The organism is Dysosmobacter welbionis (assembly GCF_005121165.3).
Lineage (GTDB): Bacteria > Bacillota > Clostridia > Oscillospirales > Oscillospiraceae > Oscillibacter > Oscillibacter welbionis.
This window is the reverse complement of sequence record NZ_CP034413.3, coordinates 3450023-3506299: the sequence shown is the minus strand read 5'-3', so window position 1 is coordinate 3506299 and position 56277 is coordinate 3450023. Positions and strand designations below refer to the sequence as shown.

53 protein-coding genes, 1 tRNA gene and 3 pseudogenes (2 of these 57 only partly in view) are annotated in these 56277 nt (G+C 62.2%); 23 read left to right on the top strand and 34 right to left on the bottom strand.

All coding sequences use genetic code 11. The features are described from left to right. Nucleotides 1-248, top strand: partial view of a hypothetical protein gene (locus tag EIO64_RS18285; RefSeq protein WP_119310939.1) — the 3' portion only. Its footprint begins 175 nt before the window's first position; the window shows 248 of its 423 coding nt (coding positions 176-423); the start codon falls outside the window, past its left edge; its stop codon occupies nt 246-248. A gap of 13 nt (nt 249-261) precedes the next feature. Continuing rightward, nucleotides 262-672, top strand: coding sequence for a hypothetical protein (locus tag EIO64_RS18280; RefSeq protein ID WP_021751895.1), 411 nt, complete (start codon nt 262-264; stop codon nt 670-672). 46 nt (nt 673-718) lie between these two features. Here the strand turns inward: EIO64_RS18280 and EIO64_RS18275 are convergent, their stop codons facing one another. Further along, on the bottom strand, nt 719-1549 hold the full coding sequence (locus EIO64_RS18275; RefSeq protein WP_021750239.1) for a hypothetical protein: 831 nt from the start codon (nt 1547-1549) through the stop codon (nt 719-721). Nucleotides 1550-1715: 166 nt separating this feature from the next. Here EIO64_RS18275 and EIO64_RS18270 point away from each other — a divergent pair, with 166 nt between their 5' ends. Both EIO64_RS18270 and EIO64_RS18265 read left to right on the top strand, forming a co-directional pair. Then, the gene (locus tag EIO64_RS18270) at nt 1716-2255 is read left to right on the top strand and encodes a DUF4364 family protein (RefSeq protein ID WP_021750237.1); all 540 of its coding nucleotides are present in this window, start codon (nt 1716-1718) and stop codon (nt 2253-2255) included. A gap of 90 nt (nt 2256-2345) precedes the next feature. Continuing rightward, on the top strand, nt 2346-2612 hold the full coding sequence (locus EIO64_RS18265; RefSeq protein ID WP_036630864.1) for a hypothetical protein: 267 nt from the start codon (nt 2346-2348) through the stop codon (nt 2610-2612). Nucleotides 2613-2653: 41 nt separating this feature from the next. Here the strand turns inward: EIO64_RS18265 and EIO64_RS18260 are convergent. The 10 genes and pseudogenes from EIO64_RS18260 to hprK form a co-directional block, all read right to left on the bottom strand. Then, nucleotides 2654-6137, bottom strand: a pseudogene (locus EIO64_RS18260) (DNA polymerase III subunit alpha). Between the two features lie 52 nt (nt 6138-6189). Then, nucleotides 6190-6618 (bottom strand): DUF3788 domain-containing protein, encoded by a 429-nt coding sequence (locus EIO64_RS18255; RefSeq protein WP_021750234.1) that lies wholly within the window; start codon nt 6616-6618, stop codon nt 6190-6192. Then, nucleotides 6615-7064: a C-GCAxxG-C-C family protein gene (locus EIO64_RS18250; protein WP_021750233.1), complete on the bottom strand. Its 450-nt coding sequence runs from the start codon at nt 7062-7064 to the stop codon at nt 6615-6617. Before EIO64_RS18250 ends, EIO64_RS18255 begins: the two co-directional genes overlap by 4 nt. Nucleotides 7065-7112: 48 nt before the next feature. After that, nucleotides 7113-8012, bottom strand: a complete 900-nt coding sequence (gene whiA / locus EIO64_RS18245; protein ID WP_119310935.1) for a DNA-binding protein WhiA — start codon at nt 8010-8012, stop codon at nt 7113-7115. Nucleotides 8013-8048: 36 nt separating this feature from the next. Further along, on the bottom strand, nt 8049-9107 hold the full coding sequence (locus EIO64_RS18240) for a gluconeogenesis factor YvcK family protein (protein ID WP_119310934.1): 1059 nt from the start codon (nt 9105-9107) through the stop codon (nt 8049-8051). Between the two features lie 83 nt (nt 9108-9190). Next, on the bottom strand, nt 9191-9484 hold the full coding sequence (locus tag EIO64_RS18925) for a RapZ C-terminal domain-containing protein (protein WP_283251952.1): 294 nt from the start codon (nt 9482-9484) through the stop codon (nt 9191-9193). Next, a complete protein-coding gene (locus EIO64_RS18920) occupies nt 9481-9972 on the bottom strand; it encodes an RNase adapter RapZ (protein ID WP_283251951.1) in 492 nt (163 codons plus the stop codon). Before EIO64_RS18920 ends, EIO64_RS18925 begins: the two co-directional genes overlap by 4 nt. A gap of 18 nt (nt 9973-9990) precedes the next feature. Next, nucleotides 9991-10911 carry a UDP-N-acetylmuramate dehydrogenase gene (gene murB, locus EIO64_RS18230; protein WP_119310933.1) on the bottom strand — a complete coding sequence of 307 codons (921 nt, stop codon included), beginning with the start codon at nt 10909-10911 and terminating at the stop codon, nt 9991-9993. 19 nt (nt 10912-10930) lie between these two features. Then, a complete protein-coding gene (locus EIO64_RS18225; RefSeq protein ID WP_249390737.1) occupies nt 10931-11719 on the bottom strand; it encodes an ROK family protein in 789 nt (262 codons plus the stop codon). Nucleotides 11720-11870: 151 nt separating this feature from the next. Then, nucleotides 11871-12812, bottom strand: a complete 942-nt coding sequence (hprK, locus tag EIO64_RS18220; protein ID WP_119310931.1) for an HPr(Ser) kinase/phosphatase — start codon at nt 12810-12812, stop codon at nt 11871-11873. Nucleotides 12813-13121: 309 nt separating this feature from the next. Here hprK and crcB point away from each other — a divergent pair, with 309 nt between their 5' ends. The 6 genes from crcB (at nt 13122) to asnA (ending at nt 17611) form a co-directional block, all read left to right on the top strand. Then, nucleotides 13122-13487: a fluoride efflux transporter CrcB gene (gene crcB / locus EIO64_RS18215; RefSeq protein ID WP_119310930.1), complete on the top strand. Its 366-nt coding sequence runs from the start codon at nt 13122-13124 to the stop codon at nt 13485-13487. A 136-nt stretch (nt 13488-13623) separates the two neighbouring features. Continuing rightward, a complete protein-coding gene (rpmB, locus tag EIO64_RS18210; RefSeq protein WP_021752119.1) occupies nt 13624-13812 on the top strand; it encodes a 50S ribosomal protein L28 in 189 nt (62 codons plus the stop codon). 75 nt (nt 13813-13887) lie between these two features. Next, nucleotides 13888-14676, top strand: a complete 789-nt coding sequence (locus EIO64_RS19090) for a GNAT family N-acetyltransferase (RefSeq protein WP_346730056.1) — start codon at nt 13888-13890, stop codon at nt 14674-14676. After that, nucleotides 14565-15947 carry a glutamate--tRNA ligase gene (gene gltX / locus EIO64_RS18200; RefSeq protein WP_346730098.1) on the top strand — a complete coding sequence of 461 codons (1383 nt, stop codon included), beginning with the start codon at nt 14565-14567 and terminating at the stop codon, nt 15945-15947. Before EIO64_RS19090 ends, gltX begins: the two co-directional genes overlap by 112 nt. Beyond that, nucleotides 15944-16570, top strand: a complete 627-nt coding sequence (locus EIO64_RS18195) for a stage II sporulation protein M (RefSeq protein WP_021751469.1) — start codon at nt 15944-15946, stop codon at nt 16568-16570. Before gltX ends, EIO64_RS18195 begins: the two co-directional genes overlap by 4 nt. Before the next feature lie 33 nt (nt 16571-16603). Next, a complete protein-coding gene (gene asnA, locus EIO64_RS18190) occupies nt 16604-17611 on the top strand; it encodes an aspartate--ammonia ligase (protein WP_119310927.1) in 1008 nt (335 codons plus the stop codon). Nucleotides 17612-17738: 127 nt separating this feature from the next. Here asnA and EIO64_RS18185 read toward each other — a convergent pair whose 3' ends face one another. From EIO64_RS18185 to EIO64_RS18130, 12 genes are all read right to left on the bottom strand, one after another. After that, a complete protein-coding gene (locus EIO64_RS18185) occupies nt 17739-18944 on the bottom strand; it encodes an FprA family A-type flavoprotein (RefSeq protein ID WP_025545248.1) in 1206 nt (401 codons plus the stop codon). A gap of 81 nt (nt 18945-19025) precedes the next feature. Further along, nucleotides 19026-19718, bottom strand: coding sequence for a V-type ATP synthase subunit D (locus EIO64_RS18180; protein ID WP_021751472.1), 693 nt, complete (start codon nt 19716-19718; stop codon nt 19026-19028). Nucleotides 19719-19867: 149 nt separating this feature from the next. Next, on the bottom strand, nt 19868-21250 hold the full coding sequence (locus EIO64_RS18175; RefSeq protein ID WP_021751473.1) for a V-type ATP synthase subunit B: 1383 nt from the start codon (nt 21248-21250) through the stop codon (nt 19868-19870). Continuing rightward, complete coding sequence (locus EIO64_RS18170; protein WP_021751474.1) at nt 21247-23019, bottom strand: V-type ATP synthase subunit A; 1773 nt, start codon at nt 23017-23019, stop codon at nt 21247-21249. Before EIO64_RS18170 ends, EIO64_RS18175 begins: the two co-directional genes overlap by 4 nt. 480 nt (nt 23020-23499) lie before the next feature. Beyond that, nucleotides 23500-23820 (bottom strand): V-type ATP synthase subunit F, encoded by a 321-nt coding sequence (locus tag EIO64_RS18165; protein ID WP_021751476.1) that lies wholly within the window; start codon nt 23818-23820, stop codon nt 23500-23502. Between the two features lie 12 nt (nt 23821-23832). Next, nucleotides 23833-24837 carry a V-type ATPase subunit gene (locus EIO64_RS18160; RefSeq protein ID WP_119310926.1) on the bottom strand — a complete coding sequence of 335 codons (1005 nt, stop codon included), beginning with the start codon at nt 24835-24837 and terminating at the stop codon, nt 23833-23835. A 16-nt stretch (nt 24838-24853) separates the two neighbouring features. Beyond that, a complete protein-coding gene (locus tag EIO64_RS18155; RefSeq protein WP_119310925.1) occupies nt 24854-25540 on the bottom strand; it encodes a V-type ATP synthase subunit E in 687 nt (228 codons plus the stop codon). 22 nt (nt 25541-25562) lie between these two features. Further along, the gene (locus tag EIO64_RS18150; RefSeq protein WP_021751479.1) at nt 25563-26051 is read right to left on the bottom strand and encodes a V-type ATP synthase subunit K; all 489 of its coding nucleotides are present in this window, start codon (nt 26049-26051) and stop codon (nt 25563-25565) included. Between the two features lie 14 nt (nt 26052-26065). Then, the gene (locus EIO64_RS18145; RefSeq protein WP_249390925.1) at nt 26066-27103 is read right to left on the bottom strand and encodes a V-type ATP synthase subunit I; all 1038 of its coding nucleotides are present in this window, start codon (nt 27101-27103) and stop codon (nt 26066-26068) included. Between the two features lie 377 nt (nt 27104-27480). Then, nucleotides 27481-27987 (bottom strand): hypothetical protein, encoded by a 507-nt coding sequence (locus EIO64_RS18140; protein ID WP_249390736.1) that lies wholly within the window; start codon nt 27985-27987, stop codon nt 27481-27483. 1 nt (nt 27988) lies between these two features. Further along, complete coding sequence (locus EIO64_RS18135) at nt 27989-28303, bottom strand: hypothetical protein (RefSeq protein WP_021751481.1); 315 nt, start codon at nt 28301-28303, stop codon at nt 27989-27991. Between the two features lie 284 nt (nt 28304-28587). Next, entirely contained in the window at nt 28588-29217 is a 630-nt protein-coding gene (locus EIO64_RS18130; protein WP_025544356.1) for a hypothetical protein, read from the bottom strand. Nucleotides 29218-29379: 162 nt separating this feature from the next. Between EIO64_RS18130 and EIO64_RS18125 the strand changes: the two genes are divergently transcribed. Next, nucleotides 29380-29456, top strand: a tRNA-Arg gene (locus tag EIO64_RS18125). Between the two features lie 124 nt (nt 29457-29580). On the opposite strand, the gene EIO64_RS18120 is transcribed toward EIO64_RS18125, so the two are convergent. Both EIO64_RS18120 and EIO64_RS18115 read right to left on the bottom strand, forming a co-directional pair. Beyond that, on the bottom strand, nt 29581-29850 hold the full coding sequence (locus EIO64_RS18120) for a site-specific integrase (RefSeq protein ID WP_119310923.1): 270 nt from the start codon (nt 29848-29850) through the stop codon (nt 29581-29583). A gap of 373 nt (nt 29851-30223) precedes the next feature. Continuing rightward, complete coding sequence (locus tag EIO64_RS18115) at nt 30224-30415, bottom strand: hypothetical protein (RefSeq protein WP_145985067.1); 192 nt, start codon at nt 30413-30415, stop codon at nt 30224-30226. Nucleotides 30416-30657: 242 nt separating this feature from the next. Here EIO64_RS18115 and EIO64_RS18110 point away from each other — a divergent pair. Beyond that, a pseudogene (locus EIO64_RS18110) lies at nt 30658-31955 on the top strand (FAD-dependent oxidoreductase). A gap of 380 nt (nt 31956-32335) precedes the next feature. Here the strand turns inward: EIO64_RS18110 and tnpA are convergent. Beyond that, nucleotides 32336-32538 (bottom strand): annotated as a pseudogene (gene tnpA, locus EIO64_RS19320) (IS200/IS605 family transposase); the annotation flags it as partial. A 165-nt stretch (nt 32539-32703) separates the two neighbouring features. Further along, nucleotides 32704-37644 carry an S-layer homology domain-containing protein gene (locus EIO64_RS18100; protein WP_136891729.1) on the bottom strand — a complete coding sequence of 1647 codons (4941 nt, stop codon included), beginning with the start codon at nt 37642-37644 and terminating at the stop codon, nt 32704-32706. 198 nt (nt 37645-37842) lie between these two features. On the opposite strand from EIO64_RS18100, the gene EIO64_RS18095 reads away from it, so the two are divergent. Then, on the top strand, nt 37843-38250 hold the full coding sequence (locus EIO64_RS18095) for a hypothetical protein (RefSeq protein WP_136891728.1): 408 nt from the start codon (nt 37843-37845) through the stop codon (nt 38248-38250). 8 nt (nt 38251-38258) lie between these two features. On the opposite strand, the gene EIO64_RS18090 is transcribed toward EIO64_RS18095, so the two are convergent. Both EIO64_RS18090 and EIO64_RS18085 read right to left on the bottom strand, forming a co-directional pair. Further along, nucleotides 38259-39104 (bottom strand): tyrosine-type recombinase/integrase, encoded by an 846-nt coding sequence (locus EIO64_RS18090; protein WP_136891727.1) that lies wholly within the window; start codon nt 39102-39104, stop codon nt 38259-38261. Between the two features lie 138 nt (nt 39105-39242). After that, nucleotides 39243-40205, bottom strand: coding sequence for a reverse transcriptase family protein (locus EIO64_RS18085; protein ID WP_136891726.1), 963 nt, complete (start codon nt 40203-40205; stop codon nt 39243-39245). Nucleotides 40206-40947: 742 nt separating this feature from the next. Here EIO64_RS18085 and EIO64_RS18080 point away from each other — a divergent pair. The 3 genes from EIO64_RS18080 (at nt 40948) to EIO64_RS18070 (ending at nt 44590) form a co-directional block, all read left to right on the top strand. Then, nucleotides 40948-41352 (top strand): RrF2 family transcriptional regulator, encoded by a 405-nt coding sequence (locus tag EIO64_RS18080; protein WP_021748810.1) that lies wholly within the window; start codon nt 40948-40950, stop codon nt 41350-41352. A 65-nt stretch (nt 41353-41417) separates the two neighbouring features. Continuing rightward, the gene (locus EIO64_RS18075; RefSeq protein ID WP_021748811.1) at nt 41418-43328 is read left to right on the top strand and encodes an acyl-CoA dehydrogenase family protein; all 1911 of its coding nucleotides are present in this window, start codon (nt 41418-41420) and stop codon (nt 43326-43328) included. Nucleotides 43329-43363: 35 nt separating this feature from the next. Next, nucleotides 43364-44590 carry an FprA family A-type flavoprotein gene (locus EIO64_RS18070; RefSeq protein WP_021748812.1) on the top strand — a complete coding sequence of 409 codons (1227 nt, stop codon included), beginning with the start codon at nt 43364-43366 and terminating at the stop codon, nt 44588-44590. 505 nt (nt 44591-45095) lie between these two features. Here EIO64_RS18070 and EIO64_RS18065 read toward each other — a convergent pair. After that, entirely contained in the window at nt 45096-45245 is a 150-nt protein-coding gene (locus EIO64_RS18065; RefSeq protein WP_158629839.1) for a hypothetical protein, read from the bottom strand. Between the two features lie 241 nt (nt 45246-45486). Here EIO64_RS18065 and EIO64_RS18060 point away from each other — a divergent pair, with 241 nt between their 5' ends. From EIO64_RS18060 to EIO64_RS18030, 7 genes are all read left to right on the top strand, one after another. Continuing rightward, complete coding sequence (locus tag EIO64_RS18060; protein WP_119310918.1) at nt 45487-46152, top strand: response regulator transcription factor; 666 nt, start codon at nt 45487-45489, stop codon at nt 46150-46152. Then, on the top strand, nt 46130-47611 hold the full coding sequence (locus EIO64_RS18055) for a sensor histidine kinase (RefSeq protein WP_136891725.1): 1482 nt from the start codon (nt 46130-46132) through the stop codon (nt 47609-47611). The genes EIO64_RS18060 and EIO64_RS18055 overlap by 23 nt, the downstream gene beginning before the upstream one ends. Nucleotides 47612-47718: 107 nt before the next feature. Then, nucleotides 47719-48348 carry an alpha/beta fold hydrolase gene (locus EIO64_RS18050; RefSeq protein ID WP_119310916.1) on the top strand — a complete coding sequence of 210 codons (630 nt, stop codon included), beginning with the start codon at nt 47719-47721 and terminating at the stop codon, nt 48346-48348. Between the two features lie 185 nt (nt 48349-48533). Then, entirely contained in the window at nt 48534-49394 is an 861-nt protein-coding gene (locus tag EIO64_RS18045) for an ABC transporter ATP-binding protein (RefSeq protein ID WP_021748819.1), read from the top strand. Next, entirely contained in the window at nt 49391-51580 is a 2190-nt protein-coding gene (locus tag EIO64_RS18040) for a hypothetical protein (protein WP_136891724.1), read from the top strand. The genes EIO64_RS18045 and EIO64_RS18040 overlap by 4 nt, the downstream gene beginning before the upstream one ends. Then, nucleotides 51573-51740, top strand: a complete 168-nt coding sequence (locus EIO64_RS18035; protein WP_249390735.1) for a hypothetical protein — start codon at nt 51573-51575, stop codon at nt 51738-51740. The genes EIO64_RS18040 and EIO64_RS18035 overlap by 8 nt, the downstream gene beginning before the upstream one ends. Nucleotides 51741-51745: 5 nt before the next feature. Next, nucleotides 51746-52285: a hypothetical protein gene (locus EIO64_RS18030; RefSeq protein ID WP_249390734.1), complete on the top strand. Its 540-nt coding sequence runs from the start codon at nt 51746-51748 to the stop codon at nt 52283-52285. 299 nt (nt 52286-52584) lie between these two features. Here EIO64_RS18030 and EIO64_RS18025 read toward each other — a convergent pair whose 3' ends face one another. The 4 genes from EIO64_RS18025 to EIO64_RS18010 all read right to left on the bottom strand — a co-directional run. Then, nucleotides 52585-53523 carry a 3-hydroxyacyl-CoA dehydrogenase family protein gene (locus EIO64_RS18025; RefSeq protein WP_021748823.1) on the bottom strand — a complete coding sequence of 313 codons (939 nt, stop codon included), beginning with the start codon at nt 53521-53523 and terminating at the stop codon, nt 52585-52587. A 32-nt stretch (nt 53524-53555) separates the two neighbouring features. Then, nucleotides 53556-54332, bottom strand: a complete 777-nt coding sequence (locus EIO64_RS18020; protein ID WP_036627612.1) for a 3-hydroxybutyrate dehydrogenase — start codon at nt 54330-54332, stop codon at nt 53556-53558. Between the two features lie 48 nt (nt 54333-54380). Next, a complete protein-coding gene (locus EIO64_RS18015) occupies nt 54381-55697 on the bottom strand; it encodes a GntP family permease (protein WP_021748825.1) in 1317 nt (438 codons plus the stop codon). 250 nt (nt 55698-55947) lie between these two features. After that, nucleotides 55948-56277 carry the 3' portion of a LysR family transcriptional regulator gene (locus EIO64_RS18010; protein ID WP_025544428.1) on the bottom strand. It continues 564 nt past the right edge of the window, so 330 of the gene's 894 nt are visible here — the last part of the coding sequence; the start codon falls outside the window, past its right edge; the stop codon is at nt 55948-55950.

Below are 56277 nucleotides of genomic sequence, written 5' to 3'. Positions count from 1 at the left end.
ACGAGGCGAAGCACCCGGAGATGGCCCGGCAGCACGACATCGAACAAAAAGACGAGCGGAATGTGGCTATCCGGAACCGGGCCAAGGCCGTGTCCGGCGAGGTCCTCCAGTGGAACGTTCTGGCGGCGGCATGGCTCTCCATCGGCCTGGATGCGCCCCTGTGGGTCCCCCTGGCTGCCACCGGTGTCTTCGTAGCCAAATCCGTGCTGGAGCTGTATCTCATGATCCGCTACGAGCGGGAGATGTAAGGGGTGCGCCGGGATGAAAAAGCGCTGGTATCTGCTGTTGATCGCGGCGGGGCTTCTGCTGTGCGCGGTCCCGCTCCAATTCCCCCAGCATCTCCCCAAGCCCGTCTTTGCTCTGCTGGCTGCGGGTGGGTCCGTACTGGTGGGCGGTTCCCTCGGCTCCCTGCTGTGTCGGGTCATTCGGATTCGCGACCCGGTACTCGTTCAGGCTTACAAAGAACAGCACGACGAGCGGAACACCATGATCTGCGAAAAGGCGGCGGCCCGGGCCGCCCGGGTCATGCAGGGCGCGGTCCTGTATTTCGGCGCGGCCTATGCCCGCTTTCTGGAGCTGCCCATGTGGATCACCTGGGGGCTGGTTGGGTTCTGCCTCGCCTGGGGGCTTCTGGAATGGGGCCTCACCCTCTGGTACCGGCACAGGATGTAGCAAAACAGGACCCCGGCAAGCAGCCGGGGTCCTGTTGGTCTGCCGCTCACTTGCAGCAGCTCTTGATGTCGTCGCAGCTCTCCGGCCGCTTGACGGTGTTGGGCGGGAAGAACTCGCCCACCGGGAAGGAGATGTTCCGGAACAGAGCGCAGGGGTCCTCGCAGCCGTCGCCGCAGGCGCACTCCTTGTCGGGCATACAGTAGTCGTAGACGGGCACCAGCAGCTGGGTGTCCCGCTCCAGCCGGACGATGGAGAACTGGCCCAGGGTCACATAGATCCGTCGGCTGTCGTCCCCGCTGGACAGCTCCCCGCCGAAGCAGTCGCCCACGAAGGTGGGGATTTCACACAGGTCGCAGTCGCAGTCCCGCTTGCAGCAGCAGTCCATGATGCGGGCGTCCAGCACGATGGGGTCCACGGCCTCCACCACGGCGATGGGCGTGTTGGACCGCTGCATCATCTGGGGATCCGGCTCTCCGGCCCGCATCTCGGAGGAGAAGATCTTGGCGTTCCCCTCGCTGCCGAACAGGATGGCCCGCTTGTCAAAGACGCACAGGCCCTCCACCGTCACCGGCACCGGGCAGCTGAGATAGGCCTGGAGCGTCACATGGTAGAAGAAGCGCATATCCACGGTGTAGAAGCCCCGGTTGAAGCTGACGGGCTCCACATCCACATAGACGTACAGCAGCTTGGCGCTGCCGCCCTTCACGGACAGGGCGCGGTTGATGATGTCCACACACTGCAGCTTGGGGTAAAACCGCAGGTCCTCGATGCAGTCCTTATCGCGGCAGGAATCAAAAATCTTCCTGGTATGGATGCAAACCGCCTCCCGGATGCCGCAGGAGTCCTCCACGGGACCGGGCATAACTTTCTCGGGCATTGCAATACCTCCTAATAAGTAGCTGGATGAAAGAGAAGCTCTTTCAATCCAGTGTATGCGCCCGGCTCCCATTGGTGCGGCGGCGGGGAAATTCGGACTATACAAACCCGGCGGTCCTGCGGTATAATACAATTGTATCCAATCCCATTCCAAGGAGGTGACGCGGATGCCCGGCTTTATCCATGACAAGCTGGAGATCAAGTTTCTGATTCTGTATATCACCGCCCGGGTGATCGAGCCGATTCCCTTTGATACCGTGTGGGATCTGGCCATGTGCGACGAGGGCGTGGACTATTTCGACTTTGCCGAGTGCCTCTCCGATCTGGTGCGGACTGAGCATCTGACGCTGTCTGCGGACGGGCTGTACGCCATCACCGACAAGGGCCTGCGGAACAGCCGGATCTGCGAGTCCAGCCTCCCCTACTCCGTGCGGCTGCGGTGCGACAAGAACCTGGCGGCCTGCAACCGCCACCTGCGGCGCAAGAGCCAGGTGAAGGCCTCCACGGAGAAGCGGCCCAACGGCACCTACACGGTGCGGCTGGAGCTGTCGGACGACATGGGCAGCGTGATGGACCTGCGGCTGGCCATCCCCCGGGAGGACATGGCCGCCATGCTGACGGAGCGGTTCCAGAAATCCCCGGAGCGGCTGTATGGCGAGATCATGCGGGCCCTGATGTCCTCCGAGCCCGAGGACGAGGCCCCGTAAGGAGGGGCGGCGAGGGGGCTCCTTCTCCTGGCCGCCGGGTCCCCGCTCCACGGCCTGTCGGCCCGTTTTGGGAGATAAGGAGGGATTCTCTTGCTTCAGATCGTATGGAACTGGATGCTCGTCGCGGTCTTCCCCCTTCTGGCCGGTCTGCTGTTCCGCTGGCTGCTGCGCCGCTGGCGGCGCGGCTGGCTGCTGACAGCGGGGGCGGCAGCTTTGGCCCTGATCCTTTTCCTCTGGGCCAGCACAATCCCCATCCCCGGCAGTGAAGGGCCAATGCTCTGGACCATCCAGGCCGCCTGCCTGACCCTGGGCGCCGGGGTTGTGGAGCTGGTCTTGAAGCTGAAACGGCGCTTGTGAATGAAAAACGCCCGTGTCCTTTTGGACACGGGCGTTCCGTTCTATTTCACCACCACATTGGCCTCTCCCAACGTCTCCCGGGCCTCCTGCAGCAGGGCCTCGTGGAGGCTTGCATGGGTGCCGTAGACCTTGCGGGTGTCCGCCATCACCATCTTCACAGCGGCGTTGCCGGGAAACATCTGGAACACCAGCTTCATGTGGCGCACGCTGGGGTGGTCCAGGCTAGGGAACTTCAGGTACAGCACCTGATCCGGCGCTTTCGCGGCCTGCCCTTCCGCCGCCGGAGCGCCTGCGGCAGAGAGCGGATACGCGCTGTCGCAGAGGATCTGGGGCGCTTTCTCGTCCCGGACGGAGAGCCGCCCCTTCACCACCACTGCCTGGTTCTCCTTCAGGTACGGCCCGCAGGACTCCAGCACCCGGGCGAAGCACAGCAGCTCGATGGAGGCGGTGTCGTCCTCCACCGTCACATAGGCCATCAGGGAGTTGTTGCGGGTGGTCTTCGTCTTGCTGGAGGTGACGATGCCGCAGATGGTGATCCGCTGGTCGTCGGCGAACCGTGTGGGGCCGCCCTCTTGGGCGAAGTCTCCCAGAATGGAGCCGATAGTGGGCGCCCCCAGCCGCCGCACCGCCTCCCGGTACTGGTCCATGGGGTGGCCGGAGAGATAGAGGCCCGTGGTCTCCTTCTCCATCAGCATCCGTTCCTCGGGGTGTACTCGTCGATGTCCGGCAAGGGGATTTCCTTCACATTCTTTCTCCCGCCGCTGCTGCCGTCCGCCAGGGAGAAGAAATCCATCTGCCCCTCCAAGTTCTGGCGGCGGCTGTCCGCCACCGCGTCCATGACGGACTCGTACACCTGGATCAGCTGGGACCGCCTGGCCCCCAGGGCATCGAAGGCGCCGGAGCGGATCAGGTTCTCCACCGCCCGCTTGTTGATGTCGCTGCCCGCCATTCGGTCGCAGAAGTCGTAGAGGGACGTGAAGGGCGCCTGCTCCCGCTCCCGCATCACCGCCTGGATAAAGCCCCGGCCGATGTTCTTGATGGCCACCAGCCCGAAGCGGATGCCCCCCTCCTCCACGGTGAACCGGTCGGCGGAGCGGTTGATGTCCGGCGGCAGCAGGGCGATGCCGCAGTCCCGGCACTCGCTGATGTAGCCCGCCACCTTATCGGAGTTGTCCAGCACGCTGGTCAGCAGCGCCGCCATGTACTCCCGGGTGTAGTGGCACTTGAACCAGGCGGTCTGATAGGCCACCACCGCGTAGGAGACGGCGTGGGCCTTGTTGAACGCGTAGTTGGCAAAGTCGTAGATATCCTGATAGATGGCCTGGGCCGTCTCCTCCGGGATGCCGTTTGCCACGCAGCCCGCAATGTTCCGCTCCGGATCGCCGTGGAGGAATGCCTCCCGCTCCTTCTCGATCTGGGCGGCCTTTTTCTTGGAGATGGCCCGGCGCACCATGTCCGCCTGCCCCAGAGAGTATCCCGCCAGCTGCTGGAAGATCTGGATCACCTGCTCCTGGTAGACGATGCACCCGTAGGTGACGGAGAGGATCGGCTCCAGGGACGGGTGGAGGTACTTGATCTTGCTGGAGTCATGCTTGCAGGCGATGAACCGGGGGATGGAGTCCATGGGGCCGGGGCGGTAGAGCGCGATGATGGCGGTGATGTCCTCGATGTTCTGGGGCCGCAGGCCCACGCACACGCCGGTCATGCCCGCGGACTCCATCTGGAACACGCCGGAGGTCTTGCCGGCAGAGATCATCTCAAAGGTCTCCGGGTCGTCCTCCGGGATGTCCGAGAGCTTGAAGTCCGGCAGGCGCTCCTGGACCATCTTCACCGCGTCATCCAGCACCGTCAGGTTCCGCAGCCCCAGGAAGTCCATCTTCAGGAGGCCCAGCTCCTCCAGGGTGGTCATGACGTACTGGCACACCACGGCGTCGTCGTTCTTCGCCAGGGGCACGTACTCGTACACCGGCCGCTTGGTGATGACCACGCCGGCGGCGTGGGTGGAGGCGTGGCGGGGCATCCCCTCCAGGGCCTTGGCGGTGTCGATGAGCTTTTTCACCTGCTCATCGGTCTCGTACTGCTCCCGCAGGGGCTTGGACAGGCGCAGGGCGTCGTCCAGGGTGATGTGGAGGGCGCCGGGCCCGGCGGGCACCTGCTTGGCGATCACGTCCACGTCGGCATAGGGCATGTTCATCACCCGGCCCACGTCCCGGATCACGCCCCGGGCGGCCATGGTGCCGAAGGTGACGATCTGGGCCACGTGGTCATCCCCGTACTTCCGGCGGACGTAGTCCACCACCTCGCCCCGGCGGGTGTCGCCGAAGTCCATGTCGATATCCGGCATGCTGACCCGCTCCGGGTTCAGGAACCGCTCGAAGTACAGGTTGTACTTCATGGGGTCGATGTCCGTGATGTGGAGGCAGTAGCTGACCATGCTGCCCGCGGCGCTGCCCCGACCGGGACCCACGGGGATGCCTGCGCTTCTGGCATAGCGGACGAAGTCGGAGACGATCAGGAAGTAGTCGGTGAAGCCCATCTTCTCGATCATGTCCTGCTCGTACCGGAGCTGGTCCCGGTACTGGTCGTCCGTTCCATACCGCTCCCGATAGCCCTCGTCGCAGAGCTTTTTCAGATAGGAGAAGCTGTCGTACCCCTCCGGCAGCCGGAATTCCGGCAGGTGGTACTTGCCGAAGGAAAAGTCCAGATTGCACATGTCGGCGATCTTCGACGTGTTCTCCAGCGCGCCCTCGTAGCCCGCGAACAGGGCCGCCATCTCCTCCTCGCTGCGGAGGTAGAAGTTCCGGGGCTCATAGCGCATCCGGTTCTCGTCGTCGATGGTCTTGCCGGTCTGGATGCACAGCAGTACATCGTGGGCCTCCGCGTCCTCCTTCCGGAGGTAGTGCGCGTCGTTGGTGCACACCATAGGCAGCCCCGTCTCCCGGTGGATGCGGAGGATGCCCTGGTTCACGATGGCCTGGTCCCGGATGCCGTGGTCCTGGAGCTCCAGATAGAAGCGGTCCGGGCCGAAGATGTGGGAGAGCTCTAGGGCATAGGCCTTGGCGTTCTCGTACTCCCCGTTCCGCAGCCGCCGGGGGATCTCCCCGGCGAGGCAGGCCGACAGGGCGATCAGTCCCCCGCTGTACTGCCGCAGCAGCTCCAGGTCGATCCGGGGCTTGATATAGAAGCCCTCTGTCCACCCCATGGACACCAGGTAGGACAGGTTCCGGTAGCCCTCCTCGTTCTCGCAGAGCAGCACCAGATGGCGGCTCTCCGCGTCCAGCTCGTGGACCTTGTCGAACCGGGTCCGGCCCTGGGGGTGACGTACACCTCGCAGCCGATGATAGGCTTGACCCCCTCCGCCTTGCAGGCGCGGTAAAAGTCCACGGCACCGTACATGACGCCGTGGTCCGTGACAGCGCAGGCGGTCTGGCCCATGGCCTTCACGATGCCGGGCAGGTCCCGGATGCGGCAGGCGCCGTCCAATAAGCTGAATTCCGTATGAACGTGGAGATGGACAAAAGACATAGCATGTTCCTTTCCAAAATCGCACGCGCCGTCCTTGCAAAGGGCGGGGTGCTCACTCTGCGGGCTTGACCCGCACGGCCAGCAGAGCTTTCACATCCTCCAGCATCTCCGGTGACGTGATGTCCAGCATGAGCCAGCGGCCCATTTTGGATGCAGCGGACCGATGGTAGACCGCCTGTGTCTCTGCCGTGCAGGTGAGCAGGACCATCTGGGCGGCCTCCTCATCCTTGGGCGCGACAGAAACCATGGCCGTCACAAACCCAGGCCGCAGGTAGACCGTGCAGAGAGACTTGCTGCCCCTGCGGAACTTCACATTCCATCCCGGCTCCAGACCGCACCGGCTGTACTCCAGCCGCGGTCCCGCTCCATAGGCCGCCGCCAGATACGCGCGCAGCTGCGGCCAAAGGGGCGTATGCGCATAGGCGTCGATTTCCTCCAGCGTGGGCCGCGCAGCCTCTGAATACAGCTCTGCCCAGGTCATGCGGGCTCCTCCTGCAGCATCTGCTCCAGGATCTCCACAGCCGTGACGATCATGTTGTCGCAGTGGGCGGTGACTCCCAGCCGCTGGGAGGCCGGGTTCCTCTCTGTGACGCCGGGCCGGGCCCGCAGCAGGTCTCCGCACCGGGTCAGGCCGAACACCTCCTGGAACCGGCGGCGGAACTCCTTGGCCTGGGCGTAGAGGCGCACCTTTCCGGCCCTGTCCTCTCCGTCCGTATGGGGGTGCAGCAGACTCAGCACCAGCACGCCGCCGCTGACGGCGCCGCACAGCTCCTCATGGCTGCCGCCCACGCCGCCGCCGAAGCCGCCCATGGCGGCCATCAGCTGCTCCGGCGCCGTGCCCGTCAGGTCCGCAAAGGCCCCGGCCACAGACTGGGCACAGTTATACCCCTGTTTGTGATATGCATAGGCTGCCGCACAGCGATCCATTGTATATTCCTCCAACTTTTCTTTGATAAATTGTAAAGCGCATTTACTTTACAGCCCTTTTGCCAGCTGGGTGATCTTCCGCAGCCGGTGGTTCAGGCAGGACTTGGTCACCGGCGGGTCAAACTCCTCCGCCAGCTCACTGAGGGTCAGCTCCGGATTCTCCAGCCGCAGGGCCGCCGTCAGCTGGAGCTTGTCCGGCAGCTGGTCCAGGAGGCCCGCCCGCTGGAGCTTCCGGATCGATTCCAGCTGTTCCTGGGCCGCCTCCACCGCCTTGTCCAGATTGGCGCTGTCGCAGTTGAGGCGGCGGTTAACGCTGTTGCGCAGGTCCTTTTCCAGCTTGGCGGACATGACGCTCATGGCGGCCACGGGCGCACCGATCAGCGTCAGGAAGTCCTCGATCTGGTCGCTCTGCTTGAAGTAGGTGATGAAGCTGCCGTTGCGGGCCACGCTCTTGGGGGGATAGCCGCACTCCCGCAGCAGCACCTCCAGCTCCCGGCTCACCTGCAGGTGGGAGGTCGCCAGCTCCAGGTGGTACCGCTTGGCCGGGTCCGTGACGCTGCCCCCGGCGAAGAACACCCCCCGCAGGAAGGACGCCCGGCAGCACTCCTCCTCCAGCAGTCCGAAGTTGATGTGCAGGGCCAGGTTCTGCTCCGGGCTGAAGCCCAGCAGGTCCACGATCCGGCGGAGCTTGCCGCCGTCTGTGATCTGGAACACCAGCTTGCCGCTCTCCCCCTCCTCCGGCAGCCGGTCGAACCGCAGGCCGAAGGCCCGGTGAAACAGCTTGGGAAGCCGGGCAGCCAGAGCGGGGTTCCCGGTGATGATCCGCACCTCGCTTGCGCTGAAGGTGTTGCAGTACAGCAGGATGCCGTAGGCCTCCGCCCGGGCGCAGCACAGCTTCTGCACCGGCAGGCGGCACAGCTCGTTTTTGGCTTCAAAGGAAAAGGACATGGGTGGGTCTCCTCCAACTCTGGGTAATTGTGGGGCTCATTTCTGCTCCTCCATCTGGTAGGAGTCCTCCCGGGGGCGGAATCGGGCACCGGCGATCCGGACGCTCCGCTCCGCATGGAGCAGGATCAGCTCCCGGGCCAGGGCCGCGGAGCTGTGGCGGACAAAGCCGCTCTCCACCGTGGCCACCGGCCGCTCCACGACCTCCACGCCCAGGGCCGCGCAGGCGGACTTGTCGCATCGGATGCGCTCGGCCCCCTCCTCCGCGTACCGGGCGGCCACCGCCTTGGGGATGGGCGAGGAGTTGGTGAGGCACAGGCGGAACAGGCCCTGCGCCGAATGGGCGAAGATGGCGGCGATGTGGTCGGATACGGTGTAGCCCTCCGTCTCCCCCTCCTGGGTCATGACGTTGCAGACATAGACCTTCAGGGCGTCGGACTCCCGGATCGCCTTCACGATGCCATCCACCAGCAGATTGGGGATGATGCTGGTGTACAGGCTGCCGGGCCCCAGGACGATCATATCCGCGTCGGCGATGGCGGAGACCGCCTCCGGCAGGGCCTTGGGCCGGGAGGGGATCAGACGCACCTGGCGGATGCGGCAGTCCTCCTGCTTTTTGCAGTAAAAGATCTTGGACTCCCCCACCACCGTGGCGCCGTTCTCAAATTCCGCCTCCAGCTGCACGTCCGCCGTGGTCACCGGCAGCACCCGTCCGGTGATGGCCAGGACCTGGCTCATGCGGCGCACCGCCGCGTCAAAGGACGGGGAGATGCCGTTCAGCGCCGCCAGAAACAGGTTGCCGAAGCTCTGCCCCGCCAGGCTCCCCTCGGTGAAGCGGTAGTGGAGCAGCTCCCGCATCACCGGCTCCGTGTTTGCCAGGGCCTCCATACAGCTGCGGATGTCCCCCGGCGGAGGCATCCCCAGGTCCTGGCGCAGCATGCCGGAGCCGCCGCCATCATCCGCCACCGTGACGATGGCGGAGATATTCTCCGTATATTGCTTCAGTCCCCGCAGCATGTTGGACAGGCCGTGGCCGCCGCCGATGACGGCCACCTTGGGGCCATGGGCCCGGGGGACGCGGTATTCCTGCTCCCTCACGGCTCAGCCTCCCCGGGTCATGTCCCGGTGGTTCTCCAGCACCTGATAGCCCAGGCCGTGGATGAAGCCCGCCAGGGCATGGGTCACCGCCACGGAGCGGTGGTGCCCCCCGTGCAGCCCACGGCGATGGTGAGAGAGGTCTTTCCCTCCTCCGCGTACAGGGGCAGGGAGAAGGCCAGCAGGTCCTCCAAACGGCGCATGTAGTCCTGGGTCTGTGGGAAGTGGAACACATAGTCCGCCACCGCCTGGTCCAGCCCCGTCCGGGGACGCAGGTCCTCCATATAGAAGGGATTCGGCATGAACCGCACGTCAAACACCAGATCCGCCTCCAGAGGCAGGCCGTACTTGAAGCCGAAGGAGGTGACGCTCACCGTCATCCCCCCTTCTCCCCCTCCTGGCCGAAGAGGCGCAGCAGCTCTCCCCGCAGTTGGGCGGTGGAGGTGCGGGAGGTGTCGATAACAAAGTCCGCCCGCTCCTTGACGGGGGCCATCATGGCCCTCTCCTTCTTCACCGCCTCCTCCAGGGAGTCGGTGTCTGCCGCCAGGGGATGGCGGCGGCGGGTCTCCTTGTACCGCTTGATGATGACCTCCGGCGCGGCCTCCAGAAACAGCATCCGGCACTGGGCCTCCATGTCCTTCAGCTTATCCAGCACGTCGAACAGCTCCGTGAAGGAGCTGGCCGTCCGCACGTCGTACACCAGGGCCACCCGGTCGTAGCGGCCGTTGCCCCCGGCGCAGAACTCCGCAAATTTCAGGATCATGGCGGCGGGCATATTGTCCACGATATAAAAGCCCATGTCCTCCAAAAAGGAGGCCGCCTTGCTCTTCCCGGCCCCGGAGAGGCCGGAGATGATGAGGATTTCCATGTCCGCACCGCCCCTTTCTCAGTCGATGATCCGGACCTCCGGCTCCAGCCGGACGCCGGCCTGCGCAAAGACCCGCTCCTGGATCTGGCGGATCAGCTCCTTCACGTCGGCGCAGGTGGCGCCGCCCCGGTTGATGACAAAGCCCGCATGCTTCTCGCTGACCTGGGCGCCGCCCACCGTCAGCCCCTTCAGGCCGCATTGGTCGATCAGCGTCCCGGCGTAATAGCCCTCCGGCCGCTTGAAGGTGCTGCCCGCGCTGGGGAACTCCAGCGGCTGGCTGGCCCTGCGCTTTTCCAGCAGCTCCTTCATCCGGCCCCGGATTGCCGCCGGGTCGCCGGGCGTCAGGCAGAACTCCGCCCGCAGCACCACCGCATCCGGGTGATCCGTCAGAAAGCTGCGGCGGTAGCCGAAGGCCATCTCCGCCCCGGTGAGGGTCCGGATGCCCTCCTCCGGCAGCAGCAGGGTTGCCTCCCGCACCACCTGGGCCATCTCCCCGCCGTAGGCGCCGGCATTCATGCACACCGCGCCGCCCACCGTGCCCGGGATGCCGTGGGCGAATTCCAGGCCCGCCAGCCCCTGCCGGCAGGCGAAATCCGCCACCCGGGCCAGGGAGGCCCCCGCCTCCGCCAGAATGGTCCCCGGTGTCCCGCCGGCCTCCACTCGGCTCAGGCCGGCGGAGGTGTCGATCACCAGCCGGTCCAGCCCCTCGTCCGGGGCCAGCAGGTTGGTTCCGTTGCCCATCACCAGGGGACGGGCGCCGCAGCGGGCGGCCATGTCCAGCAGCAGCACCAGCTGCTCTCCCCGCTCCGGAAAAGCCATGCGCCGGGCCGGCCCCCCGATGCGGAAGGAGGTGTGCCGGTCCATGGGCTCCTCCTTCTCGATCCGCAGGTCCGGCAGATAATCCGCCGCCTGCTGGTCAAATGTGATCCACCAGTCCATTTCTGGACCTCCTCATACTTCAGATTACCCGGCCCAGCAGGGCCGCACCGATGACGCCGGCGTCGTTGCCCAGCTCCGCCCGGAGGATGCGGGTGGCCCGCCCGCCGTGGCGGGAGAAGCACAGCGCCCCGACCCGGCGGCGCAGGGGCTCCAGCAGCAGATGCTCCGGCGCCCCGGCCACACCTCCGCCGAAGGCCACCGCCTCCGGCCGGAGGATGTTGATGAGACTGGCCGTGCCCTCCGCCAGCTCCTCCACATAGGCGCGGCAGACGGCAAGGGCCGTCTCGTCCCCCGCCTCTGCCGCCAGAAAGGGCGTCCGGCCGTCCACGCCGCCGGCCTCTTCTGCCAGACGGCAGAGGGCGCTCTCCGGATGGGCGGCCATGGCCGCCTCCGTCCGGCGAATCAGCGCCGTGGCGGAGGCGTACTGTTCCCAGCAGCCCCTGCGCCCGCAGGGGCAGGGCTCTCCTCCGGCATGGAGCACCATGTGCCCCGCCTCGCTGGAGGATTCGCCGCCCCGCAGGCGGCCGTCCAGAATGATTCCGGCCCCCAGGCCGGTGCCCAGGGTCAGCACCACGAAGTCCCGCAGACCCCGGCCCGCGCCCTGGAAATACTCCCCTACGGCAGCACAGTCCGCGTCGTTGCCCAGCAGCACCGGCAGGTCCAGCCGCCGGCGGAACAGGGCCGCCAGATCCGTCCGCTCCAGGGGGATGTTGGTGGTGTACAGCACCTCTCCGCCGGAGACGGCCCCCGGCAGGCCGATGCCCACGCCCTCCGCGTCCCCGGGCACCGCTCCGGCGGTGGAGAGCACCTCCGCCGCCAGATCCGCCAGGTCCGCCGCAAAGGTCTCCGCCCCCGGAAGTCCAGGGGGCGGCGCGCCGCCGCCAGAAGGCGGCCCGTCTCGTCCGTCAGGCCCGCCTTCAGGTTGGTGCCGCCCACGTCGATACCGATGAAGAATCCGCTCATTTCTGTTTCCGGCTGCCCTGCTCCGCCCGCAGGTCCACCCGCTGGGCCAGCTCCTGGGCGGCGTTGAAGCCGTAACGCCGGTGGCGGTTGTTCATGGCCGCCACCTCCACGATGCTGGCCAGGTTCCGGCCCGGCCGCACCGGGATGGTGACGCAGGGGATCTCCACGCCCATGATGTCGATGTGGTGATCCTCAATGCCCAGCCGGTCATAAAACTTCGTCTCGTCCCACTGCTCGAACTGGACCACCAGGTCGATCCGGGATTCCTCCATGATGGCGCTCATACCGAAGAGCTGGCGCACGTCGATGACGCCGATACCCCGCAGCTCGATATAATGGCGGATCACCTCCGGCGCGGTGCCGATCAGCTGGTTGGAGATGCGGCGGATCTCCACCGCGTCATCCGCCACCAGCCGGTGGCCCCGCATGATGAGCTCAATGGCGGACTCGCTCTTGCCGATGCCGGAGTCGCCGGTAATCATCACGCCCTCGCCGGAGATGTCCAGCAGTACGCCGTGGCGGGTGACGCAGGGCGCCAGCACCCGGTTCAGATACTCGATGGTGTGGCTGGTGAACTCCACGGTGGTCTCCTCGGTCCGCAGCAGCGTCCGCTCGTGGACCCGGGCGCTCTCCAGGCACTCCGGGAAGCAGTCCAGCCCCCGGGAGATCACCAGGGCCGGGATGTCGTAAAGAAACAGGTCGTCGAAGCACTTGCGCCGCTGCTCCGTCGTCAACCCCTTGAGATAGGTGATCTCCGCCTTGCCCAGCACCTGGAGGCGGCGGGGGTCAAAGTAGTCGTAGAAGCTATGAAACTGGAGGCCGGGACGGTTCACGTCCGTGATAGTGAGCAGCGCCGTGTCATAGTCGCTGCCCCTGTTCAGCACCTCCAGATTGAAGAGTGTGACCAGCTCCGAGATCTTCAGGCCATGTTCTTGCATCGTGTCCTCCCCTTTTCTTGCGGCGCCCGGGACTGGGACGCCGGTTTTCTCCCAGGCCGGGCCCACGCCCGGCGCGGTGGATGGATCGCCGCACCCGCGCTCCGGTGTGCGGAAGTAACTCTATTATATATGAATCTCACCGCTTGCGCAATACCCAGCTGCCGGTTTCCCGGTCGGGCCCTGTGCCCGCGGCCGAATCCGGCCGGTCTGTCGGAGCGGGGCGGGCTCTTGCCTCCGGCCGCCGGTTGTGTTACCATAGGTGCGGCCGGTGGTATTTCCACAGATGACATGAAAAGGAGCGTGGCGTCCATGCTGAACTGTATTGCCGTGGGGCTTAGGGGATTCCTGGGGTCCGTGTGCCGTTATCTGGCTGGGCAGATTCCACTGGGAAGGGACTGGGGCTTTCCCGTCCGGACGCTTGCCATCAACCTGATCGGCTCCTTTCTCATCGGCGCCGTCACGGCGCTGGCCCTGAAGCGGGCCGCCCCCGACCCCAGGCTGGTGCTCTTCCTGAAGGCAGGGGTGTGCGGGGGCTTCACCACCTTCTCCTCTTTTGCCCTGGAAACCGGAGATCTTCTGCAAAGCGGGCGCACGGCGGCGGCCCTGCTCTATGCGGCGGCAAGCCTGATCCTCGGCGTTGCGGCGGTATTTGCCGGGGAAGCGGCGGTGCGCTGACGCCCCCTTGGCGTACAGTTGAAAAAAGCTTGTGTTTTTTTGAAAATTTTACTTGCATTTTCAAAACTTTTCTGTTATGATACCAGTTGTGCCTGCAGATGGCATGGAAGTACGCAACAGCAAGGAGGTGCAACGGATGGCTAAGTGCGAGTTCTGCGATAAGGGCGTTACGTTCGGCATCAAGGTCTCTCACTCTCATCGGCGTTCCAATCGGATGTGGAAGCCCAATGTGAAGCGTGTGAAGGCAATTGTCGACGGCTCTCCCCGCCATGTGTATGTTTGTACCCGGTGTATGCGTTCCGGCAAGGTCACCAGAGCGGTCTGACATGGACAAACGAAATCCCGAACCACCCGGTTCGGGATTTTTTGCTGTATATTCGCAGTCTCAGAAAGGAGCCGTATGGAACAGCCCATTCTCCCCCTGCGGGACGCGCCCGTCCTGGCGGACGCGGCCGCCGTCTGGTTCAGCCGCCGCTGGGGAATCCCGGCGGAGTCCTACCGGGAGAGCATGGAGCAGTGCCTCCGCCGGAAGGCGCCGGTTCCCCAGTGGTACGTGGTCCGGGACGGCGGGCGCCTGCTGGCCGGGGCCGGCGTCATCGCAAACGACTTCCACGACCGGAAGGACCTGACGCCCAATCTCTGCGCCCTGTTTGTGGAGCCCCCCTGGCGGGGCCGCGGGACCGCCGGGCGCCTGCTGGACTTCATCCGGCGGGACCTGGGCGCCATGGGGATCCCCCGGCTCTACCTGGTGACGGACCACACCGCCTTTTACGAGCGGTACGGCTGGACGTTTCTGACCATGGTCACCGGGGACGACCATCTCCCGGAGCGGATGTATACCGCCCCCACCCTGCCCCCGCGTCCGGCGCCCGTGTGCCGCCGGACACAATCAGCCCTTGACATTCCAAGGGTTTCAGGGGATAATGTACGTTGTTATTTTTGTAATTTACCCGATATGGAGGTATTTGCATGGCATTGGATCAGAGCTTTTTCCAGGAGATGGAGGCCCGCATCCCCAAGGGGAAGGTCCGCACCCGGTTCGCCCCCTCTCCCACCGGCTATATGCACGTGGGCAATCTGCGGACGGCCCTGTACACCTGGCTCATCGCCCGGCACGCCGGCGGCACGTTCATCCTGCGGATCGAGGACACCGACCAGGGCCGCCTGGTGGAGGGCGCCACGGACGTAATTTACCGCACCATGGCGGAGTGCGGCCTGACCCATGACGAGGGCCCCGACGTAGGCGGCCCCGTGGGCCCCTATATCCAGTCGGAGCGCCGGGACCTGTATCAGCCCTACGCCCACCTGCTGGTGGAAAAGGGCGCCGCCTACTACTGCTTCTGCGAGAAGGCCGCATCCGAGGAGGACGCCGGTGACTTTGACCGCGCCGACGATCCCTGCCGGGATCTGTCCCCGGAGGAGGCCCGACAGCGTGTGGAGGCCGGCGAGCCCTATGTGATCCGCCAGCGGATCCCCCACGAGGGCACCACCACCTTCCACGACGTGTCCTTCGGCGACATCACCGTGGAGAACAAGACCCTGGACGACCAGGTGCTGCTGAAGCGGGACGGCCTGCCCACCTACAACTTCGCCAATGTGGTGGACGACCACCTGATGGGCATCACCCACGTGGTACGGGGCAGCGAGTACCTCAGCTCCGCCCCCAAGTACAATCTGCTGTACGAGGCCTTCGGCTGGGACATCCCCACCTACGTCCACTGCTCCCCCGTTATGCGGGACCAGCACAACAAGATGTCCAAGCGCCACGGGGACCCCTCCTACGAGGACCTGAAGGCCCAGGGCTATCTGACGGAGGCCATTTTGAACTATGTGGCTCTGCTGGGCTGGGCCCCCAAGGGCGAGCGCAGCGAGCAGGAGATCTTCTCCCTCAGCGAGCTGGTGGAGGCCTTCGATATCGCCGGTATCTCCAAGTCCCCCGCCATTTTTGACATCGACAAGCTCACGTACTTCAACGCCACGTATCTCCGCGCCATGGCGCCGGAGGACTTCGCCAAAGCGGCGGAGCCCTATATCCGTGAGGCCGTGAAGAACCCCGCCATTGATGTGTCCGCCGTGGCCGCCCTGCTCCAGGCCCGCTGTGAGAAGCTGACCGAGATCCCGGAGAAGGTGGATTTCTTCGACCAGCTGCCGGACTACGGCGTGGAGTGCTTCACCAACAAGAAATCCAAGACGAATCCCGAGGTCTCCCAGGCCATGCTGGAGGCCGCCATCCCCGCCCTGGAGGGCATCGGCGACTGGACGGCGGACGCAGTCCACGACACCCTGATCGCCCTGGCGGAACACCTGGGCGTGAAGAACGCCACCCTCATGTGGCCGGTGCGGATCGCCGCGGCCGGCAAGCTGGTGACCCCCGGCGGCGCCGTGGAAATCTGCCACATCCTTGGTAAGGATGAGACCCTGCGCCGCCTGCGGCTGGGCCTGGACAAGCTCCGGGCATGAGGCGGTTTCTGGCGGCCCAGTTCGCCCCGGTGCTCCGGGCCTGGCGGAACGGATATGAGGCCGAGGTCCGGCGCGCCGCCATCGCCTTTTTCCTGCTGGTCTTCCTGGCCTTCGGCGTGTGTCTGGCGGTGCCGGAGCTGCGGCTCGGCTTTTCCGCCTATCTCCAGCACCTGTTCCAGGGCATGGACCTGACGGACGGGGCCGGGAACCTCTCCCCGCTTCTGCTGCTGGCCAACAATCTGCGGGCCTGTGCCGTCACCATGCTCTATGGGCTGATCCCTTTTGTGCGTCTCCCGGCCCTGGCGCTGGGCGTGAACGCGGTGCTGCTGGGCGGCCTTGCCGCCTGCTATGCCGCCACGGACACCACCATGCTGCTGTATGCCGCCAGCCTGCTGCCCCACGGGATTTTCGAGCTGCCCGCCTTGATCCTGGCCTTTTCCATGGGGCTGTACATCTGCGGGCACCTGACCCGCCGCTGCCGCCGCGATCCGGCCGCTCTTCCTCTGGGCGCGTGCCTGGGGCTGGCGGCCCGGCTGCTGGTCTTCCTTCTGCTGCCGCTGCTGATCCTGGCGGCGCTGACGGAGGCCTACGTGACGCCCCTCGCCGCGGGGCTGTTCCTCTGAATCACAATCCACAGAAAGGATGCATTTCCGACTATGAGTAAAACCACCATCCCCTCCGGCTACCGGATGCCCCTCAGCAACAACGAGCTCCAGCGGGCCATCGAGCTGATCCACCAGGAGTTTCAGCACAGCCTTTGTGTGCGCCTGAACCTGCACCGGGTCTCCGCCCCCCTGTTCGTGGACGGCCGCACCGGCCTGAACGATGACCTGAACGGCGTGGAGCGCCCTGTCTCCTTTGACATCCCCGATGTGGGCACCGACGGCCAGGTGGTCCACTCCCTGGCCAAATGGAAGCGCCTGGCCCTGAAGCGGTACGAGTTCCCCGAGGGAACGGGCCTCTACACCAACATGAACGCCATCCGGCGGGACGAGGAGGTGGACAACCTCCACTCCATCTATGTGGACCAGTGGGACTGGGAGAAGCATATCTCTCCCAAAGACCGGAACGTGCTGTACCTGAAGGAGACGGTGCGCGACATCGTGGGCGCCATCTGCGACACCTCCGCTGCCCTGCGCAACGCCTTCCCTGCCCTGACCTTCAAGCCGGACCGGGACGTGTACTTCATCACCACCCAGGAGCTGGAGGACCGCTATCCCGACCTGACGCCCAACGAGCGGGAGGTGGAGATCTGCCGCAAGCATCACACCGTGTTTCTGATGCAGATCGGCAAGACCCTGGCCTCCGGCAAGCGCCATGACGGCCGCGCTCCCGACTACGACGATTGGGAGCTGAACGGCGATATCCTCATGTGGAACCCCATTCTGGAGCGGAGCTTCGAACTGTCCTCCATGGGCATCCGGGTGGACGCCGCGGCTCTGGACCGCCAGCTGACCGCCGCGAACTGCAACCAGCGCCGGGAGCTGCCCTTCCACAAGATGCTGCTGAACGGCCAGCTGCCCCAGTCCATCGGCGGCGGCATTGGCCAGTCCCGGCTGTGCATGCTGCTGATCGGCACCTGCCACATTGGCGAGGTTCAGGTGAGCCTGTGGGATGCTGACACCACGAAAACATGTGAAGATGCTGGTATCACGCTGTTGTAAAGTAAAGTTACCATACAGAAAAGCCGCCCGCCGCAGATCACGGCGGGCGGCTTTTTCCGCCCCTTTCGGGCCTTTGAAACGGAAAATGCCCCCACCGGAACTCCGGCAGGGGTATTTTCTCATCCTCTCAGTGGAGCAGCTCGTCGGCAATGGCGTCCGCCAAGGACTCCAGCCCCCGGCGCTGGGCCTCCTTGACAGAGGACTTCAGCGTCACGGTCCCCTCCATCACCCGCATCTCTTTCATCTCCTCCAGGAGCTTGGTCATCAGCATCCCGGAGCGGGCGGCCCAGGTGCCGTTCTCGATCAGGGCCACGGAACGGCCCCGGAGACCGTGGCAGGCCAGATCCCGCAGGAAGTTCTCCATAGGGGTGTAGATCTCCCCGTTATATGTAGCGGAAGCCAGCACCAGATGGCTGCACCGGAAGGCCTCGCTGACAAGGTAGGACACGTCCGTATGGGACACGTCGTACAGGGCGATGTTCTTTACGCCCCTCTCTGCCAGGCGGGCGGCCAGGATCTCCGCGGCGTTCTCCGTGTGGCCGTAGATGGAGCCGCAGAAGATGGCCACGCCCCGATCTTCGGGGGTGTAGGTGCTCCAGCGCTGGTATTTCTCCAGGAACCACTCCAGATTCTCCCGCCAGATGGGACCGTGGAGGGGACAGATCATCTGGATCTCCATCCCGGCGGCCCGCTTCAGCAGGGACTGGACCTGGGCACCGTACTTGCCCACGATGTTGGTGTAGTAGCGGCGGGCATCGTCCAGCCAATCCCGCTCAAAGTCCACCTGATCGGCAAAGATGTTGCCGTTCAGGGCGCCGAAGGTGCCGAAGGCGTCGGCGGAGAACAGCACCTTGTCGGCGGCGTCATAGGTCACCATCACCTCCGGCCAGTGGACCATGGGGGCCATCAGGAAGGTGAAGGTGTGGCGGCCGGTGCAGAGGGTATCCCCCTCCTTCACCACCACAGCCCGGTTGGAGATATCACAGTCAAAAAACTGGCTGACCATGGGGACAGTCTTGGCGTTGGCCACCACCTGGGCGCCCGGCCAGCGGCGCAGCAGCTCGCCCAGGGTGGCGCAGTGGTCCGGCTCCATGTGATTCACCACCACATAGTCCAGGGGCCGGCCGGCCAGGGCAAACTCCAGGTTCTCGAAGAACCGCTCCCCCACGGCCTTGTCCACCGTGTCCAGCAGGACGGTCTTCTCATCCAGCACCAGATAGGCGTTATAGCTGACGCCCCGGGGAATGGGAAACACATTCTCAAACTTCGCCAGCTGCCGGTCAGAGCCTCCCAGCCAGTACAGGTCCTCGTGGATGTTTGTCACGCAATGCATAGTTGCTTTTCTTCCTTTCTAACGCGTTAAACGCAGCAAAGCGGTGTAGCGTTATTATCCTACACCGCTTTGCGTATTTCGTCAAGCCTCCCGGAACCGCTCCAGCACTTCCGCGTCCCGCTGCCGCTGTTCCTCGATGGACTGCTGCAGCAGCATATCCTTCACCTTCATCAAACGGGTGGTGGTGGCCCGGTCGTTCTCGTCCAGCTTCATGGTGATATACCGGATGGCGTCCTGGGTGTTTGGGATCACCACGTACTCCAGAGCGTTCACCCGGCGGCGGGTCTTTTCGATCTCCTCCGCCATCAACTGGGCGGATTTCTCCACTTCCGCCAGCTTCAGCATCTTCCGGAACACCTTTCCCAGGGCGTCCACGGCCGTGTCCAGCTCGCCGGAGGTGGCCGCGAACCCGTAAGGGTAGATGTCCGCGTCAGACCGGGTCTGCGTCTGGAAATCATACACCGGCACGTTAACCGACATGATATTTTTGGTGGTCTGCGTCAGCTTCACACTCTGCTTGGGGTCCAGCAGCGCCTGTTCCAGCGCCTGGGAACTCATGAGCGCGGAGGCCACGGTGAAGGCGCCGTGGACTGTCATCAGCTCCTCCTCCACCTCCTGCCGCAGAGCGCGGACCTCCCGCACCGTGTCCAGAAACTGCTTCATCAGCTCGTCGCGCTTGTCTTTCAGCAGCTTGTGGCCCCGCTGGGCAGTGCGGAGCTTGCCCTTGAGGCGGGTGAGCTCCATCCGGGTGGGGTTGACCGTGATATTGGGCATCTGTCAATCGCCTTCTTTCCATCCTGGCCTGGGGGCCCGCGGTCAGCGGCCCGGCGCCTCCGCGCCGCAGCAGACGCGCGGCAAATCCTCATCATGGGCCGCAGCCAAGAGAGGGCGGCCGCCAAAATCCCGGGGTCCCCGGAAGGGGCTCACAGCTCCTTCTTGGGCCAGTACTTTTCGATATACTCCGGCTTGATCCGCTTCAGCTCGCTCTTGGGCAGGATACTCAGCAGCTCCCAGCCCAGATCCAGCGTCTCCTGGATGGAACGGTTCTCCTCGTAGCCCTGGTTCACATACCGCTTCTCAAACTCGTCGGCGAATTTGGCGTACAGCAGGTCCGTGGGCGTCAGAGCCGCCTCGCCCAGAATGGACATCAATTCCTTGTTGTCCTTGCCGGTGGAGTAGGCCGCGAACAGCTGGTTCATGGTGCCGGAGTGGTCTTCCCGGGTCTTGCCCTCGCCGATGCCCTTGTCCTTCAGACGGCTCAGAGACGGCAACACGTCCACCGGCGGGTGGATGCCCTTGCGGTACAGCTCCCGGCTGAGGATGATCTGCCCCTCGGTGATATAACCCGTCAGGTCGGGGATCGGGTGGGTCTTGTCATCCTCCGGCATGGTCAGAATGGGGATCAGCGTGATGGAGCCCTTCTTCCCCAGCTGGCGGCCGGCCCGCTCGTAGATGGTGGCCAGGTTCGTGTACAGATACCCGGGGAAGCCGCGGCGGCCGGGGACCTCCTTCTTGGCGGCGGAGACCTCCCGCAATGCCTCGGCGTAGTTGGTGATGTCAGTCATGATGACCAGCACGTGCATATCCTTCTCAAAGGCCAGATACTCCGCGGCGGTCAGGGCCATCCGGGGGGTGGCGATGCGCTCCACCGCCGGGTCGTTGGCCAGGTTCGAAAACATGACCGTCCGGTCGATGGCGCCGGTGCGCTTGAACTCGCTGACGAAGAACTCCGACTCCTCAAAGGTGATGCCGATGGCGGCGAACACCACGGCAAACTTGGAGGTGTCGTCTCCGATCACCTTGGCCTGCCGGGCGATCTGGGCCGCCAGATTGGCGTGGGGCAGACCGGAGCCGGAGAAGATGGGCAGCTTCTGCCCGCGGACCAGGGTGTTCAGCCCGTCGATGGTGCTGACGCCGGTCTGGATGAACTCGTTGGGGTAGTCCCGGGCCGCCGGGTTCATGGGCAGGCCGTTGATGTCCCGGTACTCCTCCGCCAGGATCTCCGGCCCGCCGTCGATGGGCCGGCCCATGCCGTTGAACACCCGTCCCAGCATATCGGCGGACACGCCCAGCTGCAGCGGATGGCCCAGGAAGCGGACCTTGGCGTCCGCCAGATTGATGCCGGCGGCGGACTCGAACAGCTGCACCACCGCGGTGTCGCCGTTGACCTCCAGCACCTGGCCCCGGCGGACGGAGCCGTCGTGGAGCTCCACCTCCACCAGCTCGTCATAGGTGACGCCGTCCACCATGCGGACGATCATCAGAGGACTAGCGATCTCCTCTACCGTTCTGTATTCCCGGATCATGCGTCCTCTCCTCCTTCCTCCGCAATGGCGGTGATCTCCTGCTCCATCTCCGCGGAGATCTGCTGGTAGACCTGCTGGTACTCCTCAGCCGGCACGCTCTTGGCCCGGCCGATCTTCTCACGGGACGGAACGGCGAAGAGCTTCGCCACCGGCGCGCCCTTGGAGATGGCCTCCCGGCACAGCCGGTCGTACCGCAGGACCATGGCCAGCAGCTTTTCCTGCCGGTCGTAGCTGGAGAAGCTGTCCACATCCGCAAAGGCGTTCTGCTGCAGGAAGTCCTCCCGCACCATCCGCGCCACCTCCAGCGTCAGCTGGTCCGCCGGGGACAGGGCGTCCTTGCCCACCAGCTGGACGATCTCGTTCAGGCTGGCCTCACTCTGGAGGATGCTCATGGCGCTGGCCCGGTCCTCCAGGAACTCCGGTCCCAGGTTCTCGTCAAACCAAGGCTTCAGGGAGTCCAGATACAGGGAGTAGGAGTTCAGCCAGTTGATGGCCGGGAAATGGCGCTTGTAGGCCAGGGACGAATCCAGGGCCCAGAAGACCTTGACAATCCGCATGGTGGCCTGCGCCACGGGCTCGGACAGGTCGCCGCCCGGCGGCGACACGGCGCCCACGGCGGTGAGGCTGCCCCGGCGGTCATCGGAGCCGATGCAGGCCACGCTGCCGGCCCGCTCGTAGAACTGGGCCAGGCGGGAGGCAAGGTACGCGGGGTACCCCTCCTCGCCGGGCATCTCCTCCAGCCGGCCGGACATCTCGCGCAGGGCCTCCGCCCAGCGGGAGGTGGAGTCAGCGATGACCGCCACGTCGTAGCCCATGTCCCGGAAGTACTCCGCGATGGTGATGCCCGTGTAGACCGACGCCTCACGGGCGGCCACGGGCATGTCGGAGGTGTTGGCGATCAGCACCGTCCGCTTCATCAGGGACTCCCCGGTGCGGGGGTCCTTCAGCTCCGGGAACTCCCGGAGCACGTCGGTCATCTCGTTGCCCCGCTCGCCGCAGCCGATGTAGACCACGATGTCCACATCCGCCCACTTGGCCAGCTGGTGCTGCACCACAGTCTTGCCGGAGCCGAAGGGCCCGGGCACGGCGGCGGTGCCGCCCTTGGCAATGGGGAACAGGGTGTCAATGACCCGCTGGCCGGAGCACAGCGGCCGCTTGGGGGGATATTTGTGCTTGTAGGGCCGCCCGATCCGGACCGGCCACTTCTGCACCATGGTCAGGGGCACGTCCTCCCCCTTGTCAGTGCGCAGGGTGGCCACGGTCTCCTCCACGGTGAAGGAGCCGCTCCTGATGTCCGTAATGGTGCCGCTCATGTTGGGAGGCACCATGATCTTGTGGAGCACCACCGGCGTCTCCGGCACGGTGCCAATCACGTCGCCGCCCTCCACCTTTGTGCCGGGGGTGACCACGGCGGTGAAGTCCCACTTCTTCTCCCGGTCCAGGGCGGGGACCTCCACGCCCCGGGTGATGTTGGCACCCACCTTCTCCACGATCTTCTCCAGCGGCCGCTGGATACCGTCATAGATGCCCTCGATCATGCCGGGGCCCAGCTCCACGCTCATGGGAGCGCCGGTGGTGACCACCTCCGCCCCCGGTCCCAGGCCGGAGGTCTCCTCGTACACCTGGATGGAGGCGGAGTCCCCCTTCATCGTCAAAATCTCGCCGATCAGCCGCTGGGGGCCGACGCGGACCACGTCGGACATATTGGCGTCCGCCAGGCCCGTGGCCACCACCAGCGGTCCGGATACCTTCACAATCTTACCGCTCAAACTCGCTCAACCTTCTTTCACACCAGTTTCGCCGGAAGGACCTCCGGCGCGAACCGCCGGAGCCAAGAAATAGTGCCCGGAAAAACCCGCGGTTTTTCCAGTTCTCCCACCGTAAGGCAAAAGAAAAATATTCATCATGTCCGCCGCAGCGTGTATGCGGTGAACAATCCCCGACTCAGCCGCCTGGGGCGGCGTCCACCAGTCCGCGCCCAAGCCGCTGGAAGCGGCGCGGAAATCCCCTTGGGTGCAGACCGGCGCGGGAATTCAGCGCAGGCGGGTTCGCCCGCCGGCACATCTCAGGGAAAACAGCCGAAACGCCGCCAGAGGCGGAAAAGCGGGGCTGTTTCGAGGAAGGCCCCCGGTCGGCAGGTGCGGCAACACCTGCTGACCGGCTTGGCCCGACGGTGTGCACACGAGGCGCGATTGCGGCCCAAACAGGGTCGAAAATCGCAATGCCATAGCGGCGTCAGCCTGTTCTCCTCAGAGGATATCCGCGCCCACCGCTCTCTGAATGGACTGCTGGATGTTGTTCATACCGATGCCGAGAGAGCCCTCCCGGCCGGGGATCAGGATGATGGCGGGCCGCAGCTCGTCCTTATACCGGTCCAGCACGTCCGGCAGGTCCTTTGCCAGCTGCTCCGTCAGATAGATGATGCCGCAGTCGCCGCTCTTTGCCAGCTCCCGGATGGTCTCCCGGGCCTCCTCGGGGGCGGTGACGGGATACGTCTCCAGTCCCAGGGCCCGAAAGCCCATGACGGACTCCCAGCTGCCGATCACGGCGATCCGATACGTTGTGGCCATGGCGCCGCCTCCTTACACATAGCTTGCCCGCAGGCGGGTGCGGATCACCGCCGGGTCGATGCCGGCGGCGCGGCCCATCAGCAGGATCCGCAGGTTCGTGTACTCCGTCTCCCGTGCGGCCAGATAGCTTACCAGAGGGGCCTCGCCGAAAGGCACGGACTGAGCGCCCGCCAGATAGTCCCCCACCGCGTCGTCACAGAGCTTTTCAAACGCCGTCAGGGGGCCGCCCTTCAGGGCCTCTGCCCCTGCCTCCGCGGCGTCGCGGAAACGGGTGGCGCCGTAGAGCTCCCGCAGGCCCGCGGCCCCGCTGGAGGCGGCCTTTGCCACCGCATCCGGAGCGAGGTCTCCCCCCTCCAGCAGCGCGCCCAGGAGGAAGTCCGCCCCCTTTCCCATGCGCAGCGTCCGCACCGCCGTCCGCAGGTTCACTGCGTCAACCTGCACCGCCACATAGCCCCGGAGGAACGCGCTGCCGGTCTCCTCTGCCAGGGCCGCCATATCCCGGTAGCACCACCGGTCCAGCACGATGTCGCTGAGCTGGGGATCTCGGGTGGTGTCCAGCACCTCCCGGGCCTCCACCACGGCCGCGGCCAGCGTCTCCGGCAAGCCATCCAGCTCCCGGGATCGGACCGCCTCTGCCAGTTCGGCGGTGCTTACCCGGCCCATGTCCATCAGCATACGGTCCGGGGCGGTGCCCACAGCCTCCGCCTTCAGCAGGGCCTTCACATTATGATAGTCGTATTTCACTTTGAAGAGATCGATATACCGGGCGTCCGGCGTTCCCTCCGCCAAGTCGGCCAAGGTGGCCTCCCGCACGGCGGACAATGCCGCGTCCATGGCCTCCGGCCGCCGGGGATCCAGCTGGGGATACCCCCACTCCTGCAAGAGCTTCCCCGCGTCCTCGCCGCTTTTGGCATCCAGGATCTGCTCCATCCGCTCCGCCGTCAGAAGCCCTGTCTCCAGGGCCTTCACCCGGGCGGAGATCACCAGGTAATCGGTGTCCTTGATGGTCTTTGCCAAACCGACGCCTCCTTCCTCACGCCTCCGGGAACAGCAGCTTCGCCACCTCGCCGGCGGTCTGCTCCCGCTCCGCGCGCACCAGGGCGTCAAAGGTGCAGTTGACCTCGATGCGCCCATCCTTCAGGATGAAGCCGCCCGAGATGTCGCGGGTCTCCTCCGACACGGCCAGCATGGCCGTGCCCTGCGCGAAGGCGCTGACGCCGGCGGCCACCTTGTTCAGAAGATTGGCTACCACGCCGTCCCCGAGGGGCAGCTCCGGCGCGGCCTCCTTGGCCAGCAGCTCGTTGGCCCGGGCCACAGCCGCCTTGCCGGCGCCCTCCCGATCCTCCGTGGAGAAGACAACCTCCTCCCGTCCGGTGGAGGACGCCCGCACCAGCAGCGCCGCCAGCAGCTCCACATACTGTTCCTGCGGCAGGGAACGGAGCTTTTCCAGCGCCCGCTGGTAAGCCCGTTCCACCATCTCCTGCTTGGCGGTCAGAAGCGTCTTCCGGGCCTCCATCTGGGCGGCGCTGACAAGGCGCTCCTCCCGCTCCGCCGCGGTCCTCTCGCTCTTTGCCAGCAGGTCCCGGTCCTCGGCCTCCGCCTGGGTGCGGAACTTGTCGGCCGCGGCCTCCGCCTGGGCGGCGGCGTCCGCCAGGATGCGGTCGATCTCCGCCTGGGTGTCCGCGCCGATCCGCTGTGTGATCTTGTCGATACCGTTCATACTCTGTCCCCTTTCTCCAGGGTCAGCCGCTGATGTTGATAATCATGAGCATGGAGGCCAGCAGGGACAGGATCGCGTAGAACTCCACCGTGATGCACAGCACCATGCCCTTGGACCAGTCGTCGGGCTTCTTGGCCAGCAGGTTGATGGACCCGGCGGCCACGCGGCCCTGGGCGATGGCAGAGAACAGGCCGCCCAACGCCATGGGCAGGCAGGCCACGAAATACCGCAGCCCCTCCTGCACGGTCATATCAAAGGCGGTGCCGTCCAGCAGCCCCATGCGGAACACCGCGAAAAACCACACCACCAGGCCGTACAGACCCTGGGTGCCGGGGATCACCTGGAGGATCATCACCTTGCCGAACTTGCTGGGATCCTGGCACAGAAGCCCCGTGCCCGCCTCGCCTGCGATGCCGGTGCCTTTGGCCGACCCGATGCCCGAGAGGACCGCTGCCAGACCAGCGCCCAGCAGACCCAATGCCAAACCGCCGAATGCCTCAAAGAACTCCATATCTCGATTCCTCCTCAGTCTTTTTGAATATCCACGTATTTTGTATCCACCGCCAGGGGGCGGAAGGGCTTTCCGCCGTCCTGATAGAAGTTTTTAAAGAACTCCAGGCACTGGAGCCGCAGGTCATGGACGTAGCAGCCCAGCAGATTCAGCGCGAAGTTCAGGGCGTTTCCCGCCATGGAGACGATGAAGAACACCACCACGTTGCCGGGGATGGCGCCCAAGGTGTTGAACACCTGAGCGATGACGCTGCCGGACAGCATCAGGGCCATCAGCCGGGAGTAGGACAGGATGTCCCCGAAATAGCCGGTCACGTGGTTGTACAGGGAGCCGAAGATCCCGGTGATCTTCCCGAATCCCTTTCCGTTGATGACAGGCCCGGCCACCACCAGCACGATGCCCGCATACAGCACCAGGTTCGTCACCCCCAGCACTGCCAGCGCGATTCCGGCGAAGACCACCCACCAGGTGATCTCCTCCCAGAACGCGTCCAGGAACTGTCCGCGCTTCAGTTTCCCTACCACGCTGATCACCATGCCGGTGAGGATCTGGACAAAGCCCAGGCACATGGCGCCCACCAGAATCATCAGCGTGTCGTCCAGCGGCGTGAACAGGGCTGGCAGGGCGAACGTGCTCTCCGGGTGGATCAGCTGGGCCAGCTGGGTGAGGAAATCGCCGAAGAAACCGCCTGTCAGGGCGCCCATCACAAAGGTGCTGATGCCGCACAGGCCCAGCAGGCCGAAGAAGTGCTGCATCGTTCCCTTCGGGCGGTATGTCCGCAGGACAAAGACGGAGGCCAGCATCATCAGCAGTCCGTATCCCATATCCGCCATCATCACGCCGTAGAAGAGGATGAAAAACGGCGCCATGAGGGGGTTGGGGTCCACATTGTCATAGGCAGGCAGGGAGTACATCTCCGTCACCATGTTCAGCGGCCGGGTCAGACAGTTGTTCTTCAGCTTCACCGGCACCTCCGGATACTCCTCCGGCGCGGGATCCGCCGCCTCCCAGGCACAGCCCAGGCGCTCCAGCAGGGCGCTCACGTCCGCCATGCGCTCCGCCGGGGCCCATCCCTCGAAGAAGACAATGGTCCCGTCGGTAAGCAGCCGCTCCGCCGCGCTCTCCCGAGCGGTCTCCGCTGTCAGCCGGTCCGCGTAGGTCCGCAGGGTGTCCCGCTCCCGGGCGCTCTCCGCAATGGCCGCCTCGGCCTCCTCCCGCCTGCGCTGGAGCTCCTCCAGCTGCCGGTCGGTCTGCTTCAGATCCGCTGCCGCCGTGCCGGTGACCCCCGGAAAAGCAGCCGCGCTGAAGCCGTGGGCCCGCAGGACCTCCATTACCGGCTCCTCCGCCGCCCGGTGGCAGAGGAGCAGCAGGTATCGCTGCTGCTTGTCGGCGCTGATCTCCAGCAGCTCCGCAGGCAGCGCCTCCAACTCTAGCCGCAGGGCGCCCACGTCCGTTCCCGCGGGGCAGGTCCCCAGGCGGGAGAGCACGTGCTCCGTTCCCTCCGCCTCCAGCGGCAGGTCCAGATCCTGCCAGGGCAGCAGCCCTGCCCGGCGAGCCTGAAGGCGGGACATCTCGGTCTGGATCCCGGAAAGGGTCCGCAGCCGCTCCCCACGTCTTGGGTGACGGTTTTGGCCTGCGCCTCCAGTCCACCGCCCAGAAACTCCTTCTCTGTGACGAGCCTGCGCTTGACAAACAGCCCGTCCTTCACCTGTCCGTACCGCCGCATGGCGGCCAGGGCGGTGTTCACCTCCGCCAGGGCGCCTTTGGCCTCCGCCAGGCGGGAGCTCTCCCGCTCCAGCAGGCCGGACCAGTCCTCCCCGGCGGTCTCCGGCTCCCGGATCTCCACACAGCCCAGCCGCTGGAGCTGCCCCAGCAGCTCTTCCCGGCAGGCTGCCATGGCGATCACCCGGAGCCTCTTCATCTTTACAATGGCCATGTCAGTCTTTCACAACCCTTCCGACAATGAGATCGGCAGCCATGTCCAGCCGCTTCTCCGCCTCACGGCGCAGGCGCTCCGCCTCCGCCTGGGCTTCTTGCCCGATCTCGTCTCCTCTGGCCGCAGCTCTTGCCTCCGCCTGACGGAGCAGCTCCCGCCCCCGGTCCGCAGCGGCAGCCCGCGTCTGCTGCAAGAGCGCAAGACCGTCCCGCTGTGCATCGGCGACGATCTGTTTCGCCTTTGCTTCTGCGGAGGCCTTGCGCTCCCGGTTATCCGCCTCCACGCGTGTGATGTTCTCGATGACTTCCAGTGGCATCTTCTTCACCTCTTTCCTGTCATGGGGCTTCTCTATGCGAAATGGATGGCTTCAGGGCCTCCCTGCCGCCGCTTGCCGGCGGCAGGAATACCCGGATGGTCGTCTATAGCGCGTCGTTCCTTTCCAGGGCAGTCTCCCCGTTCGTCTTATCTTAGGCAGCTTCGGGGGCAATTATCCGCGGAGTGCGCCCAAGTCTTTGCGGTCGATCTGCGGGCTCAATCCGGCTTTGACCAATGCATGTTTTTCGACCGGCTCACCATTCGAGCGTTCAGATCCGGCGGTGCTCAACCCCGCGGCTCTTTTTCCTCTTTCTTAGTGCTCCGGTCCAGCAGGGCGGCCAGCTCGTTCAGTTCTGTCCCCGCCTGGTCCATCGCCCGGGGCAGCTGAGACAGGTTGACCTCAACTTTCCGCAGCTCCGCCGTCACATGGGAGGCGGTGGACTCGAAGGAGGACATCAGCGTCACATACTGGGCCCGGAACAGCTCCACCGTGCGGCGCAGCCTGGCGGTGGTGGACGCCTCCAGCTCAGCGGCCCGTTTGTGGGCGTCGCACTCGATGTCCCCCACCCGGTCCCGGAACTGGGCGTAGGCCTCCGCCTCCGGCCGGAGCCGCTCCAGCTCAGCGGCCAGCCGTTCAGCCTCCGGCTTGAATGCCTCCAGCCCCTGCCGGGCTGTGCGCTCCTGCTCCAGCTCGGACTGGGCCTGCTCCCGGAGGGCGGTCTCCGTCTCCAGCCGCGTCTGCAGCTCCCGGACCTGGGTCCGCAGGCTGTCCGCCTCTGTCTGCAGGTCCTCGTTCTCCTTCTGCAGCCTCTCCTGGACGGCGGCGGCCTCCTTGGCAGTCTGCTCAATATAGTGGATCACATCCTGCTTGTCGAATCCGCCGAACGCGACGCTTTTGAATGCGTAGTTCTCCATGGTCCGCTTCTCTCTTTCCCGAATGAAAACTTTAACTCCACTTTAGCACAGAACCCCGGCGTTTACAAGGGTTTGAAAATTAACATAAAAAATCCAAAAAAACTCTTGCATTTTGAAATCAGACATGCTATTATAATAAAGCTGTCCGGCAGGACAGGATGTGCGCCCTTAGCTCAGCTGGATAGAGCGTCTGGCTACGGACCAGAAGGCCGGGGGTTCGAATCCCTCAGGGCGTACCAGCAAGAAGCCTGTGTTCTCTAAGAACACAGGCTTCTCTGTTTTTCTCCGGTCCTTCCCCCGCTTCGTCTCTGCCCATATCACGCCACAGGCCGGTGAAATTTCAGGCTACTTCTACCATTACTATCAGTTCCTCGCTGCTGTCAGGATGCCGCTGACCGTGTTTACCGCCTGGATCTGGGTGTCTTTGGTGACGTGGGCGTAGGTGTCCAGCGTGAATCCGGCGCTGTAATGGCCCATCATTCCAGAGACTGTTTTCACGTTTCCCCCGTTCTGCCGGGCGATACGCCGCTGGATACGGAGCGTTTTTCTCTGGAAGTCAATGCCTGTCCATTTTAATCCCAACAGCTCTCCCCGCCGCAGGCCGGTTGTCCAGGTCCATGTAGCAGCGTTCATACACGCCGCTTTTCCCGGCCTTCTGAAAAAACGCTGTCAGCTGATCCGGTGTCAGGTCCTTCACCTCCTGCGCTCCACCTTTCGCAGTGTGCGCAGCTCTTGGCCGGGGTTGTTCGGATGAGCGACTGTTCCGCCTCTACTTCCATGGCGGGGGACGGCATTTGGCGAAGATTCCGCACTGTTTTGCATACAAGTCTTTTTGCTTTACAGCGGTTCTCTTTGCTTTGAACGTCCTCCTTTTTCAGCAGCTCTTTATAGAGCCACTGTATCTCCAGAGAGGAATTGCCCGGGCTTCCGGCCAGAGTTATCAAAGAATTGACAGCTGCGGAGGCGGATTGTGTCGGGACAGCTTTCCATCTTTCGATTCAGTATATCAGGCCGCAGCTGGAGCGTCTGGACTGCCTCCGCTTTCATATCCGCAAGCAGCAGGAAGCACAGCAAAGCTGACCGGCAGCACAAACACAAGACTATTTTTCGGGAAGGAATTTTTATGAGGCTCCAGGACAACGCCGCCTTTGCGCCGCTGCGCTGCGTTTTGGCCGGATTTTTCAAAAGCATCTCCCATGCGCCGTCCAGATCTGTGTCTGCCTGGGGCTGAGTGCTGTTCCTTGCATCTGGAATTTCCGGATGGCGGAAGCGCAAATGACGGCTTTCAATCTGCGGAGTCTTTCCGTCGGTACAGGGTGAGCGTGTACATCGGAGCCGTTGGCTCGCCCTTCCATCCAGAGCCATCGTGTCGAACCTCCACATATTGTTCCCGTGATTTGGAGAACACTATTTCTAAATTACGCATTTGGAGGATCGTATATGGAGTCATTGTGGGAACAGACGTCCGGACATACAGGGTTTTGTCATCTGGAGCAGGATGCAAAGACCGATGTATTGATTATCGGCGGGGGATAGCGGGGGTTTTATGTGCATATCTGCTGCACCAGGCCGGAGTCCTCTATCTGCTCTTGGAAGCTGAGACGATCGGCGGCGGGATCACCAAAAACACCACCGCCAAAATCACCTCCCAGCACGGCCTGATCTATGACAAGCTGATCCGTAAATTTGGAGCTGGCCAGGCCAAACAGTACCTTGATGCCAATGAAGCGGCCCTTCAGAAGTACCGGGAGCTGTGCCGCGGCATGGACTGCGACTTTGAAGAAAAGACCGCCTATGTGTACTCTCTGAATGACCGCCGGAAAATCGAACGGGAGCTGGATGCCCTGGAAAAACTGGGGGTTCCTGGGGAATTTACAGACCGCCTCCCCCTCCCCTTCCCTGTGGCCGGAGCAGTTCGATATCCAAACCAGGCCCAGTTTCATCCGCTGAAATGGATCGCCGCGATTTCAAAGAGCCTGCACATCTGCGAGCACACGCCGGTGCGGGAGCTGGTCGGAACAACTGCAATTACGGATTATGGAAAAGTCACGGCAAACAAAATAATTGTAGCCACCCACTTTCCCTTTTTGAATAAGCACGGCAGCTTCTTTGCCAAACTGTATCAGCACCGCTCCTATGTGATTGCCCTGGAAAACGCCCCGAATGTAGACGGCATGTATGTGGACGAGGCCCAGACGGGCATGTCCTTTCGCAACTACAAGAATTTGCTGCTGGTAGGTGGCGGAGACCACCGCACCGGAAAACAGGGCGGGGCCTGGCAGGAACTGCGGGATTTCGCCCAGCGGCACTATCCCAAGGCCGCGGAGACATCCCACTGGGCTACCCAGGACTGCATGTCTCTGGACGGCGTTCCCTATATCGGCCCCTATTCCGCCAGCGCATCCGACCTGTATGTGGCCACCGGTTTCAACAAGTGGGGAATGACCTCCGCCATGGTATCGGCCATGGTCCTGTGCGATCTTGTCCAAGGGAAGCAGAGCCCCTATGCCGAGGTGTTTTCCCCCTCCAGAACGATTCTTCGCCCCCAATTGGTGGTCAATGGCTTCGAGGCCGTGGTCAACCTCCTGACCCCTTCCGCCAAGCGTTGTCCCCATCTCGGCTGCGCGTTGAAATGGAACCCGCAGGAGCACACGTGGGATTGCCCCTGCCACGGCTCCCGTTTTACAGAGGAGGGCAGGTTGATCGACAACCCGGCAACGGGGAATCTGAAAAAATAGTGCCGCCGAATGAAACAGCTCCATCTGTGTTTCCTGTCTGAGACGCAGATGGAGTTTGCATAACAAGCATGATCTTTCCCCCAATCCCTAGTCTGTTGCCCCGGCCGCAGAAGATGCACAGAGTCCTTCCGGAAAAGGCAATCGGCCGATCCGGTCTTGCCGCATGGTTCAGGCCCTGCCTCTCATCCCTCTCCGGCGGAATATGGGCAGCAGTTCCGGCTGGTTTTGGAACCATCTGTATATAGGGAGATAGTATCCGCATTGCTCCCTTTTGAACAGCAATCTATATCCGGTATCCGATATATAGGTGCGCCCCTTCTCCATCAGTACGATTCTTGATCCCCTGTTCCGTTGAAGATGTGGTCCGCCTTCGCGCCGTCATATCCCCTACGCCAGAAATGCCGGTTTCCATATTTATCTCATGTTCGCATGCTTTCATAGATCATCAGACTATTTTTCCCCTTTCAACACCCCATAATCTGTGAAACGCTGTACTTGGGCGGGATACCTTCCAATATGTGAACATGATCTTTGTACGCCTCTCCTCTATAATTTCTGTCCCCTTGTACTCACACAATTTCCTCCTTTGGTTCTTGTAGCAGTTGGCAGACCTCCATTGTTCTACCAAAGGAGGATATTTTTTCGGCATGGCTAAAGCTTTTTGGAACCATCGGTTTTGCCGGTGGTTCTCTTTTTCAAAAAGCAGCAGGGCGGATTTCTCCGCCCTGCTGTCTTATTCTGATTTGTCTCAGGCCACCTGATTCCAGAAGCGATAAAGGATCACCGCGAACTGGGCGCGGGTGGCTGTTCCAGCGGGGTTCAGCGTCCCTGCGCTGGTGCCGCCCACGATGCCGTTGGCCACGGACCACTGCAGGGGTTCCACTGCGTACCCCGCCACGCTGCCGGCATCCGGATAGGCGCTCAGATCGGCCCGCTGGCCGTTGGCATAATTCCGCAGTTCCGCAAAGCGGTACAGCAGGGCCACCAGCTGCTGCCGGGTCACCGCCGCACCGGGGTTGGTGCCGTCGGAGATGCCGTTGTCCATGGCCCAGGTGCGCGCCTCTGCCATGTTGGCGGGAGACTGTCCGCTGAGCCGCGCCAGGATCATCCACACCTGCTGGCGGGTGATGCTGCCGTTGGGGCTGAACGTCGTGGCCGTGGTGCCGTTGACGTAGCCGTTGTCATAGGCCCAGGCGATCTCATCGTAGGCCCAGAAGGTCTCCGGCACATCGGTAAAGAAGGCGCTCTCTCCGGTGCGGGTGAAGGTGACTTCGATGGTCACCCGGCCGCGGGGCTGTTCAAAGGTATAGGTGCCGTCCCGATTGGCGGTGACGTCGATCTCCCGGCCATTCCGGTCGGTGACGATGACCTCGTCCACCCCATAACCGCTGTCGGGATCCGGGGTGATGGTCACCTTGTCGCCCTCCTCGGGAGTCCGGGGATTCACCTTCACGCTGCCGCCGCTGCCGACATCCAGGATGGGGGCGTAACTGGGATCGCTGTCAGAGCCGCCGGAGCCGGTAGATGGGGCAGAATAATAAACCTCATACCCTCCCGAGATCTGCCGCACATAGTAGTTTGCGGCACATTGGATATTTGCCGCACTGAAAGCATGGCCGTTTGTGTAAATAGAGATGTTCTTGGAGACGGAGACCGTTTCACTGATGTCCTTCAGCAGATACACGGCCGAACCCACGGGCGCGGAGGAGATCGCCTCTGCCAGCGTCTCGTAGTACGTCTCCGTGTTTCCGGACACCACGTAAGCGGTATCAGAGGCTGCGGCTTCCTCCACATTTACCTGGTTCAGATACTTGTTCGCACAGTCGATAAAGGTGGATCCTGTGACCGTGATCGGAGCAACCTGCTCTCCTTCCACAGCGCTGGTATTATTGACGCAGTATCCGCCCTCCTGGCTGCAGTTTTTGAATGTGTTGTCCGCAACTGTGATTGTGGAGGTTTCGGTCACCGCGCCGCTGAACATAATTCCGCTGCCGCTGCCGCTCAGATCAAAGGTGTTCCCCGTAATCGTACACTTGTCGATTGTACCATAGGCCACAGAGATCGCACAGGACTGGTTTGTTCCATCAAAGGTGCAGTCTGTCACCGTGAGCTCTTCGCCTGCAACCAGCATTCCCCAGCTGCGCATGTTCCGGAAGGTGCAATGATCGTATGTCACATCATTTGCATGGGGATTATTGAGCGCCATATAGCACGTTTTGACCTCGATGTCATCGAGTCCCTCCACGCCTTCCAGTCCGGTGAAGGTCGTATTGGTATAGGTGGCGTTGTTCCAACGGTCAAACACCGCAAATCCGTTGGTACGGATGGTACAGTCTGTTACAACCAGCTTCCACGCTTCGTCGATATTCTCGCCGGTTTGCGCCCAAGCAGCAACGCCGATCACAGAAGGAGACGCACTGTTGATTTCGTCTGCGGTCCCGGCAACAGGGGCGATCAATTCCGTGTTTTTCAGAGTCAGGGTTCCTTCGGCGGCGCCGTAATGAACAATGGCGCCATAGGGAATTGCAGTGCCGGTCATCCGCTGAACAATGCAGTTTTGGATGGTAAGATTTGTTCCCGTTTCCGTGGTTTTTAATTTGCAGGCACCCTGGTCCTTAGAGTCCTCCTCAGAATAGGTCTGCTGGAACCAGATGCCATCCAGTGTGACGCCATCCGCGGCAACACTGACCGTTCCCGTCAGGATCGTGCCGGCTTCGCCCGCGCCGCTGCCAAGCAGCGTGATCTTCTTGCTGATTGTGAGATCCTCGGCATAGGTCCCGGGTTTGATCTGAACCGTGTCGCCGGAGACGGCCGCGTCAATGGCTCCCTGGATCGTGGTGAACTCCCTGTCGCCTATCTGCGCCACAAAGGTCTTGGCGGGATCTTTCCCCACCACAAAGCTGCCGTTCTCATCCTTGACCGCCACATAGCCGTCCTGGCACAAGGCCTCCGGCACTTCAGCGGAGAAGGTGCCGCCGGAGACGGAAACTACCTCGCCGGCAGTGGGCCATGCTTCTTCCGTCTTATCCGCATTATTGAAGGCGTAGGCCTTGACTGCATCAACACTTTCTGCGGATTGGAAGGTTCCGTCCTCAATGGTGACGGTGCCCAGGTCCTGATAGCCCTCCCGCTCCACAATGGAGATGGCAGCGCCGTCGCCGATGACGCCGTCGCTGTCAGTTTTTTGCGTCGGCTCCCCTGTCACTGTGATGGCCGTCTGCGCTCCCCGTACTGCCAGACTGCCGGCGCACATCTGCACACCCACATACTTGGCGTTGATGATGGAGTTTTCGATGGTCACTGTCCCGGTGCTGGGGAAGTAGATGCCGTTCCCATTGGGCACGTTGAGGGTGCTGTTCTTCAGGGCGATGGCGTTCTTCACATTGGTGCCGTTGGTGACGATGCCGTAGATATCTTCTCCCTTAACGTCGACGGTAACACCTTCCAGGGTGAGGGAACTGTTGCTGTACAGCACTTGAGCTCCATCTGCCTCAGGGCTTGTCCCCATCAGGGTGCCGTTCTGGATGGTGAGGCCGACATTCTCATAATTGACATCTACAATCGCGTCTGAGCCTGTGTAAGTATACGTTCTGCCGGCAAGATTCAGCGTGCCGCTGCGGCTGCCGGAATAGATCTTGTCACTTCCAGTATAATCGTGCAGAAGCGTCACGACGGCATTGTCCCCGGCAGCACTCGCCGCATTGGCATAGCGGCCATAAATGCGGTCGACACCGCCGACGCTCACCCGGAAGCCGCCGTTGGCAATATAGTCTGCCGCAGTTTCACTGTATAGGAGATACGCGCTGCTGTCCAGCTTGACAGCATCCGTACCGCCCTCCAGAACCACAAGTGTCACGCCGGCGCCGATTTCGGCGGGCAGCGGAATCGTACTGTTCCCGGATTTCACGCTGACAGGCAGCTTCGCCTGAATGGTGCCGCCCTGCCCGGAAACCGAGTTGATGAGCCGCATAGTGGAGTCCACGCCGTCAACCGGCTTACTGCTGTAATTCGTCTTCAATGCCACTGCGCCGTCACTGCTGGTAACTGCCGTGCCGTCAATATCATAGCCATTGAGATCAATGGTCACGCCATAATTTACAGTGCTGATGCCGGAGGTGAGCACGAGATTCTTCTGCAGCTGGACGGTGCTGCCGGCAGGCGCTGCTTTCGCAGCCGCACTCAAAGTCAGGTAGTTGGTTCTGCTTCCATCCCGGGCAATCACGACCGCCTCGGCGGACTCGTCTTTCACCCCGACAGAGAGGGAGCCATCCGGATTTTCCACCACGCCGTAACCATCCCTGAAGGCGTCGGAACTGTTGACAACCCGCGCCGCCTCGGCGCCGGGGAAGCTGCCGCCGGAAATTTCTGCTGTGGCCGTTTCTGCCAGACTGATCACGTACGAAGAGCCGTCGCCCTGCGTCTGGAAGGTGCCGCCGGTGAGCGTGAGATCCGCGCCGGCCCCCATGGAAATGGCGGTTCCGCTGCTCTCACTGGTGAATGTTCCTTTCGAAATGGTCAGCTTGCCGGTGTTGGCCTCGCCTGCAAAGTAGTCAGAGCCCACAACCGTGCTCTCGGCGGTAAATGTGCCGCCGGAGATCGTTGCCGTGTTGGCATTATATACGGCATAGCGATTCTCGCCGGGCTGCGTGAAGTTGCCGCCGGTAATGGTCAGCTCTCCGTAATCGTCATTCTTTACTGTGATCTGGCCGCCGGTAAAGGTGCCGCCATTGATGGTCAGCTTGGCTTGCTTCCCGCCCGCGCTGGGCTGGGGCTCACCATTGGATCCAGCCTCCGCTGCGGAGCTGTTCTGCCAGCCATTGCCGATCAGGCTGGAATAGAGGCCGGAGTTGCTATCAGAAAACTTCACCGTGACGCCGTCTTTGATGGTCATGGTGCCGAAGTTCTTCAACACATACCAGCTGTTGCTGCCGCTTGCGTCGCTGCCGGTACTGGCCTCCTGAGAGCGGGTATAAGAGCCGCCCTGCAGGGTGATGGCCGCATTGATGTTGTTGTACACCGCACCCCTGCCATGGCTGATGTTATCCACCACGCCGGTCTTCTCCGCGGAGGTATCCACAATGGTAATCCGGGTGCTTTTGTTGAAGATCGTATGACTTTCCTTATTGGTCAGGGTGTGGCCGTTCAGGTCGATTTTGATATACCGGCCTTCCGGGATCACCACGTCTTCAGCCAAGTTCTCATTCAGTGTAATGGTGTACAGCCCTTTGTTGGTGTCTTTGTTATACGCTTGCGTAGCGTCGATGGCCGCACTGACGGAGTCATATTCCGTCGTCCCGCCGTTCTGTTCCATGGTAACGGCGGACTCCTCCAGAAGAATGATCTCCTGAAGCGGCACCTCATTCGGCACAGAGGTGCTGCCATTTTCAGGGATTTCCTCCCCGGTGGGGTCCTGTACACCGTCTTCCGGCGTCTGCGGATCCCTTTCATCCTCTCCGTCACCGGCGGGCAGTTCCGGATCCCCGTCACTGGGCTGAAGGTCCTCTTCTCCCTCCTGCTCTTTCTCCGGATCGTCTGGCTCCTTTTCAGGAGTCGAAGGCTCCTTGATCTGCTCTTCCTGCTGTTCTCCGGATTCTTCCGGAGGTGTGAGTTCCTCTGCAAACACTGCCGTAGGAAGCAACGTCAGTATTAGACAGAGCGCCATCAGGACAGACAGCAACTTTCTCTTCATTTTCTCGTTTCCTCCTTTTATAACTTCTTTATAACCCCTGCGCTTCAGGTTCAGAACGCACAATGATACAGCCGCTTTACAGGCGGCTCCCGCTCCGGAGACCGCCTGTAAACACTGCGAACAGGAAAATCACAGAGCATGTCCCATCACCTCCTCCCAACTGACGATAAGCGGTTCATTTAGAGACCGCTCCTGGAAATGCTCCAGCAGCAGACGAAAGCAGACCGCAGATTCGTCCGCTGTGGATTACTGAGTTTTCTTGGACACCGTATCTGTCTAGCGCGCTGTCCGGGTGTCACGGGTCAGCGTCTGTTCGATCCTTTTCTCTTTAGAATATTTTTATTTCAAAATTTATATTTTGACTATATAAAATATCTGGCTCTGCACAGTTTGCACTGTGAGAAAGAAAAAGTGCCACGCCAGCAGCGCCTTCCAGGCACTGATGGGTATGAAAAGAAAAGCCGCAATCTTTCTCATTTTTGCGGCTCTTTTTGTGTGTCAAAAGACGGGATGGGTCTTGTGTTTCAAAATGCCAGATGGTATAATATTACTATCTATACAGTAAGTAAAGATATTTATTTTCGCTTTTATATGGTCAAAATATAAATTATGTCCTATAAAATCAATCCCAGCCTGTTTAGTTGCTGTGCGTGCTCCGCACCGGAGGTCGTCAGATAAATGCGTGTGGTTTCGATGGAACTGTGGCCTAGCACATCGGCCAATCGAACAATATCCTTACAGGCCCGGTAGAAGATCGTGGCAAAGAGGTGCCGAAAATTGTGCGGGAATACTTTTCCCGGCTCCACTCCTGCGTATCTGCACAGCTGTTTCATCTCCGCCCAGATCTGACGGCGGCTCAAGCTTCTTCCGCTTCTGGTGAGAAAGATCTCACCAGAAGCGGTTTTGTGTTTTTGCGCGTATTTCAGCAGCTTCCGGCAAAGTTTTTCCGGCAGGAGGATGGTTCGGATTTTCCCTTTTAAAAAGATATCCGTCCGGCCCCGTTTTGCTGCCTCCATGGTGATATACTGCACTTCGGAGACACGGATGCCGGTAGCGCAGATCGTCTCCATAAGCAGCGCCAGCCGCTCCTGTCCTCTGGAACGGGCCGTCTCCATCAGACGTTCGTACTCCGGACGTGTCAGCTCCCGGCCCGCGTCCCGGAACAGCCGGCGCTGGACTCTCAGAAATTTTACCCGGCACCCGTCCCAGCCCAGAAAGTGAAACAGGCCGTTGAGCGCCGCCAGCATGGCATTGACCGTTGCCGGCGCATAGTCCTGCGTAAGCAGATGCTCTTTCCAGGCTGCCGCCGTCTCCTTTGTCACCGGAGAGCCGTCCAGCCAGACGGCGAATGCCCGGATGTGGCGCAGGTAATTCTCGATGGTACCGGCGCTGCGCTCCTCGGCACGCAGGTGCGCAGCAAAGGCTGTGAGTCGTTCACTGGAAATCGTAAGTTCAGACATTTGCAGACCTCCTCAACAAAAGATCCTCCTTATTTTACCTTACAGACGGCGGTTTATGTGCCGGGGATATTCTCCCGAGCTCTTCGGAAAAAGCCGAAAAAGCGGGAACATCTACGTGATGTTCCCGCTTTTTCCATGTCACAATATCTGTTTTTCTGCCGGAGATGTCTCCCGCCCTCCGCCGTATTGCGGCTGTGCTTTGATCAGCCAGTCCCGGGCTTCCTGCAGCTCCCGCCTTCCCGGCGTGATCTGCAGCTGGTAGTTGACCCGGCCCAGGAGCTGAGCCAGGTAGCGGTCCTCCGGTCCGTCGATCCCGGCTCGCGCCATGTGGCCGGAGATGCCAAATTTTTGGCAGAAATGCAGCTCCTGGCGCAGTGCACGGCGCTCTTCGGACGGGACATTGCACTTTTTGTTGACCACAATACCTGTCACAAGCTGCCGGCGGTCTGCCGGGAGCCATTTTGTCTTTCCGGGATTGAGATAGAACCCCAGCGCCCGCAGCCGGGGCTCCACGCACCGGAGCACCTCATCCCGGGCGAAATCGCCGGAGAACGTCATGTCGTCGCAGTACCGGGTGTAAGCGATCTGCCTCTCCCGGCACCAGGCCCCCACCTCGTTGTCAAAGTCCCGCATAAGGATATTGGTGATGCAGGGGGATGTGGGCGCCCCCTGGGGCAGCCGATCCCACCCGTAGCACAGCATAGCCAGCAGAATACGTAAGTTCTCTGCATAAACCTCAGCTGGAAAGGCAGTTTCCTTCACAGCGGAATACAGGATACTGTCAAAAAAATGACAGATGTCCAGCTTCAAAACACAGGGCTTTCCCACATGGGGCGCAGCATTGCACAGGGTGCTGCCGCCGTATCGATAGGCCGTGGCGTAGGGGGACACAGGCATGTGGACCAGCAGCACCCGCAGGATCTGGCGCTGGATGTGCTTCAGCAGCGGGTCCGGGACCGACAGCTCCCGCACACCGCCGGAGGACTTGGGGAGCTGCCTGCGGATGTAATGGCGGTCCAGTGTATTGCTGACGGCATACAGCGTCCCGGCGGGGATCCCCAGATCCCGCACAAGGGAGGAGAGCTCCCGATAGACAATCAAGTGCTCTCCTCCCTTCTCATGCCTACGGAGCGATACAAATTTGTATGGGGAACCGCGCGGCGGTATCTTCCAGCACATCGCAGGTGTGCTCCAATACCGCAAGCGGGCTCGCCTGCGCGAAGCGCATACGCCAGAATCCAGCCAACCGGCCGCGACTCGCGGCCGGCGCCCGAAAGGGGCTGCAGCTATCACCCCTGTCAGCAGGCATGGTGCGAACTTTATCAGAATTATAGCAGATCGCCCGCCGCTGTCAAGAGGCGGACGGCAGCCACAGCTCACAGCGGAAGACCTCGCCGTCGTAGAGCCGGTCAGCAGCTGCACCTTCACCGTCTGGGACACCGCCTTTTCGATCTCCGCCTGGAGCACACATCCGGCTGCACCTTTACGGGCAATCGGTTCCGTTTCAACTGCACCGATGGCACTCCCGGCCACTCCCTATACAACGAAAATACGTTTGAATACAACGGCATCGCCGTCCTGCTGAAATCGGTTCCCTCAGACCCCGCGCCGGACTTTCAGAACAGTGTGTTCCCCGGCAACGACACCGATATCCGGCTGTCCCCCGGCGGGTGGGCCCACCGTGAGTCCCAGGGCGTCCGCCCCGGCATTTTATCAAAATCACGACTGGTTTTTTATGGAACACTGCCAAACTTTTTATAGGGTTGCATCCGATACTTGACAAAAAATATCCAAATTGGTATTCTCCAATTAACAATACGACGTATAAAAGGAGAACGCGGCATTGGTCATTACCCGGGAGACAGATTACGCCCTGCGCATCCTGCGGGCACTGTTGGATGGAAAACTGCATACCGCGGGACAGATCGCACAGGATGAACTCCTCCCCCAGGCCTTTGCCTATAAAATCCTGAAAAAGCTGGAGAAGGCCGGACTGGTGGAGGTGGTCCGCGGAACGGCGGGCGGCTGTCGGCTGTCGGCGGATTTGACCGGCACCAGCCTCTATGACCTGATGAAGGCCATGGGAGAACGCGGGAATCTGAGCTCCTGCATGGATCCGGCGTATCAATGCCCCTGGCGCAGCTGCCACGGCGGCTGCACCGTGCACTGCAAGCTGGCTGAGATTCAGAACAAGCTGGACGAGGAGCTGCGGGCCCACAGCCTGCAGGAGATTTTGACGGACCCCTGATTTGACAGTTTTTCTTTTGCTTGAAAGTTGATAAATTTTATCAAGATTAAAGAGGAGGTACGACTATGCTGTTTCAGACCACACAGGCACACGAGGAACTCCGCGCTAAAGTCCGTGCGTTTGCGGAGGAGGAGATCAAACCCATCGCGTTCATGCTGGACCAGCAGAACGAGTTCCCGGACGAGGCCATCCGGAAGCTGGGCGAGATGGGCCTCATGGGCATCCCCTTCCCCGCGGAGTACGGCGGCGCCGGGCTGGATGCCCTGAGCTACGCCATCGCCGTGGAGGAGCTGGCCCGGGTGGACGGCGGCGCGGGCGTCATCCTGTCTGCCCATGTCTCCTTAGGCTCCTGGCCCATCTTCGCCTACGGCACCGAGGAGCAGAAGCGCAAGTACCTGGTGCCCCTGGCCAAGGGCGAGAAGATCGGCGCCTTCGGCCTGACGGAGCCCAACGCCGGATCCGACGCCGGCGGCACTGAGACCACCGCCGTCCTGAAGGGCGACCACTATGTCCTCAACGGCGGCAAAATCTTCATCACCAACGCCCCCAAGGCGGACACCTATGTGGTCTTTGCCGTCACCACACCGGATATCGGCACCCGGGGCATCAGCGCCTTCATCGTGGAGAAGGGCTGGAAGGGCTTCTACTTCGGCGACCACTACGACAAAATGGGCATCCGCTCCTCCTCCACTGCCGAGCTGATCTTTGACAATGTGGAAGTGCCCAGGGAGAACCTGCTGGGCAAGGAGGGCGACGGCTTCAAGATCGCCATGTCCACCCTGGACGGCGGCCGCATCGGTATCGCGGCCCAGGCGCTGGGCATCGCCCAGGGGGCCTATGACGCCGCCGTGGCCTACTCCAAGGAGCGCATCCAGTTCGGCAAGCCCATCGGCTTCCAGCAGGCCATCTCCTTTAAGATCGCCGACATGGCCACCAAGCTCCGCTGCGCCCGGTTCCTGGTGTACTCCGCCGCCGAGCTGAAGGAGGCGCACGCCCCCTACGGCATGGAATCCGCCATGGCCAAGATGTACGCCTCCGACATCGCCCTGGAGGTCACCAACGACGCCCTGCAAATTCACGGCGGCGCCGGGTTCATGAAAGGTATGGAGGTGGAGCGGGCCTACCGGGACGCCAAGATCACCACCATCTACGAGGGCACCAACGAGATCCAGCGGGTGGTCATCGCCTCCCATATCCTGGGCAAGGCCCCCAAGAGTTCCGGCGGTTCCTCCAGCCAGCCCAAGAAGCCCGCGCCCGTCACCGGTGTGCGGAAGAAGGTCATCCTGCGGGACGGCTCCCCCGCCGAGCAGGTGGCCGCCCTGGTGGAGCATTTGAAGAAGGACGGCCACGACTTCACTGTGGGCATCCCCCTGGACACCCCCATCGCCCAGGCGGAGCGGGTGGTCTCTGCCGGCAAGGGCATCGGCGGCAAGAAGAACATGAAGCTCATTGAGGATCTGGCCAAGGCCGCCGGCGCGGCCATCGGCTCCTCCCGTCCGGTGGCGGAGACGCTGAAATACGTGCCCCTGAACCGCTATGTGGGCATGTCCGGTCAGAAGTTCACCGGCAACCTGTACATCGCCTGCGGCATCTCCGGCGCGGTGCAGCACCTGAAGGGTATCAAGGACGCCTCTACCATCGTGGCCATCAACACCAACGCCGGCGCCCCCATCTTCAAAAACTGCGACTATGGCATCGTTGGGGATGTGAACGAGATTCTGCCCCTGCTGACCGCTGCTCTGGACACCGGCGAAAAGCAGCCCGCGCCGCCCATGGTGAAGATGAAGCGGCCCCGTCTCCCCAAGCCGGAGCCCATCGGCAAGCGATACGTCTGCGGCGGCTGCGGCTATGAGTACATCCCCGAGCTGGGCGACCCGGACGGTGACATCGCCCCCGGCACGTTGTTTGAAAAGCTGCCGGAGGACTGGGTCTGCCCGGAGTGCGCGGAGCCCAAGGACCAGTTCATTGAGGCGTAACGGCCTGTCATCTGTGAGTAAAGGAGGATTTCTGCATGCATTGTGTGAGAACTGTTACCGAAAATCTCTATTGGGTCGGCGCCAATGACCACCGTCTGGCTCTGTTTGAGAACATCCACCCCATCCCCAAGGGGGTCAGCTACAACGCCTATCTGCTGCTGGACGAAAAGAGCGTCCTGTTTGACACGGTGGACTGGTCCGCCTGCCGCCAGCTGCTGGAGAACCTCGAATACCTGCTGAACGGAACGCCTCTGGACTATCTGGTCATCAACCACATGGAGCCGGACCACGGCGCCTCCATCGAGGAGATCCTGCTGCGCTATCCCAAGGTCCGGATCATCTCCACGGAGAAGGCCTTCATGCTGATGCGCCAGTTCGGCTTCCATGTGGACGGTCACGAGTGCATCCAGGTCAAGGAGGGCGACACCTATTCCTTCGGCGACCACACCGTCACCTTTGTGGGAGCTCCCATGGTCCACTGGCCCGAGGCCATGGTGACCTTTGATACCACCAACGGCGTCCTCTTCTCCGCCGACGCCTTTGGGTCCTTCATCGCCCTGGACGGCAAGCTGTTTGCCGACGAGGTGAACTTCGACCGGGACTGGATCGACGAGGCCCGCCGGTACCTCACCAACATCGTGGGCAAGTATGGCCCCCACATCCAGCTGCTGCTGGGCAAGGCCGGCGGCATCCTGGACCAGATCCGGTATATCTGCCCCCTTCATGGTCCCGTGTGGCGGAAGGATCTGGGCTACTTCATCGACAAGTACGACAAATGGAGCCGCTATGAGCCGGAAGTCAAGGGCGTGCTGATTGTCTACGCCTCCATGTACGGCAACACCGAGGCAGCCGCCCAGGCGCTGGCCGCCAAGCTTTGCGAACGGGGCATCACCGACGTGGCCCTGTACGACGTGTCCAACACCCATGTGTCCTACCTGATTGCCGAAAGCTTCAAGTACAGCCACATCGTCCTGGCCTCCGTTACCTACAATCTGGGCATCTACCCGGTGATGAAGAGCTATCTGGAGGACATGAAGGCCCTGAACCTCCAGAACCGCACCTTCGCCATCATCGAGAACGGCTCCTGGGCCTGCAAGTCCGGAGACCTGATGCAGGCCTTCATCGACGAGGAACTCAAGAACATGACGGTGCTCAACGAGCGGCTGTCCCTGGCCTCCTCCCTTCAGGCGGACAAGGCCGCAGAGCTGGATCAGCTGGCGGACGCCCTGGTGGAATCCCTGCAGGAGGACCTGGAGAACTGACGCCCCGAGCAGCCGGATAGCTCCGTGCACCGGAGGAAATCCCATAAGAAACGCGCACCGGGCGGAAACGGTCTCCCCCGGTGCGCCTTCGCGCAGAGGAGAGCGGCATATCCATAGGGATATGCCGCTCTTTTTTTCTTTCGGGTCAGCCGGTGGACTCCCCCGAGGCGGGCTTTCGGCACAGGCGGGCCGCCTGCCGCCTCGCTGCTGGGGCAGGGCAGGTGGACCTGGCGGGCACTTCGTCCCGTGCTCCGCGTCCCGCTCCCCACCGCTGCTGTCTGCGACCAGCAGCATATTCGATCCGTTTTTCTCAAAAAGCTGGCCAGATATTTCTTCAGACACCTGGCCCCGGAAATGAACCGCGTCCCATTTTCAAAAATCAAATTATGTATCGTTCTCTTCCCGCATAGCGGCCGTTCTGGGGCTATTATAAAAAATTGAGATTTCCGGAGAAGCCTCAAAAGCTATGGGCATATACCTTTCCGTTACAGCCCGTGAAGCGGGATCAAAGGGAAAATACCGCCCTCGCCGCGCTCAGGAACCGTTTGACAGTAACTGCGGACCCGTGGGCGTGGAGCGGGCCGAAGGGGATGGTGTAGTTCCAGTCCACGGGGAGGGCCTTCAGCCGGGAGTTCACATTTCTGTCGGTTGTCAATGGTCATCATGTCCTTGGAGTTTTCACGCGGGTTGAACACCTGGATGCAGAAGAAGTCAAAGCCCACGAACCGGATCTGGGAATCGTCCTGTCACAGCTCCGGTGCCCACTGGTCAATGGGACCGGTCACGCAGCAGGCGGCCGCTGCTGGAAACGGAGGTCTGTTCCCCACACAGGGGGAAATGAAATTCTCCATGATAAATTCACAATCCTGTGCTATACTTTTTCCCGGTGATTGTTGATGAAACGAATTCTGATCGTGGAGGATGAGCCGGAGCTGCAGGAGCTGCTGTGCGCCTATCTGCAGGACGCGGGCTATGCGGCCGCTGTGGCCGGAGACGGCGCGGCGGCCCTGGACCTGTTCCGCGCCCAGTCTTTTGACCTGGTCCTGCTGGACATCATGCTGCCGAAAATCGACGGTTTCGGGGTCTGCGCGCAGATCCGACGCCAGTCCCAGGTGCCCATTCTGATGCTCACGGCTCTGGACGGAGAGACGCAGCAGCTCCGGGGCTTCGGCCTGAATATCGACGACTACGTGACCAAGCCCTTCTCCATGCCGGTCCTGCTGGAGAAAATCCGGGTGATCCTTCGCCGGAGCGGCGAAGCGGCGGAAAGCCGCCTGCATTACCGGGATCTGGTGGTGGACCTGGACACCAGGGAGGCTGCACTGGACGGCCGTCCCCTGGATCTGACGGCCCGGGAATTCGAGCTGCTGCGCACCTTTCTGGCCGCGCCGGGGCGGGTCTTCACCCGGGAGATGCTGCTCTCCAGGCTGTGGGGCTACGACTTCTTCGGGGATGAACGGGTGGTGGACAGCCACATCAAAAACCTCCGCCACAAGCTGGGGCGGGACTATATTGAAACCGTGAGAGGGGTGGGCTACCGTGCTGCGAAGGAAACTCGCTGAAAGCCTGACGGTGCGTATTTTTCTGCTTACCTTCCTGCTGCTGCTGGGGGCAGGGGGACTCACCTTCGCCCTGATTGCCTGGGCCACCCCCATCACCTACACCGCTGTGATCAGCGACCGGCTCCAGGCCCAGGTAGCCGACCTCACCCAGCAGCTGGCGCAGACCAATCTGGCCGACGCGGGGCCCATCCTGGACGCCTTTGTCCGGGAGAGCGGGGCGGAGGTAGCCCTGACGGCCCCCGGCGGGGCGGAGGCGGACACCGGCTCCCTGTTGGTCCTGCCGGAGGAGGACTGGCAGGTGGCCGTCACCATGTCCGGGGCGGACAACTCGGTCCAGACCTATGAGGCCGACACCTATCAGGTGCAGATTGACCGGGCCGACGGTGTGGTGACCGCCACTCAGACGGGGATCCTCACCACCCAGATCACCTTTGCCGACCAGGAGGGGACCTACCAGCTGCTGGTCTCCCCTCAGCTCCGCTTGGCCAACCAGGCGGTGGAGGCCCTGGGGCGGGTGGCCCCCTGGCTGGCTCTGGCGCTGCTGGCCTTCTCCCTGCTGTGTGCGTTCGGGTACTCCCGGTATATCACCCGGCCCATCGTGCGGCTGAACGGCATCGCTGGCAGGATGGCGGAGCTGGACCTCCAGTGGGTGTGCGGGGAGCGGCGCCGGGACGAGATCGGCCAGTTGGGCCGCAGTCTGGACAAAATGGCCCGGCGGCTGTCTGCCGCCCTCACCGACCTGGAGACCGCCAACCAGGCCCTGCGGGGGGAGGTGGCCCGGGAGCGGGAGCTGGACCGACAGCGGATGGCCTTTTTCTCCGCCGCCTCCCACGAGCTGAAGACGCCCGTCACCATTTTGAAGGGACAGCTGGCCGGGATGCTGGAGGGCGTCGGCGTATATCAGGACCGGGACAAGTACCTGCTCCGCTCTCTCCAGACAACCGGCCGGATGGAGCGCCTGATCGGCGAGATGCTGTCCATCTCCCGCATGGAGTCCGGATCTGCCGCCGTCCGGCAGGAGCCCGTGGACCTGTCCGCCCTGATGGCGCAGCAACTGGCTCTGGACCGGGAGCTGCTGGAGCAGCGGGGCCAGCAGCTGGTGTCCGCACTGACCCCGGGGATTACCGTGCCCGCAGACGCCTCCCTGCTGGGGAAGGCCGTGGGCAACCTGCTCTCCAACGCCTCCCGCTACTCGCCGGAGGGGGCGGAAATCCGGGTTTGGTGCGGCCGGTTGGAGGGCCGCCCCGCCCTGAGTGTGGAGAACACCGGAGCGCGGGTCAGCGGAGATGCCCTGCCCCACCTGTTTGAAGCCTTTTACCGGGAGGAGGGTTCCCGGAACCGGAGCACCGGCGGCAGCGGACTGGGGCTCTATCTGGTGAAAATGATCCTGGACCGGCACGGCGCGGTGTGTACCATTGAGAATACGGAGGAAGGGGTAAAAGCGACTGTAAGGTTTTAGTTTTCTGCCCATTCCGGACTTTCTTCCGCAGATGTGACCGTTTCAAGTATACGCTGAGACATCGTACAAGCGGAGAAGCTGCATAGATCAGGCCAAGGAGGTTGCGTATGGCGAAAAAAATCCTGGTTCATGGTTCTGGACACAAGGCGGCAAGCTGGAAGGAAACGGTCTCCTGCATGGATGGCAAAGAGGAGCTGCTGTGTCCGGACCTGTGTGCCCTGCTTGCCGGGAAAACAGCAAGCTATCCGAGCCTCTATGGGGCGTTTGCAGAATACTGTGATCACGTCGGCAGAGCGGTCCATCTGTGCGGTCTTTCACTGGGCGGTATCCTGGCGCTGAACTATGCGCTGGACTTCCCCGAAAAGGTAAAAACGCTGGTCCTGATCGGGACGCCTCATAAAATTCCCAAGGCGGCGTTCGGTATCCAAAACCTGATTTTCCGCTTTCTGCCCAGATCCGTTTTTGACACCATGGCCTTTGATAAAGAGAGCACGTTTGTCTTGGGCAATTCCATGAAGAAGCTGGATTTCAGCGGCAGAGTGCGCGGTATGCGGTGTCCCGTCCTCATCATCTGCGGGGAAAAGGACCGTTCGAATATCCGCTCCGCCCAATACCTGTCGCAGAACATCCCTGGCGCGGAATTACAGCTTATCGAACATACCGGCCATGTTGTGAATGAAGAAAACCCAAAGGCGCTGGCCGAGCGCCTGAACAAATTCTATTCCCTGCATCCCTGACTGCTCCGCCAATGTATATGGAAGAAAACGAGTCCGCCGCAAAACAGAAATGTTCTGCGGCGAACCTTTTTGGCAGGATATTTCCCGGTGTCCGCTTCTCCACACAAACCACACATAATCTCCAACTCCCCTCCACACAGCCATGGTATCCTTTCCGTATCCCAAGCAGAAAGGATCCCGATCACATGGAAATCAACATTCAAAACGTCAGCATGACCTACCCCAGCGGAAAACAGGCCCTGCAGAACCTGAGTCTGGAGCTCCGGTCTCCCAGCCTCATCGGCCTGCTGGGGCCAAACGGCGCGGGCAAGTCCACTCTGATGAAGCTGCTGGTGGCCGCCCTGCTCCCCACATCCGGCTCCATTCTGGTGGACGGACAGCCCCTTCTCAAGACGGAGCGGCAGCTGAAGGCCCAGCTGGGCTATCTTCCCCAGGATTTCGGGTTGTTCAACGAGCTCACCGTGGCCCAGTTCCTGGACTATATGGCCGCCCTGAAGGGGCTGCGGGACTCCGGAACAGCCGTCCGCGAGGTGATCCGGACGGTCAATCTGGAGGGGCAGGCCCGCGCCCGCATCCGCAGCCTGTCCGGCGGACAGCGCCAGCGGGTGGGCATCGCCCAGGCCCTGCTGGGCGCCCCTCCCCTCCTGATCCTCGATGAGCCGACGGTGGGGCTGGACCCGGAGGAGCGCATCCACTTCCGCAACCTGTTCTCCCGCACGGCCCAGGACCGGCTGGTACTGCTGTCCACCCACATTATCGAGGACGTGCAGTCGGTGTGTGACCGGCTGGTGGTCATCGACCACGGGCAAATCCTGTTCACCGGCACGCCGGAGCAGTTGATTCAGGCGGCAGAGGGCCATGTGGGCGTGTTCTGGGAACGGGAAGCCGGTCAGGAGCAGGGCCTGCACATCACCGCCCGGGTCAACACCAGCCAGGGCGTCCGATGCCGCGCAGTGGCGGACGCGCTGCCCGCCTATGTCCAGCGGTCGGAACCGTCTCTGGAGGACGCCTACCTCTATCTCATCTCACGGGAGGCGGTACAATGAAGCTCCTGCGTCTGTTCCCCCTGGAGCTGGGACGGCTTCTGCACAGCCGCATGACCTGGCTCATCGTTCTTCTGACCGTCATCTCCCCCGCAGTAGGACTCGTCCTCTACAAGCCGGCCATTGCCAGCACCATGCTCTCCATGTACCTGGCCAATCCGGCCCTGGCCGGAGGGGCGGCGGGCGGTATTCTCTTCGGCCTGCTCACAGTATATGAGCTGGACCGGGCCGGCCGCAGCCGTGTGGAGGTGCTCACCAATGCGGTTGTTTCTCCTCTAGCTGCGGCGCTGGTACGCCTGCCGGCCCTGCTGGCGGCAGCCGGACTGGCGCTGGTCCTCACCATGCTGGTGTGGCTTCCCATCAGCTGTGGGCTGATCGGCTCCATCTTTGACGGGGGCGACTATGTCCTGGCGTACCTGCTGTTCATGGGACTGGCGCTCCCGCTGTCTATTCTGGCTGCCTCTGCCGCCTATCAATATACCCGGCGGGCGGACCTGTCCCTGGTGCTCTTTGCCGCCTTTGCGGCGTTGAGCCTGACTGTCTGGGCGGACAACTGGCAGCTCTGCTGGCTGAACCCCTGCGTGTGGGCGCTGTCGGACGATTTCTCCAATTTCCGCATCTTTCGGTCCGTAGCCTGGATGCGGCTCACCTGGCTGGCGGCCCTGGCGGGGATCTGGACGGTGTCGTATCTCTGCATCCGGCAGTACGGGAAGGGGCTGCCCGGCTCCCTGGCCCGGAGCGTGCGGCGGGCCCACCGGCCTATCATCGCCCTGTCGCTTCTGGCCTGTTCCGGCTTTGCCTATGCCGCCCAGCCCCTGGTGGACCACAGCAACCCCGACCAGACGGTTATGGACTTCTACCAGGTTCCCTATGCGGAGAATGTGGTCTGCACCAGCCGCAGCGCCCAGGTATTCCCGGACACCACCGCTGGGACGGTCTCCGGCACGGCGGCCTACCGGTTCCGGAACACCTCCGGGCAGGCGTGGACAGCGGCCTTCGGCGTCAATCCGGGCTATACCATCTCCAACGTGCGGGTCAACGGCGCCGAAGTGCCCTTCTCTGTGAGCGACTATCAGGAGTACAACGAGGCCATGCTGGAGGTGGCCCTCCCGTCGGACCGGGAGATCGAACTGACTATGGACTACGGTGGCTTTCCCCGGGAAAACCGGAATGTGTCCATCATGCAGGGCGGCACGGAGATCAGCTCTGAATACCTATGCCTGGAAAATGCCGGATTGTCTCCCCGCCTGATGAACGTGCTGCCGGGGGAAAACGGTTATCCCACCACCATCGAGATCACGCTTCCCGCATCCATGTCGGTCATCCCCTTCGGGGCCAGCAAGGCGGAGGTCGTCGCAGAACAGACAGACGGCACAAAAACCTGGCGCTATGACTCCAACAGCGCCGGCGGCATTCTCTATGCCGGGGACTACATCCGCCAGGATATCCAGGCCGGCGGCATGGACATCGAATTCTACTACGGCCGCAAGCATCAGGCCGTCATGGAGGCCGCCGGGGCGGCGGAGGCCGTGAAGTCGGTGGTGGACTACTGTACAGCGCACTACGGCATGTTGTCCTTCGGCAGCGGCGATACCCTGAAGCTCATTCAGAGCCGGGTGACCGGCGGCGGCTACGCCGCAAACGGCGCCAGTCTGCTGGACGAGGCAGACTTCACCGCCGACAATCTGAGCGATACCGGCAAGGGCGGCGGAGCCGGAGAAGTCATGATCCACGAACTGGTCCATCAGTGGTGGGGCCTTGGAAACATGTTTGATGCGTCGGATGAAAGCAGCCCCTGGTCGGCAGAGGGCCTGACGGTCTACACCACCTACCGTATTGTCAAGGAGCGATACGGCCCATCCTACGCACAGGAGCACTATGTGGACCAGTGGCAGCAGGCGGTGGACAACTATTACCTGAACTTCTATGTCCGCAATCCGGACTATTTGGAGGCGCTGCCCGAAGAGGAGCGGCTGGAGATCTCCAATAGCCTCCGCTATGTGCGGCAGTACTGCGAAATGCCCCTGAAGATTTTGAAAGCGGAGCAACTGGTCGGCGGCGAGGAGGCCATGGACCGGATCCTCCGCGGCCTGTTCAACCGGGAGCTGGATCCCATGTATCCCTATCTGACCTACCAAGACTTTTTAAACGCCTGCGGGCTGACAGAGGAGGACCTGAACCTTGCGTAAAATTTTTCTCTATGAGTGCAAGCGCCTGCTGTGGAACAAATTTTTCGCCGGGCTTGTGCTGGTGCTCCTGTTCTACGGCTGGCAGGTGCTGCGGCGCGTGACCATCCTCGGGGTGTCCCACACCGCCCCTTTTCCCCCTGGAGCTTCGGGGACTTTCTGAGCCGGATGCTCCCGCTGCTCTGGATCGGGGCGCTGTTTTTCCTGACCTTCTTCACCTCGGAAAAAGCCCGACGGGCAGCAGTGCTCACAGACGCGGCTCCCCTTCCGCCCCGCCGGTACGCCCTGGCCCGGTGCGCCGCCGCTCTGACCGGCACCGCCCTGCTGGCGCTGGCCTGCATCTCAGAAGCCGCCTGCTTCTATGGGATCTATTTCGGCTGGTATGGCTGGAGCGGCCTGGTATTTCCCACGCTGGTCACACTGGTCCCTCCGCTGGTGTTCGCACTGGGCAGCGGCTGGCTGTTGGGAATGCTCCGGCCCTGGCTGCTCTATGTCTGGATGCTGGTTTCTCCCGTCTGTCTGGCGCTCCCCCTGCCGGAATCGCTGGGGCTGTGGAACGGGCGCCTCTTCGCCCAGTATCCCCTGACCCTGGGGACACTGGACCCGGCGTTTACGCTGCCGGCGGCCGTTCTTTTCGTCCAGTTCGTCCTGCTGGCGAGCGGCGTGGTCCTGCTGGCGGTTCGGCCCGAGGGCCAGCGGCAGCACTGAACAGGCCGCCTCCGTCCGCGCCGCATCGGAGAAGGGTGAATTTCCTGTAATGTAATTTTACTTTTCACCAATTAAAGCACAGTAATATTTTCGTTTTGATGGAAACAATTGTCCTCCTCTCCGAATCCGGCCTGTGGGATCAGGCGGCTCCGTATCCGGAAAGTGGAAAACCGTTCCAGGCAGGACGGCATGTGTGCAAAGAGCCCGGCACGCCGCAGTGTGCTCCCCTCTTTCCAAAAAGACAGGCATCCGGAGATTCCGGATGCCTGTCCTTCTGCTTTTGAATCAGCTGCGAGCGGTCACTTCACATCGGGCATGGCCCACTCTTTAACGCCCGCAAAGTACGGGCTCTGCTTACGGCGGCGGAAGTCGTCCGCGTCCTTCTGAGACCAGTCGTACAGGCCCTGCCCCGCCGCCTGCCCGGTCTTGCCGGTGGCCAGGCCGTCCAGCACCAGCTGCTGGAGCTCCCGGGTGCCGCACAGGTCCGGATAGACGTTCTTTGCAATGGCGCTCTCCAGTTCGTATCCCACGGCGTCGAAATACTCCAGCAGGCCGATGGATGCATAGCGCATTCCCACGGCGTACTTCACCGCCCGGTCAATGTCCGCCGCGGTGGTGACTCCCTGCTCAATGAGGTAGATGGACTCCCGGAACAGCGCCTGGGCAAAACGGTTCACCAGGAAGCCGGGCACACTGCGGTTCAGCACCACTACCTGCCGGTGCAGCGTCTCCAGCAGCGCCAGCGTACGGGTCACTGTGTCCTCCGCCGTCTTTTCGTGGCGCACCACCTCCACCAGGGGCAGCATGTGCACCGGCTGGAACGGATGCGCGATCAGAAGACGCTCCGGGTGGGAAACCAGCCCCGCCAGGATCTCTGCGTCGATGGAGGACGTGCAGGAGGCGATCACCACGTTGGGCGCAGCGTTCTGCTCGATGGTCTCATAGACGGCCCGCTTCTCCTCAGTGCCCTCCGCCACTGCCTCGAAGACGAAGGTGTGCTCCTGCAGAGCGGCAGGGTCGTTGGTGATGGTGACCAGGGCCATGGCGGCCTGCTTGTTGCCCTCCGTAGCCAGGCCCTCGGCGATCAGGTCATCCCAGTTCTGCTCGATGGACTTCCGGCACCGCTCCAGCCCCCGCTCCGAGTGTCCGATGACCGTGCAGGGCAGGCCGTTGCCGATGATGAGCGTGGCCTGGCAGGAACCGATGGTGCCCGCTCCATAAACCGCAATTCGTTCCATAGCTGCCTCCTTTTATGATTCCTATGATTCTATTACATCATGGCCCAGCCGTGGGTCAGCCGCAGGGACTGGCCCGTCAGAGCGCCCTGATCCTTGGACAGGAATACCAGCGTGTTGGCTACATCCTCCACCGTGGTGAACACCCCGTCCACGGTATCCCGCAGCATGATGTTCTTCACCACTTCCTCCTCCGTAATGCCCAGGGAAGCCGCCTGCTCGGGGATCTGCTTTTCCACCAGCGGCGTCTTGATGAAGCTGGGGCAGATGGTATAGGTGTAGATGCCGTACTCGGCGCCCTCCCGGGCGATGGCTTTTGCCAGTCCGGCCACGCCGTGCTTGGCGAAGTTGTAGGGCTCTTTCAGCTTGGAGCCCACGAAGGACTGTACGGAGCCGGTGAACACGATCCGGCCGCCCTTGCCGGAGGCCTTCATCCGGCGGTAAGCCGCCCGGGACACCAGGAAGGCGCCGTCGGCGTGAATGGCCATCATCTTCCGCCAGTCCGCGAAGGGATACTCCTCAAAGGGGTGGACGATCTGCACACCGGCATTGGACATGACCAGATCGCAGGAGCCGTAGGTCTCCATCATCTTGTCAAAACCAGCCTCCACCTCCTGCTCATCGGCCACATCCATGTGGACGGCGATGGCGGAGAGGCCCTCTGCTGCCAGTTTGGCAGCCAGTTCCTCCGCAGCGGGCAGATTCACATCCGCCACCACGACGCCGTACCCCTCCTGCGCCATGCGCTCGGCGCAGGCCTTGCCGATACCGGACGCAGCACCGGTAATCAATGCGGATTTCATAGTCATCATGATTTCCTCCTCAATCATTTATCTTGTATCTTGATCTCGTCCGAAGCGTCAGACGATGCCGATGGTACCCAGAATGATGGCAACGATATTGGCCAGGATGGGAATTGCGCCGGCCACTATGAACATATCGAAGTATCCGCGCTTGTGGGAAATCTTGCAGTAGGACAGATAGGTGACCACCGCGCCGTCATGGGGCATGGTGTTCAGTCCGCCGCAGGCGATGGAGCCAACCCGGTGGAACACCGCCAGAGGAATGCCGGAGGTCTGGGACATCTGAATAAAGTTATCCGCCAGAGCGTCCAGGGCGATCTGGAGACCGCCGGAGGCGGAGCCTGTGGCACCAGCCAGGACATTGATGGCAATGGATTCTGCGATCAGGGGACTGCCGCCGATTCCCAAAACCAGCTCGGACAGGAACGCAAAACCCGGGGTAATCTTCACAACGGAGCCGAAGCCTACCGCTGCCGCGGTGTTCATAATGGCGGACACTGCGCTCTGGCAGCCCTTGTTGCAGGTCTCACCTACATTGGTCAGATACACACTGCCCCGCACCTTTCCCATCAGGAACAGGAACACCAGGGAGAGCAGGATCCCCGCCAGCAGGCACACCACGATGTTCATCTTGAACACATTCAGCAGGATCACAATGACCACAAAGGGGATAAAGCAGCACCAGGCCGGGGGCAGCTTATCGTCCGGCACCTCCTCCGGCATCTCATCCGGTTCGTCATACCCCTCGCCCGCGGCACGGAACTTCTTGGCCCGCCAGCTCAGCCACAGGACAGGCCCCACGAACATGATGATGGTGCACACAATCCCGATCACAGGCGCCGCCGTGGCGGTGGTTCCGAAATACTCTGTGGGAATCAGGTTCTGGATCGTCGGCGTGCCGGGCATCGCGCTCATGGCAAAGGTAAAAGCGCCGGTCATAATCGTGGCCGGAATCAGGCGCCGGGTAATGTCAGCCTCCTTGAACAGCCCCAGCACAATGGGATACATGGAGAAAATGATGACGAAGCCTGAGATCCCGCCATAAGCCAGCACACCGCCGCACAGGACGGAGGCAAAGATCGCTTTGTCCCGCCCGACCAGCTTTACAACGGCTTTCGTCAAAGAGACCGCGCCGCCGGAATCCTGCATGATCTGGCCAAAAATCGCGCCCAGCATAAACGCCGGGAACCACTCCTTGACGAAGCCGACCATACCCTCCATGTAGTTCTGCGTATAGGCGGTAAACATGTCCAGCCCGCCGGTGAAGGCCACCAGCAGCGCGCAGACAGGAGCGGCCCAAAGCAGGGATTTTCCACGGAATGCCAAAAAGATCAGCAGCGCAAGGCCGACAATAATGCCAACCAAACTTAACATAAAGGCTTTCTTCCTCCCGCTATCAGAATGTAGATCTGGTCCAGGCTACAACTCTGGACGGATCCGGGGTTCACACAGAAAAGCCGCCGGCCGGCAGTGCTTCCAATGTTTATCATAGCGGAAGAATATATAAATTTTAATAATTTAATTTATCAAAAATTATATAGAATTTTTATTGTAAAATTCCAATTCTATAATATTATTCAAAAAATATTATTATAAAAAATAATAGCTCGCTTCAATACCCGTCTTAAAGGTCATCCGGCGGGAGATGGTGCTTGCAGTAATCCAGAAACAGCGCGCAGGCTTTCGGCATATACTTGTCCTTGTTCCAGGCCAGCACGATGTCCCAGTATTTCATGCTGTCGCTCATGGGCACGCAGCACACGTTGGGATCCGGATGCTTGTCCAGCACCGGCTTGGGCAGGATGGAAACCGCATGGTTTTTTGACACCAGCTCCACCATGAAATCCCACTGGGAGCTGAGCAGGGCGAATTTCGGCCGGAAACCGGCCGCATGGCAGGCGTCCACGATCTGTTCGTGGAGAATGAAGTCCTGATTGAAGATGGCGAAAGAGTC

Bases quoted from the DNA above. Each gene is read 5' to 3' on its own strand.
- crcB (WP_119310930.1), top strand. From the start codon at position 13,122: ATGCTGAACTGTATTGCCGTGGGGCTTAGGGGATTCCTGGGGTCCGTG.
- EIO64_RS18275 (WP_021750239.1), bottom strand. From the start codon at position 1,549: ATGCCCGAGAAAGTTATGCCCGGTCCCGTGGAGGACTCCTGCGGCATC.
- EIO64_RS18145 (WP_249390925.1), bottom strand. From the start codon at position 27,103: ATGGCGGACGTGAGCGCCCTGCTGGAGCGCCTGGGCTGTGCCTGGGAG.
- EIO64_RS18185 (WP_025545248.1), bottom strand. From the start codon at position 18,944: ATGCATTGCGTGACAAACATCCACGAGGACCTGTACTGGCTGGGAGGC.
- EIO64_RS18130 (WP_025544356.1), bottom strand. From the start codon at position 29,217: ATGGAGAACTACGCATTCAAAAGCGTCGCGTTCGGCGGATTCGACAAG.
- EIO64_RS18155 (WP_119310925.1), bottom strand. From the start codon at position 25,540: ATGAACGGTATCGACAAGATCACACAGCGGATCGGCGCGGACACCCAG.
- EIO64_RS18920 (WP_283251951.1), bottom strand. From the start codon at position 9,972: ATGGAAATCCTCATCATCTCCGGCCTCTCCGGGGCCGGGAAGAGCAAG.
- EIO64_RS18095 (WP_136891728.1), top strand. From the start codon at position 37,843: ATGCTCCAGCAGCAGACGAAAGCAGACCGCAGATTCGTCCGCTGTGGA.
- whiA (WP_119310935.1), bottom strand. From the start codon at position 8,012: ATGTCCTTTTCCTTTGAAGCCAAAAACGAGCTGTGCCGCCTGCCGGTG.
- hprK (WP_119310931.1), bottom strand. From the start codon at position 12,812: ATGCAAGAACATGGCCTGAAGATCTCGGAGCTGGTCACACTCTTCAAT.
- EIO64_RS18030 (WP_249390734.1), top strand. From the start codon at position 51,746: ATGCTCCCGCTGCTCTGGATCGGGGCGCTGTTTTTCCTGACCTTCTTC.
- EIO64_RS18165 (WP_021751476.1), bottom strand. From the start codon at position 23,820: ATGGCCACAACGTATCGGATCGCCGTGATCGGCAGCTGGGAGTCCGTC.
- EIO64_RS18015 (WP_021748825.1), bottom strand. From the start codon at position 55,697: ATGTTAAGTTTGGTTGGCATTATTGTCGGCCTTGCGCTGCTGATCTTT.
- EIO64_RS18075 (WP_021748811.1), top strand. From the start codon at position 41,418: ATGCTGTTTCAGACCACACAGGCACACGAGGAACTCCGCGCTAAAGTC.
- EIO64_RS18050 (WP_119310916.1), top strand. From the start codon at position 47,719: ATGGCGAAAAAAATCCTGGTTCATGGTTCTGGACACAAGGCGGCAAGC.
- EIO64_RS18925 (WP_283251952.1), bottom strand. From the start codon at position 9,484: ATGACGGTGAGCGTCACCTCCTTCGGCTTCAAGTACGGCCTGCCTCTG.
- EIO64_RS18150 (WP_021751479.1), bottom strand. From the start codon at position 26,051: ATGGAGTTCTTTGAGGCATTCGGCGGTTTGGCATTGGGTCTGCTGGGC.
- EIO64_RS18115 (WP_145985067.1), bottom strand. From the start codon at position 30,415: ATGGGAGATGCTTTTGAAAAATCCGGCCAAAACGCAGCGCAGCGGCGC.
- EIO64_RS18270 (WP_021750237.1), top strand. From the start codon at position 1,716: ATGCCCGGCTTTATCCATGACAAGCTGGAGATCAAGTTTCTGATTCTG.
- EIO64_RS18135 (WP_021751481.1), bottom strand. From the start codon at position 28,303: ATGCCACTGGAAGTCATCGAGAACATCACACGCGTGGAGGCGGATAAC.
- rpmB (WP_021752119.1), top strand. From the start codon at position 13,624: ATGGCTAAGTGCGAGTTCTGCGATAAGGGCGTTACGTTCGGCATCAAG.
- EIO64_RS18040 (WP_136891724.1), top strand. From the start codon at position 49,391: ATGAAGCTCCTGCGTCTGTTCCCCCTGGAGCTGGGACGGCTTCTGCAC.
- EIO64_RS18025 (WP_021748823.1), bottom strand. From the start codon at position 53,523: ATGGAACGAATTGCGGTTTATGGAGCGGGCACCATCGGTTCCTGCCAG.
- EIO64_RS18175 (WP_021751473.1), bottom strand. From the start codon at position 21,250: ATGATCCGGGAATACAGAACGGTAGAGGAGATCGCTAGTCCTCTGATG.
- EIO64_RS18020 (WP_036627612.1), bottom strand. From the start codon at position 54,332: ATGATGACTATGAAATCCGCATTGATTACCGGTGCTGCGTCCGGTATC.
- EIO64_RS18195 (WP_021751469.1), top strand. From the start codon at position 15,944: ATGAGGCGGTTTCTGGCGGCCCAGTTCGCCCCGGTGCTCCGGGCCTGG.
- murB (WP_119310933.1), bottom strand. From the start codon at position 10,911: ATGGACTGGTGGATCACATTTGACCAGCAGGCGGCGGATTATCTGCCG.
- EIO64_RS18070 (WP_021748812.1), top strand. From the start codon at position 43,364: ATGCATTGTGTGAGAACTGTTACCGAAAATCTCTATTGGGTCGGCGCC.
- EIO64_RS18090 (WP_136891727.1), bottom strand. From the start codon at position 39,104: ATGTCTGAACTTACGATTTCCAGTGAACGACTCACAGCCTTTGCTGCG.
- EIO64_RS18045 (WP_021748819.1), top strand. From the start codon at position 48,534: ATGGAAATCAACATTCAAAACGTCAGCATGACCTACCCCAGCGGAAAA.
- EIO64_RS18255 (WP_021750234.1), bottom strand. From the start codon at position 6,618: ATGACCTGGGCAGAGCTGTATTCAGAGGCTGCGCGGCCCACGCTGGAG.
- EIO64_RS18140 (WP_249390736.1), bottom strand. From the start codon at position 27,987: ATGGCCATTGTAAAGATGAAGAGGCTCCGGGTGATCGCCATGGCAGCC.
- EIO64_RS18100 (WP_136891729.1), bottom strand. From the start codon at position 37,644: ATGAAGAGAAAGTTGCTGTCTGTCCTGATGGCGCTCTGTCTAATACTG.
- EIO64_RS18250 (WP_021750233.1), bottom strand. From the start codon at position 7,064: ATGGATCGCTGTGCGGCAGCCTATGCATATCACAAACAGGGGTATAAC.
- EIO64_RS18180 (WP_021751472.1), bottom strand. From the start codon at position 19,718: ATGCCCAATATCACGGTCAACCCCACCCGGATGGAGCTCACCCGCCTC.
- EIO64_RS18280 (WP_021751895.1), top strand. From the start codon at position 262: ATGAAAAAGCGCTGGTATCTGCTGTTGATCGCGGCGGGGCTTCTGCTG.
- EIO64_RS19090 (WP_346730056.1), top strand. From the start codon at position 13,888: ATGGAACAGCCCATTCTCCCCCTGCGGGACGCGCCCGTCCTGGCGGAC.
- EIO64_RS18120 (WP_119310923.1), bottom strand. From the start codon at position 29,850: ATGAACGCTGCTACATGGACCTGGACAACCGGCCTGCGGCGGGGAGAG.
- asnA (WP_119310927.1), top strand. From the start codon at position 16,604: ATGAGTAAAACCACCATCCCCTCCGGCTACCGGATGCCCCTCAGCAAC.
- EIO64_RS18060 (WP_119310918.1), top strand. From the start codon at position 45,487: ATGAAACGAATTCTGATCGTGGAGGATGAGCCGGAGCTGCAGGAGCTG.